44 protein-coding genes (2 of these 44 running past the window's edge) are annotated in these 57,671 nt (G+C 71.8%); 22 read left to right on the top strand and 22 right to left on the bottom strand.

What is annotated here, in order from left to right; genetic code table 11:
• Positions 1-477: the 5' portion of a heme-copper oxidase subunit III gene (locus ACIBUY_RS21525; protein ID WP_365564556.1), read on the bottom strand. It extends 144 nt beyond the left edge of the window; only the first 477 of its 621 coding nucleotides appear in the window; its start codon is at positions 475-477; its stop codon lies beyond the left edge, outside the window.
• A 184-nt stretch (positions 478-661) separates the two neighbouring features.
• On the opposite strand from ACIBUY_RS21525, the gene ACIBUY_RS21520 reads away from it, so the two are divergent.
• Positions 662-1,063, top strand: coding sequence for a hypothetical protein (locus tag ACIBUY_RS21520; protein WP_399153356.1), 402 nt, complete (start codon positions 662-664; stop codon positions 1,061-1,063).
• A gap of 73 nt (positions 1,064-1,136) precedes the next feature.
• Here ACIBUY_RS21520 and ACIBUY_RS21515 read toward each other — a convergent pair whose 3' ends face one another.
• The 4 genes from ACIBUY_RS21515 to coxB form a co-directional block, all read right to left on the bottom strand.
• Complete coding sequence (locus ACIBUY_RS21515) at positions 1,137-2,378, bottom strand: Ig-like domain-containing protein (RefSeq protein ID WP_365564562.1); 1,242 nt, start codon at positions 2,376-2,378, stop codon at positions 1,137-1,139.
• A gap of 150 nt (positions 2,379-2,528) precedes the next feature.
• Positions 2,529-2,927, bottom strand: coding sequence for a cytochrome c oxidase subunit 4 (locus ACIBUY_RS21510; protein WP_365564564.1), 399 nt, complete (start codon positions 2,925-2,927; stop codon positions 2,529-2,531).
• Positions 2,924-4,660, bottom strand: a complete 1,737-nt coding sequence (gene ctaD, locus ACIBUY_RS21505; RefSeq protein ID WP_365564567.1) for a cytochrome c oxidase subunit I — start codon at positions 4,658-4,660, stop codon at positions 2,924-2,926. The genes ACIBUY_RS21510 and ctaD overlap by 4 nt, the downstream gene beginning before the upstream one ends.
• On the bottom strand, positions 4,657-5,616 hold the full coding sequence (gene coxB, locus ACIBUY_RS21500; protein WP_365564569.1) for a cytochrome c oxidase subunit II: 960 nt from the start codon (positions 5,614-5,616) through the stop codon (positions 4,657-4,659). The genes ctaD and coxB overlap by 4 nt, the downstream gene beginning before the upstream one ends.
• Before the next feature lie 345 nt (positions 5,617-5,961).
• On the opposite strand from coxB, the gene ACIBUY_RS21495 reads away from it, so the two are divergent.
• On the top strand, positions 5,962-7,338 hold the full coding sequence (locus tag ACIBUY_RS21495; RefSeq protein ID WP_399153355.1) for a cysteine desulfurase/sulfurtransferase TusA family protein: 1,377 nt from the start codon (positions 5,962-5,964) through the stop codon (positions 7,336-7,338).
• 21 nt (positions 7,339-7,359) lie between these two features.
• Here the strand turns inward: ACIBUY_RS21495 and ACIBUY_RS21490 are convergent, their stop codons facing one another.
• Positions 7,360-8,334, bottom strand: a complete 975-nt coding sequence (locus ACIBUY_RS21490) for a carbohydrate kinase family protein (protein ID WP_365564574.1) — start codon at positions 8,332-8,334, stop codon at positions 7,360-7,362.
• A gap of 133 nt (positions 8,335-8,467) precedes the next feature.
• Between ACIBUY_RS21490 and ACIBUY_RS21485 the strand changes: the two genes are divergently transcribed.
• Positions 8,468-8,677, top strand: a complete 210-nt coding sequence (locus tag ACIBUY_RS21485; protein WP_399153354.1) for a hypothetical protein — start codon at positions 8,468-8,470, stop codon at positions 8,675-8,677.
• A gap of 113 nt (positions 8,678-8,790) precedes the next feature.
• Positions 8,791-10,308 (top strand): hypothetical protein, encoded by a 1,518-nt coding sequence (locus ACIBUY_RS21480; RefSeq protein WP_399153353.1) that lies wholly within the window; start codon positions 8,791-8,793, stop codon positions 10,306-10,308.
• A gap of 95 nt (positions 10,309-10,403) precedes the next feature.
• Here the strand turns inward: ACIBUY_RS21480 and ACIBUY_RS21475 are convergent, their stop codons facing one another.
• On the bottom strand, positions 10,404-10,760 hold the full coding sequence (locus tag ACIBUY_RS21475) for an iron-sulfur cluster assembly accessory protein (protein WP_365561961.1): 357 nt from the start codon (positions 10,758-10,760) through the stop codon (positions 10,404-10,406).
• Between the two features lie 313 nt (positions 10,761-11,073).
• Between ACIBUY_RS21475 and nadA the strand changes: the two genes are divergently transcribed.
• Complete coding sequence (gene nadA / locus ACIBUY_RS21470; RefSeq protein ID WP_365561958.1) at positions 11,074-12,270, top strand: quinolinate synthase NadA; 1,197 nt, start codon at positions 11,074-11,076, stop codon at positions 12,268-12,270.
• A gap of 140 nt (positions 12,271-12,410) precedes the next feature.
• Here nadA and ACIBUY_RS21465 read toward each other — a convergent pair whose 3' ends face one another.
• The 5 genes from ACIBUY_RS21465 to ACIBUY_RS21445 form a co-directional block, all read right to left on the bottom strand.
• Positions 12,411-15,542 (bottom strand): efflux RND transporter permease subunit, encoded by a 3,132-nt coding sequence (locus ACIBUY_RS21465; RefSeq protein ID WP_399153352.1) that lies wholly within the window; start codon positions 15,540-15,542, stop codon positions 12,411-12,413.
• Positions 15,543-15,749: 207 nt separating this feature from the next.
• Positions 15,750-16,484, bottom strand: coding sequence for a response regulator (locus ACIBUY_RS21460; protein ID WP_399153351.1), 735 nt, complete (start codon positions 16,482-16,484; stop codon positions 15,750-15,752).
• Positions 16,481-17,704, bottom strand: coding sequence for a sensor histidine kinase (locus tag ACIBUY_RS21455; RefSeq protein WP_365561949.1), 1,224 nt, complete (start codon positions 17,702-17,704; stop codon positions 16,481-16,483). The genes ACIBUY_RS21460 and ACIBUY_RS21455 overlap by 4 nt, the downstream gene beginning before the upstream one ends.
• 61 nt (positions 17,705-17,765) lie before the next feature.
• The gene (locus ACIBUY_RS21450) at positions 17,766-18,044 is read right to left on the bottom strand and encodes a hypothetical protein (RefSeq protein WP_365561946.1); all 279 of its coding nucleotides are present in this window, start codon (positions 18,042-18,044) and stop codon (positions 17,766-17,768) included.
• A 19-nt stretch (positions 18,045-18,063) separates the two neighbouring features.
• Positions 18,064-18,861, bottom strand: coding sequence for a PspA/IM30 family protein (locus tag ACIBUY_RS21445; protein WP_365561945.1), 798 nt, complete (start codon positions 18,859-18,861; stop codon positions 18,064-18,066).
• A 211-nt stretch (positions 18,862-19,072) separates the two neighbouring features.
• Between ACIBUY_RS21445 and ACIBUY_RS21440 the strand changes: the two genes are divergently transcribed.
• The 3 genes from ACIBUY_RS21440 to ACIBUY_RS21430 all read left to right on the top strand — a co-directional run bounded on the left by ACIBUY_RS21440 (position 19,073) and on the right by ACIBUY_RS21430 (position 21,777).
• Entirely contained in the window at positions 19,073-19,702 is a 630-nt protein-coding gene (locus tag ACIBUY_RS21440; RefSeq protein ID WP_365562042.1) for a DUF3043 domain-containing protein, read from the top strand.
• Between the two features lie 26 nt (positions 19,703-19,728).
• Positions 19,729-20,493: a methyltransferase domain-containing protein gene (locus ACIBUY_RS21435; protein ID WP_365561943.1), complete on the top strand. Its 765-nt coding sequence runs from the start codon at positions 19,729-19,731 to the stop codon at positions 20,491-20,493.
• 207 nt (positions 20,494-20,700) lie between these two features.
• Positions 20,701-21,777 (top strand): trypsin-like peptidase domain-containing protein, encoded by a 1,077-nt coding sequence (locus ACIBUY_RS21430; RefSeq protein WP_365561940.1) that lies wholly within the window; start codon positions 20,701-20,703, stop codon positions 21,775-21,777.
• A gap of 88 nt (positions 21,778-21,865) precedes the next feature.
• Here the strand turns inward: ACIBUY_RS21430 and ACIBUY_RS21425 are convergent, their stop codons facing one another.
• A complete protein-coding gene (locus ACIBUY_RS21425) occupies positions 21,866-22,087 on the bottom strand; it encodes a hypothetical protein (protein ID WP_365561938.1) in 222 nt (73 codons plus the stop codon).
• Between the two features lie 78 nt (positions 22,088-22,165).
• On the opposite strand from ACIBUY_RS21425, the gene ACIBUY_RS21420 reads away from it, so the two are divergent.
• On the top strand, positions 22,166-23,371 hold the full coding sequence (locus tag ACIBUY_RS21420) for a bifunctional adenosylcobinamide kinase/adenosylcobinamide-phosphate guanylyltransferase (protein WP_399153350.1): 1,206 nt from the start codon (positions 22,166-22,168) through the stop codon (positions 23,369-23,371).
• Positions 23,372-23,524: 153 nt separating this feature from the next.
• A complete protein-coding gene (locus ACIBUY_RS21415) occupies positions 23,525-24,391 on the top strand; it encodes a class I SAM-dependent methyltransferase (protein WP_399153349.1) in 867 nt (288 codons plus the stop codon).
• A gap of 75 nt (positions 24,392-24,466) precedes the next feature.
• Here the strand turns inward: ACIBUY_RS21415 and ACIBUY_RS21410 are convergent, their stop codons facing one another.
• The 7 genes from ACIBUY_RS21410 to ACIBUY_RS21380 are packed head-to-tail and all read right to left on the bottom strand — an operon-like array spanning position 24,467 to position 40,621.
• On the bottom strand, positions 24,467-25,234 hold the full coding sequence (locus ACIBUY_RS21410; protein WP_399153348.1) for an SDR family NAD(P)-dependent oxidoreductase: 768 nt from the start codon (positions 25,232-25,234) through the stop codon (positions 24,467-24,469).
• Positions 25,231-26,301, bottom strand: coding sequence for a class I SAM-dependent methyltransferase (locus ACIBUY_RS21405; protein WP_365561927.1), 1,071 nt, complete (start codon positions 26,299-26,301; stop codon positions 25,231-25,233). Before ACIBUY_RS21405 ends, ACIBUY_RS21410 begins: the two co-directional genes overlap by 4 nt.
• A 20-nt stretch (positions 26,302-26,321) precedes the next feature.
• Positions 26,322-27,500 (bottom strand): glycosyltransferase, encoded by a 1,179-nt coding sequence (locus ACIBUY_RS21400; protein WP_399153347.1) that lies wholly within the window; start codon positions 27,498-27,500, stop codon positions 26,322-26,324.
• Positions 27,497-28,297 carry an alpha/beta hydrolase gene (locus ACIBUY_RS21395; RefSeq protein ID WP_365561923.1) on the bottom strand — a complete coding sequence of 267 codons (801 nt, stop codon included), beginning with the start codon at positions 28,295-28,297 and terminating at the stop codon, positions 27,497-27,499. Before ACIBUY_RS21395 ends, ACIBUY_RS21400 begins: the two co-directional genes overlap by 4 nt.
• On the bottom strand, positions 28,294-28,599 hold the full coding sequence (locus ACIBUY_RS21390) for an acyl carrier protein (RefSeq protein WP_365561921.1): 306 nt from the start codon (positions 28,597-28,599) through the stop codon (positions 28,294-28,296). The genes ACIBUY_RS21395 and ACIBUY_RS21390 overlap by 4 nt, the downstream gene beginning before the upstream one ends.
• The gene (locus tag ACIBUY_RS21385) at positions 28,596-33,284 is read right to left on the bottom strand and encodes a beta-ketoacyl synthase N-terminal-like domain-containing protein (protein ID WP_399153346.1); all 4,689 of its coding nucleotides are present in this window, start codon (positions 33,282-33,284) and stop codon (positions 28,596-28,598) included. Before ACIBUY_RS21385 ends, ACIBUY_RS21390 begins: the two co-directional genes overlap by 4 nt.
• 5 nt (positions 33,285-33,289) lie before the next feature.
• On the bottom strand, positions 33,290-40,621 hold the full coding sequence (locus tag ACIBUY_RS21380) for an SDR family NAD(P)-dependent oxidoreductase (protein ID WP_399153345.1): 7,332 nt from the start codon (positions 40,619-40,621) through the stop codon (positions 33,290-33,292).
• 187 nt (positions 40,622-40,808) lie between these two features.
• On the opposite strand from ACIBUY_RS21380, the gene cobT reads away from it, so the two are divergent.
• The 3 genes from cobT to ACIBUY_RS21365 all read left to right on the top strand — a co-directional run bounded on the left by cobT (position 40,809) and on the right by ACIBUY_RS21365 (position 44,425).
• Positions 40,809-41,918 (top strand): nicotinate-nucleotide--dimethylbenzimidazole phosphoribosyltransferase, encoded by a 1,110-nt coding sequence (gene cobT / locus ACIBUY_RS21375; RefSeq protein WP_399153344.1) that lies wholly within the window; start codon positions 40,809-40,811, stop codon positions 41,916-41,918.
• A 78-nt stretch (positions 41,919-41,996) separates the two neighbouring features.
• The gene (locus ACIBUY_RS21370; protein ID WP_365561910.1) at positions 41,997-43,739 is read left to right on the top strand and encodes a phosphatidylglycerol lysyltransferase domain-containing protein; all 1,743 of its coding nucleotides are present in this window, start codon (positions 41,997-41,999) and stop codon (positions 43,737-43,739) included.
• Positions 43,736-44,425, top strand: coding sequence for a hypothetical protein (locus ACIBUY_RS21365; protein WP_365561907.1), 690 nt, complete (start codon positions 43,736-43,738; stop codon positions 44,423-44,425). The genes ACIBUY_RS21370 and ACIBUY_RS21365 overlap by 4 nt, the downstream gene beginning before the upstream one ends.
• On the opposite strand, the gene ACIBUY_RS21360 is transcribed toward ACIBUY_RS21365, so the two are convergent.
• Complete coding sequence (locus ACIBUY_RS21360) at positions 44,377-45,129, bottom strand: hypothetical protein (protein WP_399153343.1); 753 nt, start codon at positions 45,127-45,129, stop codon at positions 44,377-44,379. The genes ACIBUY_RS21365 and ACIBUY_RS21360 overlap by 49 nt on opposite strands.
• Before the next feature lie 92 nt (positions 45,130-45,221).
• On the opposite strand from ACIBUY_RS21360, the gene ACIBUY_RS21355 reads away from it, so the two are divergent.
• The 8 genes from ACIBUY_RS21355 (at position 45,222) to ACIBUY_RS21320 (ending at position 56,611) form a co-directional block, all read left to right on the top strand.
• Positions 45,222-45,998, top strand: coding sequence for an adenosylcobinamide-GDP ribazoletransferase (locus ACIBUY_RS21355; protein ID WP_399153342.1), 777 nt, complete (start codon positions 45,222-45,224; stop codon positions 45,996-45,998).
• A 121-nt stretch (positions 45,999-46,119) separates the two neighbouring features.
• On the top strand, positions 46,120-47,655 hold the full coding sequence (locus ACIBUY_RS21350) for a leucyl aminopeptidase (RefSeq protein WP_365561900.1): 1,536 nt from the start codon (positions 46,120-46,122) through the stop codon (positions 47,653-47,655).
• A 303-nt stretch (positions 47,656-47,958) separates the two neighbouring features.
• Positions 47,959-49,347, top strand: coding sequence for a dihydrolipoyl dehydrogenase (lpdA, locus tag ACIBUY_RS21345; protein WP_365561898.1), 1,389 nt, complete (start codon positions 47,959-47,961; stop codon positions 49,345-49,347).
• A gap of 107 nt (positions 49,348-49,454) precedes the next feature.
• Positions 49,455-51,200 carry a 2-oxoglutarate dehydrogenase, E2 component, dihydrolipoamide succinyltransferase gene (gene sucB / locus ACIBUY_RS21340; protein ID WP_365561896.1) on the top strand — a complete coding sequence of 582 codons (1,746 nt, stop codon included), beginning with the start codon at positions 49,455-49,457 and terminating at the stop codon, positions 51,198-51,200.
• Between the two features lie 113 nt (positions 51,201-51,313).
• Positions 51,314-51,937, top strand: a complete 624-nt coding sequence (locus ACIBUY_RS21335; protein WP_365561893.1) for a GntR family transcriptional regulator — start codon at positions 51,314-51,316, stop codon at positions 51,935-51,937.
• A 249-nt stretch (positions 51,938-52,186) separates the two neighbouring features.
• The gene (gene aceE / locus ACIBUY_RS21330) at positions 52,187-54,907 is read left to right on the top strand and encodes a pyruvate dehydrogenase (acetyl-transferring), homodimeric type (protein WP_399153341.1); all 2,721 of its coding nucleotides are present in this window, start codon (positions 52,187-52,189) and stop codon (positions 54,905-54,907) included.
• Between the two features lie 77 nt (positions 54,908-54,984).
• On the top strand, positions 54,985-55,965 hold the full coding sequence (locus ACIBUY_RS21325; protein WP_399153340.1) for a helix-turn-helix transcriptional regulator: 981 nt from the start codon (positions 54,985-54,987) through the stop codon (positions 55,963-55,965).
• Between the two features lie 121 nt (positions 55,966-56,086).
• Positions 56,087-56,611 carry a DUF4240 domain-containing protein gene (locus ACIBUY_RS21320; RefSeq protein WP_399153493.1) on the top strand — a complete coding sequence of 175 codons (525 nt, stop codon included), beginning with the start codon at positions 56,087-56,089 and terminating at the stop codon, positions 56,609-56,611.
• 76 nt (positions 56,612-56,687) lie between these two features.
• On the opposite strand, the gene ACIBUY_RS21315 is transcribed toward ACIBUY_RS21320, so the two are convergent.
• Positions 56,688-57,575 carry a TIGR01777 family oxidoreductase gene (locus tag ACIBUY_RS21315; protein ID WP_399153339.1) on the bottom strand — a complete coding sequence of 296 codons (888 nt, stop codon included), beginning with the start codon at positions 57,573-57,575 and terminating at the stop codon, positions 56,688-56,690.
• Between the two features lie 36 nt (positions 57,576-57,611).
• On the opposite strand from ACIBUY_RS21315, the gene ACIBUY_RS21310 reads away from it, so the two are divergent.
• On the top strand, positions 57,612-57,671 hold the start of the coding sequence (locus ACIBUY_RS21310) for a GNAT family N-acetyltransferase (RefSeq protein ID WP_365561884.1). Its footprint extends 429 nt past the window's final position; only the first 60 of its 489 coding nucleotides appear in the window; it begins with the start codon at positions 57,612-57,614; its stop codon lies beyond the right edge, outside the window.

Below are 57,671 nucleotides of genomic sequence, written 5' to 3'. Positions count from 1 at the left end.
GGCGATGAGGCCGCCTGTCACGTGCATGCCGTGGAAGCCGGTAGTCAGGTAGAACACCGAGCCGTACGGGTCGGAGGAGAGCGAGAGCCCGTCCTTCTTGACCAGTTCGGTGTACTCGAAGACCTGACCGCCGATGAAGATCGCACCCATGATGAAGGTGACGATGAACCACATCCGGAGCTTCTTCACGTCCCCGCGCTCGGCGGCGAACACGCCGAGCTGACAGGTCAGGGAGGAGAGCACCAGGATCGTGGTGTTCGTCGCGGAGAACGGAAGGTTCAGGCTCGAGGCCATTTCCTTCCAGTGCTCCGGTCCCGTCACCGATCGCAGGGTGAAGTACATCGCGAAGAGGGCCGCGAAGAACATCAGCTCGGAACTCAGCCAGATGATGGTTCCGACGCTGGTGAGGTTCGGTCGATTGACCGACGGGTGCGCGTGCCCGGTTTCTACTGTCGTTGCTGTCGCCACGACCGACATTATGTCGGTCGCTTATCTCGCCCTCACTCCGGGGGGTGCCGTTCGGAGTGTCTGGGGGGTGTGTCCAGCCCATATGGCCCATCGGAGGCCTGTGCGAACCGGTGTTGACGGGGTGTCGGGAGGAGTAGGCTCCGCGCCAAGTACGCCTTAGGACACCCCAGATTGACGACGCCTCGGAGGAACGATGCAGTCGACCGCGACGGTTCTGGTCTACAGCGACGACGCCAACACGCGGGAGCAGGTGCGTCTCGCGACAGGCCGCAGGCCCGCGTCGGACGTTCCCGAGGTCCAGTTCATCGAGTGCGCCACCCTGCCCGCGGTCCTCAAGGAGCTGGACCGCGGCGGCATCGACGTCTGCGTGCTGGACGGCGAGGCGGTGCCCGCGGGCGGCATGGGCGTGTGCCGGCAGATCAAGGACGAGGTCTTCCGCTGCCCGCCGGTGCTGCTCCTGATCGGCCGCCCGCAGGACGCCTGGCTGGCCACGTGGAGCCGCGCCGAGGCCGCGGTGACGCTGCCGGTGGAGCCCGTCGAGTTCGCCGGCGCGCTGGCGGCCCTGCTGCGCACCCGACAGGCCGTCAGCGCCTGACCCACGAGGGCAGAACGAGCGACTCCCGTACGTCGGTGACGTACGGGAGTCGGAAGTCTCACACCTGACGGGCTCAGACCTCGGGGCTGAGCCGCGCCTGGCGCGCGGGATCGGGCTTGCCCGTGGTCGACAGGGCGCTGCCCTCGCTCCACTTCTTCTCGCTGAGGTTCCAGTCGCCGAACCCGTTGCCGAACGGGTCCATGTCCTCGCCGTAGCTGTTGACGACCTTGACGATGTCGCCGCGGCGGAACGTGTCGTAGAACCAGGCGGCGTTGTCGGTGCTCATGCCGGTGCAGCCGTGGCTGGTGTTCTCGTAGCCCTGGGAGCCCTCGGACCAGGGCGCGGCGTGCACGTACTCGCCGCTCCAGGTCACGCGCGTCGCGTAGTAGACCTCTTTGTCGTAGAAGTCGGAGGCGCCGATGCTGGCACTGGTCATGCGTACGGAGTACTCCTGGCCCAGCACGACCTTGACGCCGTTTCGGGTTTCGTAGCCGGGCTTGCCGGTGGTGACCGGGATGGAGTTGATCTCCTTGCCGTTGCGGTAGACCGTCATGTAGTGCGAGCCCGCGTCGGTGACGGCCTCCAGGCGGTCCCCGGTGGTGATGGTCAACGGCTTGCTCTCGCCGCCCCACAGGGCGTCGGTGATCTTGATGCCCTTGAGGTTGCTGCGCGCCGTGATGGTGGCGTTGGCCGGCCAGTACTTCTCGGGCCGGAAGTGCAGGGTCTTGCTGTCCACCCAGTACCAGGAGCCGCCGCTCGCGGCGGGCACGGACTCGACCTTCAGGGCGCGTTCGACGATGGCGCGGGCCTTCTCGTCCTTGACGGGCTTGTTGAGTTCGGCCGTGACGGGCTGGCCGACGCCGTACTTGCCGCCCTCCGGGCCGAAGGTGACCTTCAGGGCCTTTTCCTTGCTGGGGTTGCCCGTCTCGAAGCTGAGGACCTTGCGGCCGGGTGCGCCGTCCTCGTCCTCGGTGCTGACCCGGACCGTGTACTGGGCGTCAGCGGCCAGCGGGGACGTCGTGTGCCATCTCCTGCCGTCGGCGGAGAGTTCGCCCGCGACGTAGCGCCCCAGGGCGTCCGTCGCCGTGACGTCGGTGATGCGGCCCTCGTCGCCCTGCGCGGTGACTTCCAGGGGCTTGTCGGGATCCGCCTTCTTGGACCCGACGGGCCCGCTGAAGGAGATCTGGCTCGCCGCGTCGTACGGCTTGGCGGAGAGCGGGTGGCCGGAGCTGCCGCAGGCCGTGACGCCCGCACCGAGTGCGGCCACCAACAGGGTGCAGCCAAGAACCGTACGGATGCGCGGTGAGTGGTTCATGAACACACCGTAAGAAGGTTCGCCTCGTCCAGCGCGGTGAGTGAGCCGCACGGGGCATGGGCGGGGATGCCGAAGGGCCCGGACACTCCGTCAGGAGTGTCCGGGCCCTTCGGGTACGGGAGTTCAGAAGCCGCGCAGACCTACACGGTGCTACTGGTTCTGGTTCTCGCCGCGGTAGTACTCGAAGACCCAGCCCCACAGACCGAACAGGATCACGGGGGCGCCGAAGTACATCAGCCACCAGCCGAAGATGACGCCCATGAACGCGATGGCGCCGCCGACGGCGAGGGCGAGCGGCTGCCAGGAGTGCGGGCTGAAGAAGCCCACCTCGCCGGCGTCGTCCGCGACGTCGGCCTCCTTGTTGTCCTGCGCGCCGGTGTCGACCCGCCGGGCCGTGAAGGCCAGGTAGTAGCCGATCATGATGCACAGGCCGAACGTCAGGAAGAGCGCCGTCGTACCGGCCGGCTCCTTCGACCACACGCCGTAGACACCGGCCATGATCAGGACGAAGAGGCTCAGCCAGATGAACATCTTGCCTTGGACCTTCACTTGCCGGCCTCCTTGCCGCCAGCGAGCGCCTTGGAGCCGTGGCCGGAGTTCTCCAGCTGGTCCAGGGCCGCGATCTCAGGGTGATGCAGGTCGAACGCCGGCGATTCGGAGCGAATGCGCGGCAGGGTGAGGAAGTTGTGCCGCGGCGGCGGGCAGGACGTCGCCCACTCGAGCGAACGGCCGTAGCCCCACGGGTCGTCGACCTCGATCTTCTTGCCGTACTTGGCGGTCTTCCAGACGTTGTAGAAGAACGGCAGGATCGACAGACCGAGCAGGAAGGACGAGATCGTCGAGATCGTGTTCAGCGCGGTGAAGCCGTCGGCCGCGAGGTAGTCCGCGTAACGACGCGGCATGCCCTCGACACCCAGCCAGTGCTGCACCAGGAACGTGCCGTGGAAGCCCACGAACAGCGTCCAGAACGTGATCTTGCCGAGGCGCTCGTCGAGCATCTTGCCGGTGAACTTCGGCCACCAGAAGTGGAATCCGGAGAACATCGCGAAGACGACCGTACCGAAGATCACGTAGTGGAAGTGCGCCACCACGAAGTACGAGTCCGACACGTGGAAGTCCAGCGGCGGGGCCGCCAGGATGACGCCGGTCAGACCACCGAAGGTGAAGGTGATCAGGAAGCCGATCGCCCAGAGCATCGGTGTCTCGAAGGACAACGAGCCCTTCCACATCGTTCCGATCCAGTTGAAGAACTTCACGCCTGTTGGCACGGCGATCAAGAACGTCATGAAGGAGAAGAACGGGAGCAGCACGCCACCGGTCACGTACATGTGGTGCGCCCACACGGTCACGGAGAGACCGGCGATGGCGATCGTCGCGCCGATGAGGCCCGAGTAGCCGAACATCGGCTTTCTCGAGAACACCGGGATCACTTCGGAAATGATTCCGAAGAATGGCAGGGCGATGATGTACACCTCTGGATGGCCGAAGAACCAGAAGAGGTGTTGCCATAGCAGCGCGCCGCCATTTGCGGCGTCGAATACGTGGGCACCGAACTTGCGGTCCGCCTCCAGGGCGAACAGCGCGGCCGCGAGGACCGGGAAGGCCAGCAGGACCAGCACACCGGTCAGCAGCACGTTCCACACGAAGATCGGCATGCGGAACATCGTCATGCCGGGAGCGCGCATGCAGATGATCGTGGTGATGAAGTTGACCGAGCCGAGGATCGTGCCGAAGCCGGAGAAGGCCAGACCCATGATCCACATGTCGGCGCCGATGCCCGGCGAGCGGACGGCGTCCGAGAGCGGCGAGTACGCGAACCAGCCGAAGTCGGCCGCGCCCTGCGGGGTGAGGAAGCCACCCACCGCGATCAGCGAGCCGAACAGGTACAGCCAGTAGGCGAACATGTTCAGTCGCGGGAACGCGACGTCGGGGGCGCCGATCTGCAGCGGCATGATCCAGTTCGCGAAGCCCGCGAACAGCGGCGTCGCGAACATCAGCAGCATGATCGTGCCGTGCATCGTGAACGCCTGGTTGAACTGCTCGTTCGACATGATCTGCGTGCCGGGACGGGCCAGTTCGGCGCGCATGAAGAGCGCCATCAGACCGCCGATGCAGAAGAACGCGAACGACGTGACCAGGTAGAGCGTGCCGATCGTCTTGTGGTCAGTGGTGGTCAGCCACTTGATGACGACGTTGCCCGGCTTCTTGGTCCTGACCGGCAGCTCGTTCTCGTAAGAGTCGTCAGCCGCGGCAGCACCCTGGGGTTCGTTGAGGATGCTCACAGGTTCTTCGTCTCCCGGTCCTTCTCGTGGTCCGTCTGGGCGATGCCAGCCGGGACGTAACCGGTCTGCCCCTTCTTGGCCAGTTCCTCGAGGTGCTTCTTGTACGCCTCGGGAGACACGACCTTCACGTTGAAGAGCATCCTGGAGTGGTCGACGCCGCAGAGCTCGGCGCACTTGCCCAGGAAGGTGCCTTCCTTGTTGGGGGTCACCTCGAAGGCGTTGGTGTGGCCCGGAATGACGTCCTGCTTCATGAGGAACGGCACCACCCAGAAGGAGTGGATGACGTCACGCGAAGTGAGGACGAAGCGGACCTTCTCGCCCTTGGGGAGCCAGAGGGTCGGGCCGGGGTTGTGGGTCACCGGGTCCTTGGAACCCGGAGTACCGACCTCGTAGACACCGCCGGCGTTCGCCGGGAAGTCCTCCTTGAAGCGGCTCGGGATCGCGGAGAGCTCCTTGGAGGTCTTCGCGTCACCGGAGACACCCGGCACGTTCTCGACGTAGTTGAAGCCCCAGCTCCACTGGTAGCCGACCACGTTGATGGTGTGTGCGGGCTTGTCGTCGAGCTTCAGGAGCTTCGACTCGTCGCGCGCGGTGAAGTAGAAGAGGACCGACACGATGATGAGCGGAACCACCGTGTACAGCGCCTCGAGCGGCATGTTGTACCGCGTCTGCGTCGGAACCTCGATCTTGGTGCGGCTACGCCGGTGGAAGATGATGCTCCACAGGATCAGACCCCACACCAGCACGCCCGTGGCGAGCGCTGCCGCCCACGAGCCCTGCCAGAGGGAGAGGATCCGGGGACCTTCTTCCGTCACCGGAGTGGGCATACCAAGACGGGGGAAGTCCTTGTATGTGCAACCGGTAGCGGTTACCAGGATCAGGCCCGCAGTCAGCACCTGCGGCAGCTTCCGCCGCATCGGGCGCCGCGACGAGCGGTCGGAGCCGTTGGGACTCACGTAGCGCCTTCCCGAGAGTCTCGCCCGCGCTGGTTGGCTACGGCCGTCTCGCTGGTCGCTCGCCGCCCTGGCACACGGGCAGGGGTTTGGATGTTTATGCGGACCAAACCCTACTGGACGCTATTTGGGGTCGCGCGGGGAGGGTGCCTAACGCGCCGCGGGTCACTCCGAAGGGTGGGATGTGCCTGCTCCGGGGGGTTTCTGACGGGGGGTCGGAGCGGAGGGCCGGGCGCCTACTGAGGGTGGGGGATTTGTCCGTTGGCGAGTGCCGGTCTCGTCGTGGTTGCTCGCGCAGTTCCCCGCGCCCCTGGGGCGTCTCCCTGCGCGGCGTTCTAGCCTCCTCGCGTGTCCTACTTTGATGTTGCCTCCGCCGCTCCCCTTCATCCCGTTGCCCGCCAGGCGTTGCAGGCCTCGCTCGACGAGGGGTGGGCCGATCCCGCGCGGTTGTACCGGGAAGGGCGACGGGCGCGGCTGCTGCTTGACGCCGCTCGTGAGGCGGCCGCAGAGGCGGTGGGGTGCCGGGCGGACGAGCTCGTGTTCACGTCGTCGGGGACGCGGGCCGTGCACGACGGGATCGCCGGAGCACTCGCCGGCCGTCGGCGTGTCGGGCGGCATCTCGTGGTCTCCGCGGTGGAGCACTCGGCGGTGCTCCATTCGGCGGCGTCCCACGAGGGCGACGGCGGTTCGGTGACCGAGGTGGGCGTGGCGCGGGAGGGTGCCGTGTCCGTTTCGGCGTACGCCGGTGCGCTGCGGGACGACACCGCCCTGGCGTGTCTGCAGTCCGCCAACCACGAGGTGGGGACCGTGCAGCCGGTCGCGGAAGTGGCGCAGGCGTGCCGGGACGCGGGCGTGCCGCTGCTGGTGGACGCGGCGCAGTCGCTGGCCTGGGGTCCGGTGGCGGGTGACTGGTCGCTGCTGGCCGGGAGCGCCCACAAGTGGGGCGGGCCCGCGGGGGTCGGCATCCTCGTCGTGCGCAAGGGGGTGCGGTTCGCGCCTCAAGGGCCTGCCGACGAGCGGGAGTCGGGGCGGGCCGCGGGGTTCGAGAACATTCCGGGCATCGTGGCGGCGGCCGCCTCGCTGCGGGCCGTGCGGGCCGAGGCGGCCGCGGAGGCGGTGCGGCTGCGGGAGTTGACGGACCGGATCCGGGCGCGGGTGCCCGAGCTGGTGACGGACGTGGAGGTCGTCGGCGATCCGGTGCGGCGGTTGCCGCACCTGGTGACGTTCTCGTGTCTGTACGTGGACGGGGAGAGCGTGTTGCACGGGCTCGACCGGGCCGGCTTCTCGGTGTCGTCCGGATCGTCGTGCACCAGCAGCACCCTGACGCCCAGCCATGTGCTGCGTGCCATGGGCGTGGTGAGCGAGGGGAACGTGCGGGTGTCGCTGCCGATGGGTACGCCGGAGTCCGAGGTCGAGCGGTTCCTGGAGGTGTTGCCCGAGGTCGTGGGCGGCGTACGGGAGAAGCTGGGGGCTCCGGTCGCGGCGGCCGCGGGTACGGCGGAGGCGGTGACCGTGGACGCGCTGGGGATGAGCTGCCCGCTGCCCGTCATCGAACTCGCCAGGGCCATCGGGGGCGTACGGGTGGGCGGGACCGTCACCGTCCTCGCCGATGACGAGGTGGCTGCCGTGGACATCCCGGCGTGGTGCTGGACCCAGAAGCAGGAGTACGTGGGAGAGCGGGCGGCGGACCGGGGGGTCGCGTATGTGGTCCGCCGCCTGCGCTGACTTCGAGCGGTACTGGCGGTACTAGGAGAGGTACTGCTGCACCTCGGTCGCGGCGTCGTGGCCGTACGCCTTGGTGAACCGGTCCATGAACGGCGCCCGGCGCAGCTCGTACTCCTGCGTGCCGAGGGTCTCGATGACCAGGGTCGCGAGCATGCAGCCGACCTGGGCCGCGCGCTCCAGGGTGGCGCCCCAGGCGAGGCCCGACAGGAAGCCGGCGCGGAACGCGTCGCCGACGCCGGTCGGGTCGATCTTGGCGTTCTCCTCCGGTACGCCGACCTCGACCGGGTCGTCGCCGACGCGCTCGATGCGGACGCCGCGCGCGCCGAGGGTCGTCACGCGGTGGCCGACCTTGCCGAGGATCTCGGCGTCGGTCCAGCCGGTCTTGGACTCGATGAGGCCCTTCTCGTACTCGTTCGAGAAGAGGTAGGTGGCGCCCTCGAGGAGGGTGCGGATCTCGGCGCCGTCCATGCGGGCGATCTGCTGCGAGAAGTCCGCGGCGAACGGGATCGCGCGGCTGCGGCACTCCTCGGTGTGGCGGAGCATCGCCTCGGGGTCGTCGGCGCCGATGAGGACCAGGTCGAGGCCGCCCACGCGGTCGGCGACGGTCTTCAGCTCGATCTGGCGGGCCTCGCTCATGGCGCCCGTGTAGAAGGAGCCGATCTGGTTGTGGTCGGCGTCCGTGGTGCACACGAAGCGGGCGGTGTGGAGCGTCTCCGAGATGCGGACCGACTCCGTGTCCACGCCGTGGCGGTCGAGCCACGCGCGGTACTCGTCGAAGTCGAAGCCCGCGGAGCCCACCAGGATCGGGCTCGTGCCGAGCTGTCCCATACCGAAGGCGATGTTGGCGCCGACGCCTCCCCGGCGTACGTCGAGGTTGTCGACGAGGAAGGAGAGGGAGACCGTGTGCAGCTGGTCGGCGACGAATTGGTCGGCGAAGCGGCCGGGGAAGGTCATCAGGTGGTCGGTGGCGATGGAGCCGGTGACTGCGATTCGCACGGCGTGAGCACGCTTCCTGAAAGGGGAGGGATTGACGCTTTACGCTACCCGGTTCCCGGCCCTGCTCTGAAGTGCGGAAACTACCTGATAGTAGGCCTTTTGCGGTGAGCTCGAGCGTGCCTACGGTGCGGCTATGACCTACGACGTGTCCTTCATGACCCAGGACGGACTCGCCGCGCTGCGCGGCGACTGCGAGCGGATGGTGCCGCACTGGGTGCTGCCGCGTGCGCCCTGGGAGGTGCGGCAGCCGCATCCCGCGGTCGGGGCGGCCGGTATCCACGGGGTCGTCGTGCCCGCTTCGTCCGCCCGTCTCATCGACGCGATGGCGGACTTCGCCGACTGACGGCGCCCGGGAGGGAACCGCGCGCTCCCCCGACGCGTCCCATCGCTGTCCCCTGTGGCTGTCCCTCATAAAGGGGATGCGGGATACGACGCGGCAGTTGAAGGAGCGATGCGGTGAGCACGGAAGAGCAGACGCAGGATCGACACCGGCGGCGGCGCACGCTGGCGGTCGCCTCGGTCGCGGCGGCTGTGCTGCTCGCCGGGGGCGGTGGCGCGTACCTGGCGACGAGCGCGTCGGGGGAGAAGGCCTCGTCGGGACCCGGCGACGGCGGCACTCCCCCGCCGCTCGCCCTGGACGGCTACTCCGAGGGCGGCAGTCCGGGGAACGCGAACGGGATCGCGCCGGGTGAGCCCGACCCGAACGGCACGCGCTACCGGGCGACCGGCGAGCTGCCCGACGGGCCGGACGAGGCACCCGTCTACCGCGCCGAGGGTGAGGTGGGCGCCGCCGAGGTGGCCGCGCTCGGCAAGGCCCTCGACGTCGGCGGCACGCCCCGACTGGACGGCGACGCCTGGCGGTTGGGCCCGGCGAAGGACGGTTCGGGGCCCTCGCTGCAGGTGAACCGGAAGGCGCCGGGGACCTGGACGTACTCCCGGTACGCGCCGTCGGGCGGTCACAAGTGCAGTGGTGTGGCGAAGTGTTCGGACCCGGTGGGCAGCGGCAGCGAGGGCGACGCGGTGAGCGCGGCCGTCGCGAAGGAGGCGGCGGCACCGATCCTCAAGGCCCTCGGTCAGGACGACGCGAAGCTGGACGCGTCCCAACTCATGGGCGCCACACGGGTGGTGAACGCCGACCCGAAGGTGGGCGGGCTGCCCACGTACGGCTGGTCGACCGGTGTCCAGGTCGGCTCGGACGGTGAAGTGGTGGGCGGCAGTGGGCAGTTGAAGCCGCTGGTCAAGGGTGACACGTACCCCACGATCAGCGCGAAGCAGACCATCGAGCGGCTGAACGGCATGGCGGCCGGGGGCCGGGTGTCGATCGGCGGGTGCGCGAGTGCGGTGCCGCTGGAAGGCGACGCGAAGGGGAGTTCGGCGGGCGCCGAGCAGGGCGCCGGGTGCACGCCCTCGTCGCCGCGGCCGCCCGCGTCCACGACGGTCGCCGTCACCGGGGCCACGTTCGGGCTCGCCGCGCACTACGTCGGCGGGCAGCAGGTGCTGGTGCCGTCGTGGCTGTTCCGGGTGGAGCCGAGCGGCGCGGGTGCGGCCTTCACGGTGACGCATCCGGCGGTGGACCCCAAGTTCCTCGTGGCGCCCGGCAGTTCGGGCAGCACGGCGCCGAGTGCGCCGAGCCCGCGGCCGAGCACGACGTCGTCCGACCCCGGGTCGGACGCGCGGGACGTACGGGTGGAGGGGTACAGCACCGACGGGCGGACGCTGACGCTGCACTTCACCGGGGGCGTGTGCGGGACGTACGCGGCGTCGGCGGACGAGTCGGGGCAGCGGGTGACCGTGCGGGTGACGGAGCACAAGAAGAAGGGGACGGTCTGCATCATGCTGGCGAAGTTCTACACGCTGCCCGTCACCCTGGACGCGCCGCTGGGTGACCGGGCGGTCGTGGGGACGGACGGTTCCACGGTGCCGCCCGCGGAGAAGAACGGGCCGGGCGGGGTGAAGCCGGCGCCGCGGGACTGAGAGCCCGTCGTTGAACCCCCGCAACCTCCGGACATGACGAAGGGCGGCCACCCCGCAATGGGGTGGCCGCCCTTCGTCGTACGACTCGGTACCGCTTAGCTGAACGAGTCGCCGCAGGCGCAGGAACCCGTCGCGTTCGGGTTGTCGATCGTGAAGCCCTGCTTCTCGATGGTGTCGACGAAGTCGATGGAGGCGCCGCCCAGGTACGGGGCGGACATGCGGTCGGTGACGACCTTGACGCCGTCGAAGTCCTTGACGACGTCGCCGTCGAGCGAGCGCTCGTCGAAGAAGAGCTGGTAGCGCAGGCCGGAGCAGCCGCCGGGCTGAACGGCCACCCGCAGGGCCAGGTCCTCGCGGCCTTCCTGCTCGAGCAGAGCCTTGACCTTGCCGGCGGCGGCGTCGCTCAGGATGATGCCGTCGCTGACGGTGGTGGTCTCGTCCGATACGGACATCTACATCTCTCCCGGGTTGTACGGAGACTGCTTGCCGACCATTGCAACCGGCACAGACCCGGATCCATTCCGGATCCTCGAGGTTTTTCGCTTCTCTCCATTCATGCTCGCACACCCGGGGCGGGGCGGGCACGGGGCTCCCGACGAGAAGGCGAGGCGGATTGCGTCACATCGACGAATTGAGTGTCGTCAAACTGACGTGAACCACGTATGATAGATAACGTCATTTCGACGAGAAGCCCCCCGGTGCAAGCACCGGCTCCACTGGAGCGGCTACGCCGCACGGATCTTGTGATCAGAAAGGGTGCGTGACGTGACCACGGCCCAGACCCCCCAGGCCCCTGTCGACCTGGACGTTTCGCCCACGCCACTGGCGTTGCTGCTGCTCGGCCGCGAGGCCGACGCCGGCAGCGAGCGCGGTGTCGACTGCCCCGGCGACCTGCCCTCCCCGTCCGACCCGGACCTGGTGGAGCGGGCCCGCGCGGCCAAGGAGAAGCTCGGCGACAAGGTGTTCGTGCTCGGGCACCACTACCAGCGCGACGAGGTCATCCAGTTCGCCGACGTCACCGGCGACTCCTTCAAGCTGGCGCGCGACGCCGCCGCCCGGCCCGAGGCCGAGTACATCGTGTTCTGCGGTGTGCACTTCATGGCCGAGTCCGCGGACATCCTCACCGGTGACGAGCAGAAGGTCGTGCTGCCCGACCTCGCGGCCGGCTGCTCCATGGCCGACATGGCCACCGCCGAGCAGGTCGCCGAGTGCTGGGACGTGCTGACCGAGGCCGGGATCGCCGAGCAGGTCGTGCCCGTCTCGTACATGAACTCCTCGGCCGACATCAAGGCGTTCACCGGCAAGCACGGCGGCACCATCTGTACGTCGTCCAACGCCGAGCGGGCGCTGAACTGGGCCTTCGAGCAGGGCGACAAGGTGCTCTTCCTGCCCGACCAGCACCTGGGGCGCAACACCGCGGTGCGCGACCTCGGCATGTCGCTCGACGACTGCGTCCTCTACAACCCGCACAAGCCGAACGGCGGCCTGACCGTCGAGGAGCTGCGCGCCGCCAAGATGATCCTGTGGCGCGGGCACTGCTCGGTGCACGGGCGCTTCTCGCTCGACTCGGTCAACGACGTGCGGGCGCGCATACCCGGCGTCAACGTCCTGGTCCACCCCGAGTGCAAGCACGAGGTCGTGGCCGCGGCGGACTACGTCGGTTCGACGGAGTACATCATCAAGGCCCTGGAGGCCGCGCCCGCCGGGTCCAAGTGGGCCATCGGGACCGAGCTGAACCTGGTCCGGCGGCTCGCCAACCGCTTCGCCCCCGAGGGCAAGGAGATCGTCTTCCTCGACAAGACGGTCTGCTTCTGCTCGACCATGAACCGGATCGACCTGCCGCACCTGGTCTGGACCCTGGAGTCCCTGGCCGACGGACAGCTCGTGAACCGGATCGAGGTCGACCGCGAGACGGAACAGTTCGCGAAGCTCGCGCTCGAGCGCATGCTGGCCCTGCCGTAAACCCCCCAAGGGGCGCGGGGAACTGCGCGACCGGCCACGACGGCGCGGCACCCGGAAACGGCGAACAACCCGTAACGGCGAGGAGCCCGGTGCGGACGCAGGATCGCGTCCCCACCGGGCTCCCGGCGTTCAAGCAGCCGTCAGACTCCGGCCGGCTCCGACTCCGGGGCCGGGGACTGGGGCGGCACCCCGGTCTCTCGTTGCCGCTTCGCCGCACGCTTCTTCGCCCGCCTCTCCTTGCGGAGCTCCAGCATCGCGTAGAGCGTCGGGACCAGGAGCAGCGTGAGCAGCGTCGACGTGATCAGGCCGCCGATCACGACCACCGCGAGCGGCTGGGCGATGAAGCCGCCCTCGCCGGTGACGCCGAGCGCCATCGGGAGCAGGGCGAAGATCGTCGCCAGGGCCGTCATCAGGATCGGGCGCAGACGGTGGCGGCCGCCCTCGACCACGGCCTCGACGACGCTCAGGCCCTGGGCCCGGTACTGGTTGATCAGGTCGATCAGCACGATGGCGTTCGTGACCACGATGCCGATGAGCATCAGCATGCCGATCATCGCGGGCACTCCCATCGGCGTACCGGTGGCGACCAGCAGGCCGATCGCGCCGGTGGCCGCGAACGGGATCGACACCAGCAGGATCAGCGGCTGGGCCAGCGACCTGAACGTGGCGACCAGGAGCATGAAGACGATCGCGATCGCCGCGAGCATCGCCAGGCCGAGGTTCTTGAACGCGTCGTCCTGGTCGGAGGTGACGCCCCCGATGGTGGCCTCGGCGCCCTTCGGCAGGTCCAGCTTCTTGATCTTCGACTGGAGGTCGGTGCTGACCGCACCCGTGTTGTCGCCGGTCGGCTTCGCCGTGATGGTGGCGGCGCGGGCGCCGTCGATACGGGTCATCGAGACCGGCCCGTCGACCAGTCGGACCGTGGCGATGTCGCCGAGCCTCACCCCGCCCGGGCCCATGGGCAGCTTCTTCAGCTGGTCCAGGGTCGTGGCCGGGCGGGCCGACTTCACGACGACGTCGCGCTCGGTGTCGTCGAGTATCGCCTTGGCGCTGGTGGTGCCCTTGACCGCCTGGGCGACGGCGGCGCCGAGCGTCGTGTCGTCGTAACCGGCCGCGGCGGCCTCGGAGTTGGCGCGCACCGAGATCCGCGGGACCGACTGCGACAGGTCGCTGGTGACGTCGGTGACGTGGTCGAGCGAGGCGACCGCCTTGCGGACCTGCTCGGACGCCGTGCGCAGGACGTCGCCGTCGGCGGCCTTCACGACCACGCTCAGGTCCTGGCTGCCGAAGCCGTCACCGGCCGAGATCGTCGTCGTACCGACATCGGACAGCTTGCCGAGCTCGCGCTCGATGCGGTCCTGCGTGTCCTCGTACGACGCCTTGTCCTTCAGCGTCACCTGGTACGAGGCCTGGTTGGTGTCGGTGCCGCCGCCGAAGGCCGCCATGAATCCGGAGGAGCCGACGGTGACCTGGTAGTCCTTGATCTCGTCGATGCCCTGGAGCACCTTCTCGATCTTCTGCGCGGACGCGTCGGTCGCGCCCAGGCTGGTGCCCGGCTTCAACTCCTGCTTGATGGTGAGGACTTCCTGCTCGCCCTGGTCGAAGAAGTTGGTCTTCAGCAGGGGCGCCATGCCGAACGTGCCGACCAGGACCACGATCGCGAGAGCCACGCTGGTGAGGCGGCGGCGCGTCGCGAAGCGCAGGACGGGGACGTAGATCCGCTGGAGCCAGGAGCGGTTCTCCTTCTCCTCGGCCTTGCGGCGGGCCTCCTCCGGGTCGACGCCCTGGATCGACTTGGGCGCGCGCAGGAACCAGTAGGAGAGGACCGGGACGACCGTCAGCGAGACGAGCAGCGAGGCGATCAGGGCCGCCGTCACCGTGATCGAGAACGAGCCGAAGAGCTCGCCGACCATGCCGCCGACCAGACCGATGGGCAGGAAGACGGCCACGGTCGTCAGCGTCGAGGACGTGACCGCGCCCGCGACCTCGCGGACCGCCTTGAGGATCGCCTCCTGGCGTTCCTCGCCGTAGCCGAGATGGCGCTTGATGTTCTCCAGGACGACGATCGAGTCGTCCACGACGCGGCCGATCGCGATGGTGAGCGCGCCGAGCGTGAGCATGTTGAGGGAGAGGTCGCCGATCCACAGGACGATCAGCGCGAGGACCACCGACAGCGGGATGGAGACCGCCGTCACCAGGGTCGAGCGCAGCGACGCCAGGAACACCAGGATCACGATCACCGCGAAGAGCAGGCCGAGCGCACCCTCCGTGGTCAGGCCCGAGATGGACTTGGAGACGGCCGGGCCCTGGTCGCTGACGACCGTCAACTTCGCGCCGGAGCCCAGGTCTTGACGCAGGCCGGGCAGCTTGTCCTTGACGGCGTTGGAGATGGAGACCGCGGAACCGTCGTGGTCCATGGTGACCATGACCGCGAGGCTCGGCCTGCCGTCGGTGCGGGTGATGGAGTCCGCCGCGGACTGCTGCTGCTTCACCGTGGCGAGGTCACCGAGGCGCACGGGCTTCTTGACGCCCTGCCCGGTGACCATCAGGTCCTCGATCTGGCGCAGCGAGGTGAAGCCGCCGCCGACCTGGACGGTGCGGTTGTGGCCGCCCTCGGCGAACGAACCGGCGGGCAGCGTGGCACCACCGGCCTGCAGCGACCGGCCGAGGGTCTGGACGGTGACGCCCGCCGCGGCCATCTTCTTGTCGTCGGGGGTGACGTTCACCTGGAGGTCGCGGACGCCGTCGACGGTGACCTGGCCGACGCCGTCGATGTCCTTGAGGGACGGCACGACGGTCTTGTCGAGCTGGTCGGCGAGCGCCTGCTGGTCCTTGTCGGAGGTGACGGCGAGCACGACGGTCGGAATGTCGTCGGTGGAGCCCGCGATGACCTGCGGGTCGACGTCGTCGGGCAGCCCGGCGCGGGCCCGGTTCACGGCCTGCTGGACGTCGGCGACGATCTGCTTGGAGCCGCTGCCGAAGTCGAACCGGGCCATGAGGACCGCATTGCCCTCGCTGGCCGTCGAGGTGATGCCGGTGACCCCATCGACCGCGTCGATGGAGTTCTCCAGCGGCTCGACGACCTGCTTCTCCACCACGTCGGGGGACGCGCCCTGGTAGGGGGCCAGGACGGAGACCATGGGCAGTTCGATGGAGGGCAGCAACTGCTGCTTGAGCTGGGGGATCGCGATCGCGCCGAAGGCGATGGCGATGAGGGACACCAGGCCGATCAGGGCGCGTTGGGCGAGGCTGAATCTCGACAGCCAGGACATGGAAGTGGTTCTCTCCGTCGACGTGAGCGGGGGGGGACGACGGCTCCTGACACGCGCTGACACGTGCTGACACGTGCTGACACATCCTGACGCGGACATGCGCAGGAGCCTCGTACACCCTCGGGCACGGCGGGGACCGGAATCGTCGCTCCCAAGTCCCGTTCTTCCACGAGAGCTACTGCGGCCGTAGTAGGCGCGGGGCCCGCGTCACTCCACCCGTGGGCGGACCAGGCCCGATTCGTACGCAATCACGACGAGTTGGGCCCGGTCGCGGGCGCCGAGCTTGGCCATCGCCCGGTTCACGTGGGTCTTCACGGTGAGCGGGCTGACCTCGAGGCGCTCGGCGATCTCGTCGTTGGAGTGGCCGCCCGCGACCTGGATCAGGACCTCGCGCTCGCGCCCGGTGAGCGCCGCGAGCCGCTCCCCGTGCGGGCCGCCCGGCCGCTCGCCCTCCTGGTAACCCTCGCCCTGCGCAAGGAACTTGGCGATCAGCCCCTTGGTCGCGGCGGGCGAGAGCAGCGCGTCCCCGGCGGCCGCGATCCGTACGGCGCCGAGCAGTTCGTCGGGCTCCGCGCCCTTGCCGAGGAAGCCCGAGGCGCCGGCCCGCAGCGACTGCACCACGTACTCGTCGACCTCGAACGTCGTCAGCATCACGACGCGCACCCGGGCGAGTTCGGGGTCGGCGCTGATCTCGCGGGTCGCGGCGAGGCCGTCGGTGCCGGGCATCCGGATGTCCATGAGGACGACGTCGGGCCGCTCGGCGCGCGCGAGCCGGACGGCCTCGGCCCCGTCGGACGCCTCCCCCACCACTTCCATGTCGGGTTCGGAGTCGACGAGCACCCGGAAGGCGCTGCGCAGCAGGGCCTGGTCGTCGGCCAGGAGGACCCTGATGGTGCCGCTGGTGCCACTGGTGCCGCTGGTGCCGATGATGGCGCCGGTCATGTGGTGGGGTCCCCTGACGTGATGGTGCGGTCGTTGACCGGAAGGATCGCATGGACGCGGAAACCGCCGCCGTAGCGAGGTCCCGCGGTGAGGGCGCCGCCGAGGGCGGTGACCCGCTCGCGCATGCCCAGCAGGCCGTGTCCGCCGTTCTCGTCGGGGCGACTGTCGGTGCGGCCCGGCCCGTCGTCGAGGACCGAGACCTCCACGTTGGGTCCCACGCGCACGACGCTGACCTCGGCCTTCGCGTCGGCGCCCGCGTGCTTCTGTACGTTCGTCAGGGCTTCCTGCACGATGCGGAACGCGGCCAGGTCGACGGCGGCGGGCAGCGGCGGGGCGTCCTTGGCGCGGGCCACCTCGACGGGCAGGCCCGCGTTGCGGAACGTGTCGACGAGGTCGTCGAGCCGCTCCAGGCCCGGGGCCGGTTCGGTGGGCGCCTCGGGATCGCCGGACTGCCTCAACAGGCCGACGGTGGCGCGGAGTTCGTTGAGCGCGGAGCGGCTGGCCTCGCGGACGTGCGAGAGGGCTTCCTTCGCCTGGTCGGGCCGCTTGTCCATGACGTGGGCGGCGACCCCGGCCTGCACGTTGACGAGGGCGATGTGGTGGGCGACGACGTCGTGCAGATCGCGGGCGATGCGCAGGCGCTCCTCGGCGACGCGACGCCTGGCCTCCTCCTCGCGGGTGCGCTCGGCCCGCTCCGCGCGCTCCCTTATCGCGGAGACGAAGGCGCGCCGGGAGCGGACTGCGTCGCCCGCGGCCGCGGCCATGCCGGTCCACGCGAAGATGCCGAGGTTCTCCTGGGCGTACCAGGGCAGGGGTCCGACGAGCATGGCGACGCCGGTGAGGACCGCCATCGTGGCCAGGCCCACGCGCCAGGTGGTGGGGCGGTCGGTGCGGGCGGCGACCGTGTACAGGGCGACGACCGCGGACATCACGACGGGGGCGCGGGGTTCGCCGGTGACCAGTTCGACGAGGGAGACGGTCGCGGTCGCGGCGAGGACGTACATCGGGGCCGTGCGCCGGAAGACGAGGGCGGCGGCGCCGAGCGTCATCAGGAGGACGCTCAGGCCGTCCGGGGTGCGGGCGCCCCAGGCGTAGGTGCCGTCCGAGTTGTTGTTCGGGTCGACGAAGGAACCGGCGACCATGCAGAGGAGAACGCCGAGCGCGACGACGGCGTCCAGGGCCAGGGGATGGGTTCTGGCCCACCGTACGAGGGGGGTCACCGGGGTCACGGTAGCCGCCCCCTCTGTGGGTCTGTCGGTCCGGGCCGGGGTCCTGGAGGGGTCAGCCGGGGATCAGCCCGTCGTCGCTGAGCATGTCCTTGACCTCGTCCAGCGTCGCGTCCGGTGCGGGCAGGATCAGCTCCGAGGGCTCCAGTGCGTCGTCCGGCAGCGGGGTGCCCAGGTGGCGGACCGCGTCGAGGAGGGCGGTGAGCGTGCGACGGAAGCCGTCCTCGTCGCCGCGCTCCATCTCCGCGAGCAGTTCGTCGTCCAGCTTGTTGAGCTCGGCGAAGTGGCTGTCCGCCAGCTTCACCTGGCCCTCCCCCATGATCCGTACGATCATGACGCCCTCCTGTGGGCTGCTACTGCTTGTCGAAGCGCGGGGTGTCCTGCGGCTGCTGGGTCTGCTGGGTCCCTGCGGCGCCGCCCTCGATCGCCTGCTGCGACGCGGACGGGCCTCCGGCCAGCTCCTGCTTCATGCGCTGCAGTTCCAGCTCTACATCCGTACCACCGGAGAGCCGGTCCAGCTCGGCGGCGATGTCGTCCTTGGCCATGCCGGTCGGGTCGTCCAGGGCACCGGAGGCGAGCAGCTCGTCGATGGCGCCGGCCCGCGCCTGCATCTGCTGGGTCTTGTCCTCGGCGCGCTGGATGGCCAGGCCCACGTCGCCCATCTCCTCGGAGATGCCGGAGAACGCCTCGCCGATCCGGGTCTGTGCCTGCGCCGCCGTGTACGTGGCCTTGATGGTCTCCTTCTTCGTACGGAAGGCGTCGACCTTGGCCTGCAGCCGCTGGGCCGCGAGGGTGAGCTTCTCCTCCTCGCCCTGCAGCGTCTGGTGCTGCGTCTCCAGGTCCGTGACCTGCTGCTGGAGCGCGGCGCGGCGGGACAGTGCCTCGCGGGCCAGGTCCTCGCGCCCGAGGGCGAGCGCCTTGCGGCCCTGGTCCTCCAGCTTGGACGACTGCGACTGCAGCTGGCCCAGCTGCAGCTCCAGGCGCTTGCGGGACGTGGCGACGTCCGCGACGCCGCGGCGCACCTTCTGCAGCAGCTCGAGCTGCTTCTGGTACGAGTAATCGAGGGTCTCGCGCGGATCCTCGGCCCGGTCAAGGGCCTTGTTCGCCTTCGCGCGGAAGATCATCCCCATACGCTTCATGACACCGCTCATGGGCTTCGCGCGCCCCCTTCTGACAGATTCGACCGGCCGTCCAGCTCCAGCACTGCGACACAACCCACAGTACGGGTCCTGCATCTATTACCGCACTGTTCAGGTGCGGATGCGCTCATCCCCAAGGACGACTGCGTCCTGCTCCGCTCCGGCGTAAGGAGTAGGTGTGCCCCTATGGACGCAGGGTGTTGCCGGATCGTTCCCCACGGGCCTGTGGCCCACACCTGGCCACCACGTACCCTTGGTTTTTGTGTTCCGTAGCCGATCCAAGGACGACAAGGCCCCGGCGTCGCCGGTAGCCGAGTCCACGCAGACCCGTGACCCGCAGGCGCCCAAGGGCCGCCCCACGCCGAAGCGCAGCGAGGCCCAGACGCAGCGCCGCAGCGTGGCCAACACCAAGATGTCGCCGAAGGAGGCGCGCTCCCGACAGCGCGACGAGCGGCGCACCGCGATGGAGCGCCAGCGTGCCGCGCTCGCCAGTGGTGACGAGCGCTATCTGCCCGCCCGCGACAAGGGCCCCGTGCGCAAGTACGCGCGCGACTTCGTCGACTCGCGGTTCTGCATCGCCGAGTACTTCCTGCCGATGGCCGTGATCATCCTCGTCCTGAGCATGGTCCGCGTCGGCTCGCTGCAGAACATCGCGCTGCTGCTGTGGCTCTTCGTGATCGTCGCGATCGTGATCGACTCGGCCATCACCGGCTTCCGCCTGAAGAAGCAGCTGGCGGAGAAGTTCCCGAACGAGCGCCGCAAGGGCGCCGTCGCGTACGCCCTGATGCGCACCCTGCAGATGAAGCGGCTGCGGCTGCCCAAGCCCCAGGTCAAGCGCGGGGAGCGGCCCTGAGCGCGGAGCCTTTCGCCGGTGACGCGGTGCAGTCCTGGCTCGGGAAACTGGGCGGGCTGCGCAACGTCGTACGGCAGGAGCTGGTGGCCCGGCAGCTCGACGAACAGATAGCCGGCCGGTTCCCCGTCGGGCAGCGGCTGCGGGTGCTCGACGTCGGAATGGGCCAGGGCACGCAGGCGCTGCGCCTGGCCCGGGCCGGTCACAGGGTGACGGGCGTGGAGCAGGACCCCGGGATGGTCGCCGCCGCGCGCTCGGCGCTGGCTGACGAGCCTGCGGGGGTGCGCGAGCGGGTCCGTCTCGTCGAGGGCAGCGGCATGGAGACGGGGGTCCACTTCCTGCCGGGCAGTTTCGACGTCGTGCTCTGTCACGGCGTCCTGATGTACGTCGAGGACCCGGACGCGCTGCTCGCGGGCCTGGCCCGGATGCTGGCCCCGGGCGGCCTGCTCTCGCTGCTCGTGCGGAACGCGGACGCGCTCGCGATGCGGCCGGGCCTGGCCGGTGACTGGGTCACCGCGCTCGGCGCCTTCGACCAGGTCACGTACACCAATCGGCTCGGCCTCGACGTGCGGGCCGACCGGCTCGACGCGCTGACGGCGACGCTGGCGGGGATCGGCGCCCCGCTGCACGCCTGGTACGGGGTGCGGGTCTTCACCGACCAGGCCAAGGACGGGGAAGGGCCGCCGGAGCGCGGGGAGCTGCAGACGCTGCTCGCCGCGGAGGAGCGGGCCGGGCGCAGCGAGCCGTATCGGCGGGTGGCGGCGCTGTTGCATCTGTGCGGGGTCCGGGGCTGAGAGCCTGTCTTTGAACCCCCGTCGTCCGCGCGCAGCGCGGGCGCAGCGGCGGTCGGGTGCGTGCGATCGGCGTGCGGCGGTCCAGGACATGTGGCGAAGCCACCAGTCCTGGACCGCCGTGCGGCTGGGGCCGTGCGACCTCGTTCGCGGCCCCTGTTCGGCGGCTCACGGCGGGCGTCCGCGGCGCCCGAAAGTGACAATCCGGGCATGGACGTCTCTCGTAATCGCCGTACGCGCATCGCGCGCCTCACCCTGCCGCTGACCGCCGCCGTGTGCGCGGCGGCGCTCGTCTCCGGCTGTTCGGGCTCCGGCTCGTCCGGGTCCGCCGACACCACCACGCAGGCCGCCGCGCCGGTCAAGGCCGACAGCCTGCAGGACGACTACCAGAAGGTCATCAAGCAGGTCCTGCCCTCGGTGGTGCAGATCCGGGCCTCGTCCGACCTCGGCTCCGGCGTCGTCTACGACGACCAGGGGCACATCGTGACGAACGCGCACGTGGTCGGCGACGAGAAGACGTTCAAGGTCACGACGTCCAACAGCACCGACGAACTCACCGCGGAGCTCGTCTACGCGTACCCGGAGCAGGACCTCGCCGTCATCAAGCTGGACAAGGTGCCGGACGGGCTGAAGGCGGCCACGTTCGGGGACTCCTCGAAGGTGGCGGTCGGGCAGATCACGCTGGCGATGGGCTCGCCGCTCGGTCTGTCGTCGAGCGTCACGCAGGGCATCGTGTCGGCGACCGGGCGGACCGTGAGCGAGAGCCGGTCCGGCGGCGGGACGGGCGCGACCATCGGGAACATGGTGCAGACGTCCGCGGCGATCAACCCCGGCAACAGCGGCGGCGCCCTGGTCAATCTGGACGGCGAGGTCATCGGCATCCCCACGCTCGCGGCGACCGACCCCGACATGGGCGACAGCGCGGCGCCCGGCATCGGGTTCGCGATCCCCGCGTCCATGGTCACGACGGTCGCCGACCAGGTGATCAAGAACGGCAAGGTGACGGACTCCGGGCGGGCCGCGCTCGGCGTCACCGGCCGCACGGTCCTCGACGACGGGTACCAGCCGGCCGGGGTCGCCGTGGTCTCCGTGACCGACGGCGGCGGGGCCGACAAGGCGGGGATCGAGGACGGGGACATCATCACCGGGTTCGGCGACACCGAGGTGACGACCATGCAGTCGCTGTCGGAGGCGCTGGCCGAGAAGAAGCCCGGGGACAAGGTGGCGGTGACGTACACGCGGGACGGGTCGAAGAAGGAGGCCGAGGTCACGCTCGGCGAGATCTGAGGACGTCCGCGACGCGACAGCGGGCGGGGCCCGGAGGACGTGTGTCTCCGGGCCCCGCCCGCTGTCGCTGTGCTGTTCGGTGCCGTGCCTACGACGCGGACGCGTCCTCCGCGTGCAGGCTCATCGGGCCGTAGATGACCGTCGCGTCCTCGGAGAGGGTGACCTGGTCCGCGCCACCGTCGGCCAGGGCCTTCCAGTTCTCACCGATCCAGGACTCGGCGTCGCCCTGCGTCGTGAACTCCTCCGGCGCCACCGCCGGGGACACCTCGGTCCCGTCGCTCTTCTCGAACCGCCACGTCCATGCCGCCATGTCAGCCTCCCGGAAACGGATGTACCCGGAAGCCTAGCCGGGCGCGCGGCGCCGGAGGCCGCGCGGGAGGATCTTCCTGTGGAACTGACTCTGCTCGGCACCGGCGCCCCCGAAGGGCTGCCCCGCCCCGACTGCCCCTGCGCGGCCTGCGCGACCTCGCTCGGCCCCGGTGTGCGCGCCGCGACGGCCCTGCTGATCGACGGGACGCTGCTGCTCGACCTGACGCCGGGGGCCGTGTTCGCGGCGGCCCGCGCGGGGCACAGCCTCGGCGGAGTCCGGCAGGTGCTGCTCTCCCATCCGCACGACGGGCCCGCGGTCGAGGTGCCGGCGGGGCTGCCGCAGCCGGGCCGGGTGCCGGACGGGCGTGAGCTCGCGCTGCTGACCGGGCACCGGGTGCGGGCGCTCGCCCTGGACGCGCCGGGTACGGGCTACGAGGTGGCGGGGCCGACCGGCGAGCGGCTGCTGTACCTGCCGCCGCGGGCCGCGCCCGCGGGGCTCGAACCGGCGCGGGCGCCGTACGAGATGGTCGTCCTGGACGTCATCGGGCGGCCCGACGCGCTGGCGCGGCTGCGGTCGGTGGGCGCGGTCGGGCCGACCACCGACGTCGTCGCCGTCCACCTGGACCACGACGTGCCGCCGGGGCCCGAGCTGACCCGGCGCCTGGCGGCCGCGGGGGCACGGGCGGTACCGGACGGGACGACCCTGGACGTGGGCGCGTACGAGAACGTGCCCGACGTCCCGCGCAGGACGCTGGTCCTGGGTGGCGCCCGCTCCGGGAAGTCGGTCGAGGCGGAGCGGCGTCTGGCGGCGTTCCCCGACGTGCTGTACGTGGCGACGGGCGGGACGCGGGGCGGTGACGGCGAGTGGGCCCAGCGGGTCGCCCTCCACCGCGAGCGGCGACCGGGGTCGTGGCGCACCGCCGAGACCTGCGACCTCGTACCGCTGCTCACGGACGACGAGGACGCCGCGCCCCTGCTCGTCGACTGCCTCTCCCTGTGGCTGACGTACGCGATGGACGAGGTGGGGGCCTGGGACGACGCCGAGTGGGCGGGCGGGGGCGAGAAGGCGCTGCGGGCGCGGGTCGCCGAACTCGTCGACGCGGTACGGCATGCGCGGCGCCCCGTCGTGGCCGTGTCGAACGAGGTCGGCTCGGGCATCGTGCCCGCGACGGCGTCCGGCCGCCGCTACCGGGACGAACTCGGCCGCCTGAACGCGGCGTTCGCGGCCGAGTGCGAGCAGGTGCTGCTGGTCGTGGCGGGGCAGGCGCTGACGCTGCGCGGCTGACGGGGTGGCAGGGCGGACGCCACGTGCGCGAACGGGCCGGGTGTGCCGCCGCGGGCAGACGCCTGCCGCCCGCCCCCGCCGACAGGCTGATCGCGTGGGCCGGTCGGACGTGTCCGCTTGCCCCGGTTCGTCGCGTGGCCTGTCGTGTCCCCTATGACGATCAGCGAGTACATCGACGACGCGGCCGTCCCGCACGCCGACGAGAAGATCGACCCGCGGCTCCAGGGGGTGCCGGAGACGCTGTTGTGGACGCTGTGGAACCGGGCCTGTGAGGCCCGACGGCCCGACGCCGTGCTGCACGACCCCATGGCGCAGCGGCTCGTCGAGGCCATCGACTACCCCTTCGAGGACCGGCTCGGGCCCGCGCACCCGCTGTTCTCGCAGGTGCAGGGGCTCAGGTCGCTGACCTTCGACCGGGCCGTGCAGGACTACGTCGCCCACCACCCGTACGCGACCGTCGTGGCGCTCGGCGAGGGCCTGGAGACCGGGTTCTGGCGGTCCGACAACGGAACCCTGCAGTGGCTGAGCGTGGAGCTGCCCGAGGTCGCCGAGTTGCGCGAGCGGCTGCTGCCCACGCATCCGCGGCATCACATCGTGTCCGGTTCCGTGACGGATCTGAGCTGGCTGGAGCGGGTGCGGGACCGCGACAAGGGGTGCATCGTCACCGCGCAGGGCCTGATGATGTATCTGCGGCCGGGTGACGTACGCGCCGTCATCGCCGCCTGCGCCGAGCAACTGCCGGGCGGGGCAATGGTGTTGGACTCGTTGCCGCGGTGGGTGACGAAGGCTACGCGTCAAGGGAAGCTGAAGGTCGGGCAGTTGACCATTCCGGCGATGCACTGGTCCATGGCCGGGGACGAGCGGGACAAGCTGTACTCCGCTCACCCGGGGATCGCCGACGTGCGGGCGTTGACCATGCCTCCCGGGCGAGGGCGGATGGGGGCGCTCATCGAGCGGCAGCACCGGATCCCGCTGTTCCGGTCGATCTCGCCCGCCGTCACCGAGGTGCGCTTCACGTGAGGTGACGGGCCGCGGGACTGTGTGGCTGCTCGCGCCCACGCGGCGGAGCCGCACATCGACACAGTCCCGCGCCCCTTACGGGGCCGTGTATGCCCCGTCGATCGCGTGCACGCCCCCCGTCGCGAAGGACGCCCGCTCCGACAGCAGGAACGCCGTCATCTCCGCGACCTCCTCCGCCGCGCCCAGCCGGCCCGCCGGATGCAGGGACGTCAGCAGGTCGCGTACGCCCCGGTCCGCCTCCGCGAGGAGCGGCGTGTCGATGAAACCGGGGGCCACCGCGTTGACGCGGACGCCCTGGGCCGCGTACTCGATGGCCGCCGTCTTCGTCAGGCCGATCACAGCGTGCTTCGCCGCGCTGTACGCCGATGCGCCGAGGAAGCCGCAACTGCCCAGCACGGACGACATGTTGACGATGGCGCCGCCGCCCGCGGCGAGGATCGCGGGGAGCTGGTACTTCATGCCGTGGAAGACGCCGTCGAGGTTGACGGCGAGCACCCGGCGCCAGTCGGCGAGGTCGACGTCGGCGGTGAGGGCCGTCGGGGACGTGACGCCCGCGTTGTTCACCGCGAGGTGCAGCGCGCCGAAGGCGGCGACCGTGGTGTGTACGGCCGCCTCCATCTGCACCGGGTCGGTGACGTCGACGGTGAGCGCGATGGCGTGCGCGCCGGTCGCCGTGAGTTCGGCGGCGGCCTTGGCGGCGCCCTCCGGGTCCCGGTCGACGACGGCGACGGCCGCTCCGCCGGCGGCGAGGCGACGGGCGACCGCGAGGCCGATGCCGGAGGCCGCACCGGTCACGAAGGCGGTGCGGCCCGCGAACTCCCGTTCTGAGTGGGGGGAGTTCATGCGGCGTCGGGGTTGCGGCGGGCGATGACCCGGTACGCGTTGGAGAAGCTGGTGCGGCTGACCAGCGGGGCGAGGAGCTGGTCGGCGGCGTAGGCCGCGACGAAGGCGGGCGCCGCGGCGTACATCAGGATCTTGCGCAGCTTGCGCTGGGCGGCGCTGGGGACCTTGGAGCGCCACGGGTCGTCGGCGTCGGGCAGGTAGTGGCCCGCGAGGAGGGCGACGGCCGCGGTGAGGTCGAGGGGGACGTGCGGTTCGCGGCGGTCGACGGCGACGACCGTGTAGCCGAGCGCGGCCAGCTCCGTGCGGAGGTTGGCGAGCGGGATGAAGTGCAGGTGCTGCGGCTGGAAGTACGAGACCCACCACTTGCCGAGCAGCTTCGCGTAGCGGCACTCGGGGTCGGGCACCTCGATCATCAGGTGGCCGCCGGGGCGCAGGACGCGGTGGGCCGCCTTGAGTTCCTCGCGCGGGTCGAGGGAGTGCTCCAGGTAGTGGAACATGCTCATCGCGTCGTAGCGGCCCGCCAGTTGGGGCGCGAGGTCGGTGAGGAAGCCGCGGTGGGCTTCGTCGATGCGGCCCTCCTTGCGGCCCTCCTCGACGCCCTCGCTGATGTCGAGGCCGTCGAACGCCGTGTACGGCAGGACCTGCTTGGCGACCGCCGGGAAGTGGCCGTGGCCGGTGCCGACGTCCAGCCAGCTCTCGGGCTCCATGTGGTGGGCGAGGGCGCGGGCGCTGGCCTGGTAGCGCTTGGTGGAGGTCTGCGCGCCGAAGATCTTCTCGGCCTGGTCGGCGTAGAGGCCGTCGTAGAAGTCGCGGTAGTAGAAGTTGAGGCCCTCGGGGGTGAGCCGCGGGTTCTGGAACGAGTGGGCGCAGGACCGGCACTGGTCGATCGTGAACTCGCCGGGCTTGTGCTGGAGCAGGTCGGTGGTGCGCAGCCGGGTGCGGAGCTTGGTGGAGCCGCACCAGGGGCAGTCGGGGCGGCGGGGCTCGTGGAAGCGCTCGGTGCCCTGGGCGAGTTCGGTGAGGTAGGCGGGGCGGCGCTCGGCCACGGCCTGGATCGTGGGGGACATGAGGGTGTCGACTCCTGGTGCTATGTGGGGAGTTGGGCGAGGTGTACGGCGGCCGGGGTGTGCGCCTCGATGCGGTCGGCGGCCGCGGCCGCTCCCCCGGCGGCGCGGAAGGCGGCCTGGACGCGGAGGGCGGCGGCGCGGTGTTCGGGCTGGTTCAGTACGGCGTCGAGGGCGGCGCCCAGCTGGGTGCGTCCGGCGCGGCCGAAGCGGACGCGGACGCCTGCGCCCGCCTCGGTGACCTGGGCGGCGATGACCGGCTGGTCGTCCCTGATGGGGGCGACGACGAGGGGGACGCCGTGCCACAGGGACTCGGCGACGGTGTTGTGCCCGCCGTGGCAGACGACGGCGGACGCCCTTTCGAGGAGGGCGAGTTGGGGGATGCGGTGGGCGACGAGGACGGTGCCGTCGGAGCCGGTGTCGAGGACGCCGCCCGGGTCGGCGATCACCGCCTGGACGTGCCGCCCGCGCTGGTGGACGGCGGCGGCGGCCTCGGCGAGGAAGCGGGCTCCGGTGTCGGTGTTGGCGGTGCCGAGGGAGATCAGGACGAGGGAGCGGTCCGGGTCGAGCCACTCCCAGGGGAAGTCGGGGACGGGCCGCTCGGCGATCACCGGGCCGACCCAGTGGATGCCGTCGTACGGGACGGGCCCGGTCAACTCCGGTGTGGAGAAGGCGAGTACGCCGTACGGGGAGAAGCGCGGGTCGTGCGCGTGGCCCACCGGGTCGCCGATCGCGGCGCGCAGATCGGCGAGCAGCGCGGTGATCCAGTCGGCGACCTTCGGCATGGCGTCGAGGGCGCCGCTGAACTCGGCGGAGGTGGACGCGGAGGTCACGTGCGGGACGCCGAGCCGTTCGGCGACGAGGGCTCCGGCCAGGGCCTGCTGGTCGGCGACGACCACGTCGGGGCGGAACTCGGCGACGGCCCGCTCGACGCCGGGGGCCATGGCCTCGGCGAGCGGGGCGAAGAACTCCTCCCACAGGAACTGCAGGGCGGCGACACCGCGCAGCTCGGGCGGTCGGCGTACGTCGCCGGGGGTGTCGCACGCGTACAACTCGACGTCCGCACCCACCAGTTGGGTGAGGATCTCGGGGTGTCCCGCCCAGGCGACGCGATGGCCGCGCGCGGCGAGCTCGGCGGCGACGCCGATCAGCGGGTTGATGTGCCCGACGAGCGGCGGGACGACGAAGAGGTAGCGGCTCATGGTGCGGCCGCCGGTGTCGCGTCGTTCTCGCGGACCCAGTCGAGCAGCAGCGGACCGACCGTCTCCGGGGTGCCGACCAGGACCGAGTGGCCGTGGCCCTCGACCATCAGGGTGCGACAGTCCGGCAGCAGGCCTTCGAGCCAGGGGGCCATGTCGGCGAGGTCGGAGTTCGCCCCGTAGACCGCCATGACCGGGACGTCCAGCGTGCGCCAGCGGTCCTCGTCCGGGATGCGGCTGGCGGCGATGTCCTCGGCGATCGTCGTGCCGTGCAGCAGCCGCTGCGCCCAGCGCACCAGACGTGCCTCGTGGCGGCCGTACGTCTCCTCGATCCAGGGCAGCGTGCGGTCGTCGCGCAGCTTGTACGCGGACCCGGACAGCAGGCCGCTCATCTTCTTCGCCCAGGCGGCGGTGGGCGGCTCCGACTCGACCATGAGGACGCTCGCGACGCGGCCCGGGTGGTGCAGCGCGTAGTCGAGGGCGACGGTGCCGCCGAAGGAGTTGCCGACCAGGTGGACGGGGCGGGTCAGGTCCAGGGTGTCCAGGAGCGCGGCGAGGTCGCGGGTGAACTCCTGGATCCCGTAACCCTGTTGGGGGCGTTCGCTGCGGCCGTGGCCGCGCTGGTCGTACATGACGACGTCGTAGCCGGCCGCCGCGAACCGGGGGGCGACCGTGAAGTAGTACGACGTCAGGTTGTCGGTGGCGATGCCGTGGATGAGGACGACCGTCTCCGCGCCCTGCCCCTGCGTGCCGAGGCGTTCGACGTTGAGGCGGGTGCCGCCCGCGTCGAGTGTCGTCATCGCAGTTGCCCAACGACATAGCGGACCACCTGGCCGACGGAGAGCCCGATGATCTCGGAGAGGTCGAGGGAGGCGAACCAGGCGGGGAAGTCGACGCGGTCGCCGTAGCGGCGGCGCAGTTCCCCGGTGAGCGTGACCAGGTCGATGGACTCCAGGTCGAGGTCCTCCACGAACCGGGTGTCCATGGTGACCTCGGTGAACTCCAGCTCGTCCGGGTCGAGGACCGTGCCGAGCACGTCGGTGAGCTCGGCGAGGACGCTCTCCTCGGTGGTGTACGCCTGGTGGGCGGGGGTGGTGGTCATGGGGTCTCCTCGTGGGCGGGGTCCGGAACGGGCGGGACTGTCCAGGCGACCACGTAGCTGCGAGGCGGCAGGCCCGGCGGGTTGGCCGTCTCGGCGAGCCGTACGTGGTGCGTGCGATGGGCGGGGGCGGGTCCCCGTACGGTCACGGTGTCGCCGCCGGTCAGGTCCGTGACGAGGAAGTCGCGCGGGCGGCCCTGCAGGCCGGTGCCCTCGGCCTTCGCGGCGGCCTCCTTCGCGGACCAGAACCGGGTCAGGACGCGGGCCGGGTCCGTGCCGAGGCCGGTGAGCTCCTCGAACAGGGGGCGCTCCGTGGGGGCGAGCACGGCGTCGTACGTCGCCTCGGGGCGCTCGGTGATCTCCTCGACGTCGATGCCGACGGGGCCCTGCTCGACGGGGCGGGCGAGGGCGACGCCCGCCTCGGCGCAGTGCGCCAACGACAGGGCGAGCGGCGGGAGTTCGCGGCCGTGGACACCCTCGGGGGCGGGAGCGCCCGTGGGCTTGTTGCGGATGCGGACCTCACCGGGGAAGACGGGTCCCTCGCCGCTCTTCCACAGGTGCCTGCGGACGGCGTCCTTCGCGGCGATGCGGCCGAGGAACCACTGGCGTCTGCCGCGCGGCGGGTGCTCGGCGTACTGGCGGCGTTCGTCGCCCGCGAGCTGGTTGCGCATCATCAGGTCGCGGGAGGCCGGGTCGGGCCAGTACTCGAAGACGAGCTGCCAGCCGCCGGGCTGTTCGTCGGAGAGGGTGTGCTCGGCGGGGCGGCGCTTGACCGGGTCGATGCGGGCCGGCGAGTCGAAGCGGCGGTCCTGCCAGCCGGTGATCTCGGCCCAGACCGTGCCCGTCTCCCGGTGGATCAGCTGGACGTCCGCCTCCAGGACCGTCTCGGTGAGCGCCGTGACGCGGATGTCGCAGGTGACCTCGGCGCCGGGGGCCGGGTGCGGGCCGTGGAAGCGGGCCTCCTGGATGCCGACCGGGAAGACGACGGTGCGGTCGGTGTGCGTCGCCATCAGCCAGTAGCCGAGGAGCTGGCCCACGTTGTCGAGGAGCGCGCCCGGGGCGGGGGGCGTGGTCAGGGTGCCGCGCACGTGCCGGTCGCCGACGGCCTCGATGTGCGTGACGCCGCGGAACAGCGGGCCGTGGAACATCCAGCGCTCGTCGTACATCTCCTGGGCGGAGGTGGTGGGTCGGCGCTCCGGGGCCGTGGGGGCGGGCCAGGGGGCGGGGGGCGCGGGGTGGGCGGCGGCCGTGACGAGCGTCGCGCGGGCGTATCTGTCGAACGTGACGTCGTGGGTGCCCGGGGCCGTCTCCGTCGTCTCGAGGGTGACCTGGGTCGGGGGCTGCGCCACCACCCACTCCTGGAAGCGGGCGTTCTTGACGGTGGTGGTCGTACCCGGGACGGCGTCCGTCATCAGCTGGACGATGGTCGTGGCCGGGACGATGGGCCAACGGTCGGCGATGTCGGGCCAGTTGGGGGGCTGCTGGAAGAAGCAGTGGTCTTGCAGGTACGGGTGGGTGTCCACGCCGAGTTGGAGTGTGCGGGTTGTTGTGGTGCGGGTGGGCGCCTTCGCGTCTGCCGGGGGCGGGTTCGTTGGCGGGTGCGGCTTCGTCGTGGCTGGTCGCGCCCCGCGGCGGAGCCGCATGTCGGCACTGTCCCGCGCCCCTTCAGGGCGCATCTTGAACAGCTCTGTCGCTGCGGTTGCCGTCTCGGCGAGGAGTGCCTGCAGTTCGGCTGCCACCGGGAAGTCCGTTGCCAGGGGCGCCAGTTGATCGCCCGGCGCGCCCAGCGTCAGGCGCAGCCGGTCGCGTACCGCCTTGTCCAGGGTGACCAGGCCCGCGCCCAGGTCGATCGGGACCGTGTGGGACGTCGCGCCTCGCGGGGTGGTGGTGCCGCGCAGGGCGCTGAAGTCGGGTTCGGTGCCGTACGTCCACAGGGCCGCCGCCACGCGCAACAGCTGCGACATCCCCGTGTGGCGGGCGGAGTTGGCCGTGACCGCGAGGTGGTCGCGGGTCGCCAGGGTGTCGCCGACGAGAGCCGGGAGCTGGCCCACGCCCGGCTGGACGAACGCGCGGAACCCGGCGGCGTAGAGGGACTCGGTGAGTTCGCGGAAGCGGACGCGTTCGAGGAGGTGGCGGACGAAGAGCGCGCGGACGGCGGGGGCCTCGGGCGGGAAGGGGGCCGCCGTGGTGCCCGACCAGACCGGGGTGTGCGGCGCGTGCAGGGTGAAGGTCTCGCTGGCGCGGCGGATCGGGTCGACGTACGGGGCCAGCATCGGCGTGTGGAAGCCGGACTCGAACGGGAGGACCTGGCCGAGGACACCCTCGGCCCGCAGGCGTGCGGTGAGGGTCTCGACCTGGTCGGCGGGGCCGCAGGCGAGGGACTGGCGCGGCGCGTTGTCGTGGGAGACGACGACCCCGGGGAGACCGGTGAGGGCGGCCTCGACCTGGCTCGCGGGGGCGCCGAACGCGCCGAAGGCGAGCCCGGGCACACGCAGCGCCGTCGGGTCGAAGTCCCGTAGGAACAGGTCGACTTCGGCGTCCGTGAACATGCCGCCCGCGACCATCGCGGTCCACTCCCCCACGCTGTGGCCCGCGACGGCGTCGGGGGTGATGCCCGCGCGGCGCAGCGCCTCGGTGAGGAAGCGGCCCGTCTCGACGACGGCGGCACCGTGCCGGCCGACGTCGCCGACGGCCGCGGTGCGGGCGGGTGAGGCGATCTTGAAGTGGGCTGCCACGTCGGCGAGTTGGGGGTCGTACTCGGCTTCCAGGCCCGGGTAGAGGTACGCGACCTTGCCGCCCGCGGGGCCGAGGAGGGGGCGCGGGGCGTGCCAGACGTCGGTGCGGCCCGGCCAGGGCTTGGCGGCGGCGGTGGCCTTGCGGGCGAGCGCGAGGCGTTTGGGGGTGGGGTCGAGGACGGCCAGGCGGGCGTGGCCCTCGCCCTGCTCGGCACGTCGCAGGGTGGCGTCGTCGGCGGTGAGCAGCTCGGCGAGCTGCTGCGGGGTGTCGGCGGCCAGGCGCAGGAGGGCGGGCGGCTCGTTCACCACGACCCGGGGCGCCTGCGGCGGGCGTACGGGAGTGGGGGGCTGCTCCAGGATCACGTGGGCGTTGATGCCGCCGAAGCCGAAGGCGTTGACCGCGGCCCTGCGTACGTCGCCGGTCCACTGGCGCGCCTCGGGCAGGGGGCGGAAGCGGGTCGGCAGGAGGTCGGGGTGCGGGTCGTCGCAGTGCGGGGCGGGCGGCAGGACGCCGTGGTGGATCGCCAGGGACGCCTTGATGAGGCCCGCGACACCGGCGGCCGGCATGGTGTGGCCGATGAGGGACTTGACCGTGCCGATGACCGCGTCGGGTTCGCCGCCGGTGCCGAACACGTCGGCGAGGGTGGCGAGTTCGGCACCGTCGCCGTTCGGGGTGCCGGTGCCGTGCGCTTCGAGGAGGCCGAGCGCGTCCGGCGCCTTCGGGTCGAGGCCCGCGGCCTGCCAGGCGAGGCGGACGGCGCGGGCCTGGCCGCCGGGGTCCGGGTTGACGAGGGAGGCGGCGCGGCCGTCTCCCGCGACGCCGATGCCGCGGACCACGGAGTAGATGCGGTCGCCGTCGCGCAGGGCGTCGTCGAGGCGCTTGAGGACGACGACGCCGGTGCCCTCGCCCATCAGGACGCCGTCGGAGTCCTTGTGGAAGGGGCGGCTGCGCTGGGACGGGGAGAGCGCCTTGAGCTGGGCGAAGACCGACCAGAGGGTGATGTCGTGACAGTGGTGGACGCCGCCCGCGAGCATCACGTCGCAGCGGCCGCTGGCCAGTTCCGCCACCGCGTGGTCCAGAGCGACGAGGGAGGAGGCGCAGGCCGCGTCGACGGTGTAGGCGGGGCCGCGCAGGTCGAGGCGGTTGGCGATGCGGGACGCGGCGAAGTTCGGGACGAGGCCGATGACGGACTCGGGGGTGTCGGGTCCGGCGAGTGCGGAGCGGAAGGCGGTGCGGATCGCGGCGAGCCGCTCGTCGGGCAGCTCCGGCAGCAACTCGCGCAGGGTGCGGGTGAGTTGGGCCGCGGTGCGCACGCGCTGGTCGAGGCGGGCCAGGCCTGCGGTGAGGTAGCCGCCGCGGCCGAGGATCACGCCGACGCGGGCGGGGTCCGGCAGCCGGTCCGGGCCGCCCGCGTCCCTGATCGCCTCGGCGGCGGTGCGCAGGGCGATGAGCTGGTCGGGTTCGGTGGCCGGGACCGAGCCCGGCATCAGGCCGAACGCGGTCGGGTCGAAGGCGGCCAGCTCGGGCAGCCCGTCGACGAATCCGCCGCGGCGGCAGTAGATGTCGCCGGGCCCGTCCCCGTAGTAGGTGTCCGTGTCCCAGCGGGAGGACGGCACGTCGCTGAGGCTGTCGGTGCCCGTCGCGATGTTGCGCCAGTACGTGTCCAGGTCCGCGGCCCCGGGGAAGGTGACGGCCATGCCGACGACCGCGACGGGGCACTGCGTGGTTCGGGCGGGACTCGGGGCCGGGGTCTGCTTCGCCGGGGTCTTCTTCCGGGGGGCCAGGGTCGTGGTGGCCGGGGTCAGCAGGGTCCAGGGGGTTCGCGTGGGCGTACCGGAGTCGGGGCCGGGCCGTGTTCGAGCGGTTGCCCGGCGCTCGGGTGCCGCCTTGCCCACCCGTGCCGCCCCAGGCGGCAGACTGCCCAAGGCGGGGGCGTGTTCGTGTTCAGGCATGCGGGTCACCAGGCCGATGCCGTGTAGACGACCTCGTCCGTGTCCGTGTCGCCCCAGGCCAGTTCGCGCAGCAGGGCGAGGACGCCTTCCTCGGGGTCGATGAGGGCGATGTCGCGCCGTGCGTACTCGCGGGCGAGTTCGGGCGTGACCATGCCGTCGTGGCCGCCGGTCGGGGCCCACGGGCCCCAGTGGACGGTGAGGGCCCGCTGCCCGGTGGCGTCGCGCCAGCGGCGGCCGAGGGAGGCCAGGGCGTCGTTGGCGGCGGCGTAGTCGCACTGGCCGCGGTTGCCGAAGACGGCCGAGATGGAGCCGAACAGGACGGTGAAGCGCGGGAGTTCGGGCAGTCGGTGCATGGCCGCGAGGAGGGTGCGGGCGCCGTCGACCTTGGTGCCGTAGACCCGGGTGAAGGAGTCCGCGTCCTTCGCCTCGATCAGCTTGTCCTCGATGACACCGGCCGCGTGGACGACGCCGTCGACCCTGCCGTACCGCCCGTACACCTCCTTGATCGCCTGCTGGACGGCCTCCGCGTCGCGCAGGTCGACCGAGCGGTAGCGGGCCGTGCCGCCCGCCGCGTGGATCTCGTCGAGGGTGGCGCGGACCTCGCGGGCGGCGAGGATCCGGGTCGCCGCACGGTCGATCTCGCGTACGGGGATGCCGCGGGCGGCGAGGGCCGAACGCAGCGCCTGCTTGTCGCGGGCCTCGGGGAACTCGTCTGCGCCGTCCGGGAGTTCGGTGCGGCCGAGGAGTTCGATGCGGCAGCGGGCGGCGGTGGCGAGGGTCACCGCGAAGCGGGCCGTGATGCCGCGGGCGCCTCCCGCGAGCACGACCACCGAGTCCGGGCCGAGGCCGAGCAGCGCCGCCTCGACGGCCCCGTCGCCGGCCGGGCCCGCGCCTCCGCCGCCGAGGAGGCCGAGCGGCTTCTCGTACGGTTCCACGCCCCGCCGTGAGCTGTCGGTGCGCAGGACGACCGGGGCCCGGTCGGGGGCCGTCAACTCCTCGACCAGCGCTTCGGCCTGGTCGGCCGGGGCCCAGCCGCCGTCCAGGTCGACGATGCGGGCGGTGGTGTCCGGGCACTCGCGGGCGACGGTGCGGAAGAAGCCGCTGAGGCCGTTGGTGTCGCCGGGGTAGCGGGCGCAGAGCAGCCAGCGGGGGTTGCGGCGCAGGGCCTGCCGGAAGAGGGGGTAGGCGGTGGGGAGCAGGGGCTCGCCCACCGGGGACAGGGCGCCGACGTGGATCAGGCCGTCGAGGGGGCCCGCGTGCCCTTCGAGGTCGCCGTCGCTTCGGGTGGCCGTGGCGCCGAGGGCGGTGAGGCGGGTGATCAGGGCCTGTGCGACGGGGGTTCCGTCGCCGGTGACGAGGAAGTGGCGGCCGGTCAGGTCGCCCGGGGTGCCGGCGGGGTCGAGGGGGACGGGGCGGAGGAGGTGGCGGGTGGGGGCGCCGACCAGGGGGGCCGGGGTGTGCTCTCCCCGGGTCTTCTCCTCGGCCTCGGCATCACCGCCGGGGCCGCTCTCATCGGCACCCGGGGTCGACCTTCCGGCGGCCGGGCCACCACCCGGGCCCATCTCATCCGCACCCGGGGCCAGGCGCTCCGCACCGGGTTCACCCTCCGGGCCCGTCTCATCCGCACCCGGGGTCGGGTGCCGCCTTGCCCACCCTGCCGCCCCAGGCGGCAGATTGCCCAAGGCGGGGGCGGTGACGGGGGTGGTGGCGGGTACGGCCTCCGCAGGTTCCGCACCGCCCGCTCGCGACCCGGCCCCGGTCCTCTCCTCCAGCCACCCCGCGATCGCCGCCGCGGTCCGTGCCCGCGTCAGTTCCTCCAGCTCCGCATCCGGCAGGGACCGCAGGTCCACACCCGAACCCAACAGCCGCTTGCCCAGCTCCCCCGCGATCTCCGTCCGCTTGATCGAGTCCACACTCAAGTCGGCCTCGAGGTCCAGGTCCGGCTCGATCATCTCCACCGGATAACCCGTACGCTCCGCGATCACCCCCAACACCGTTGCCAGAACATCCAGTTGAGGCACCGCAGCCGGAGCGGGCGCCGGTGTCGACGCCGGAGCCGGCCCCGGCGTCGTCACCCTCGGCTCCAGCCACGCCGTGATCGCCGCCGCGGTCCGCGCCCGCGTCAGTTCCTCCAGCTCCGCATCCGGGAGCGACCGCAGGTCCACACCCGAACCCAACAGCCGCTTGCCCAGCTCCCCCGCGATCTCCGTCCGCTTGATCGAGTCCACACTCAAGTCGGCCTCGAGGTCCAGGTCCGGCTCGATCATCTCCACCGGATAACCCGTACGCTCCGCGATCACCCCCAACACCGTTGCCAGAACGTCCAGTTGGGCGGGCTGGGCCACTGGTTCAGCCACGACCACCTCGGCCACCGGCTCAGCCGCGACCGCCTCCGCCGCGACCACCACCGGCCCCGGCGGCGCCACCACCGCCCCGCCTCCCCCGCCCCCGAAGTACGTCAGAAGTACGTCCCGCTGCGCCGCCACCATCTCGCGGCTGCTGCGCAGGAACTCGTGCAGGAGGTCGTCAGGAGAGGGAGTACTGCCGGTCACGAGGGTCGCCTCCAGGTCAGGGGCCAGGTCGGACAGCGGAGCGGACAGGCGGCGCGCGGGGCGCAGTGCCCCCGGCAGATGGGCGCCGTCGGCCGTGCGGACGAGGTGGCCGTCGACCGTCCAGCCGGGCCGGGCCGGCACGGCGTCGGGGTCGGCGATGCGCGCGTCGCGCCCGGCGAACAGGCGGGACGCCGCGACGGGGACCCCGGCGACGGCGAGCCGGGCGAGGGCCTCGAGGTGGCCGCGGAGCCCGGCGTCGGGCCGCGGCTCGAACGGCACGGCGGTGTGCGGCCGGTCGCCGAGGATCTTGCCGACGAGCCCGGTGAGGACGGTGCCGGGGCCCGCCTCGACGAAGATCCGCGCACCCGCGTCGTACATCGCCTCGATCTGCTCGGCGAACCGGACGGGCGCGCCGAGCTGTTCGGCCAGGTGACCGCGGACGTCGGCCGCGTCGTCGGGGTAGCGGGTGCCGGTGAGGTTGGCCCAGACCGGGAACTCGGGTGTGCGGACGCTCTCGCGGGCGAGGGCGTCGGCGAACACCGGGACGGCGTCCGCCACCAGCGGGCTGTGGAAGGCGCACGCGACGGGCAGCGGCCGGGCCCCGAACCCGGCCGCTGCCAGAGCGTCCACCGCACGGGCGACCGCGGCCGTGGGGCCGGAGATCACCGTCTGGGCGGGCGCGTTGTGGTTGGCGGCGACGACCTCGCGGGCGAGGTGTGCCTCCGCCAGGACCCGGGCCACGTCGTCGGCCCCGGCGGCGACGGCCGCCATCGTGCCGGCGTCGTCGCCGAGGTGGTCGAGGATCGCGTCGGCGCGGGCGCGGCTGAGCGGTCCGAGCCGGGCCGGGTCGAGGGAACCGGCCGCGCACAGCGCGGTCAGTTCGCCGTAGGAGTGGCCCGCGGCCATGTCGGCGCGGACGCCGAGGGAGTGCAGGACGTCGTAGGCCGCCAACGAGACGGCGCCCAGGGCGGGTTGGGCGCTGCGCGTGTCGGTGAGGCGGGCACGCTGGGCGTCACGCTCGGCCGCGTCGAAGGCGGTCGGCGGGAACAGCGCGTCGACGGGCGCCTCGGCGAGGTGGCGCTGGGTCTCGGGGAAGGCGGCGAAGAGCTCGGCGAGCATGCCGGGCCGCTGGCTGCCCTGTCCGGGGAAGAGGAAGGCCACCTTGCCTTCGGACGACAGCTCCGCCCCGTCGCCCGCCCGGAAGATCCCGGCGGCACTCTCACCCGCCCCCAGCCGGCCGAGCAGAACGCCGAGTTCGTCGAGGGAGTCCGCGACGACCGCCGCCTCGACCGGGCCCCGGGCCTGTTCGGCGCGGCGGGCCGCGGTGAACGCCAGGTCACGCAGCGTCCAGGGACGTCCGGCCTGGTCGTTGGCCGCGCACAGCTGGGCGAGCGCGTCCACGGCGGCCGCCGAGCGGAACACGAACAGCTCGGCGGGCCAGGCGTCGGCCCCGTGCCGCGGCGGGACGGCATGTTCGTACGCCCGCATGACCACGTGGAAGTTGGTGCCGCCGAAGCCGAACGCGCTGATTCCGGCGACGCGCCGGGCGGCCGGGGCGGACCAGGGGCGGGTGCGGTCGAGGAAGGCGAAGGGGCTGTTCTCGATGCCGGTCCAGGCCGGGTTGGGCTCGCCGATGTGCAGGGTCGGCGGGCGCACCCCGGTGTGCAGGGCGAGGGCGGTCTTGATGAGTCCGGCGAGGCCCGCGGCGCACTTGGTGTGCCCGATCTGGGACTTGACCGAGCCCACCACGCAGCCGCCGGGCTCGGCACCCGCCTCGGTGAACACCTCGCTCAGGACGCCCAGTTCGGTCCGGTCGCCGACCACGGTCCCGGTGCCGTGCGCCTCGACGAGTCCGACCTCGGCGGGCGAGATGCGGGCCTGTGCGTACGCCCGCTCCAGTGCGGCGCGCTGGCCCTCGCGGCGCGGCGCGGTGAGCCCGAGGGCCCGTCCGTCGCTGGCGGCGCCGACGCCCTTGATGACGGCGTAGATCCGGTCGCCGTCGCGCTCGGCGTCGGCGAGCCGCTTCAGCACCACGCAGGCGACGCCCTCACCGAGGGCGATGCCGTCCGCGTCGGCGGCGAAGGGGCGGCAGCGCCCGGTCTTCGACAGCGCGTGCACGGAGGAGAAGAGGAGGTAGTCGTTGATGCCGTTGTGCAGGTCGGCGCCGCCGCACAGCGCCATGTCCGAGGTGCCGCTCGCCAGTTCCTTGCAGGCGACGTCGACGGCGGTGAGGGACGAGGCGCAGGCCGCGTCGACCGTGTAGTTGGCGCCGCCGAGGTCGAGGCGGTTGGCGATCCGGCCGGAGATGACGTTGGCGAGGACGCCGGGGAAGGAGTCCTCCGTCAACTGCGGGAGCTGTTCGGCGAGTTCGTCCGGGAGGCGACCGACGTACGACGGGAGCACGGTGCGCAGCGTCGTCGCGTTCGAGGTGTCGCTGCCCGCCTCCGCGCCGAACACGACGCAGGTGCGCTCACGCGGGAACTCCCGCTTCCCGTAAGGGTCGTAGCCCGCGTCGACCAGGGCCCGGCGCGCCGCTTCCAGGGCGAGCAGCTGCACCGGCTCGATGCTCGCGAGGGACGCGGGCGGAATCCCGTACGCCAGGGCGTCGAAGGGGATCCGCGGCAGGAAGCCGCCCCACTTGGAGGCGGAGACGTCCTCGGCGCTCGCGCCCTCGCCGTAGTAGAGCGCGGGGTCCCAGCGGTCGGCGGGGACCTCGGTGACGGCGTCGACGCCGCCGAGGACGTGCGCCCAGAAGGTGGGCAGGTCCTCGGCCTGCGGGAACATGCCCGCCATGCCGACCACGGCGATGTCGAGCGGCGCGGGGGCCGCCGCTTCCTCGCCGACCTGCTTGTCCCGTACGGGAATCGAGGGCGCCCGGCGCTCGTAGAAGGCCGCCGCGCCCTCCGTCACGCCGTCGTGCAGCCGGGCGATGGTGGTGGTCCGGTCGCGGAGCACGGCGACCTCGCCCGCCATGAACATCCCGTCGCCGAGCTGGCGCCGCTCGTCGACGTCGACGAGTTCGTCGCCGATCCGCTCGATGCCCTTGCTGGCGATGCGCAGGCGGCCGACGTTGAGCCGCTCGAGCTCCTCCCAGGCCTGCCGGTCGGGCACGCCCTGCTCCCGCAGTTCGTCCTTGAGCTGCTGGTACGCGTCCGAGAACGGGCTCGGGACACAGCGCGTCGCGTGCCCGGGCGCCGTGTGGAGCAGAGCAGTGCTCTCGGCGGTGAGCACCTGTCTCTGGAAGAGCGGCTGGATGGCGCCCGAGGCCACCGCCTCCTCCGTGAACAGGTACGCCGTGCCCATCAACACGCCCACGGACACGCCGCGTTCGGTGAGATCGGCGGCGAGCGCGGCGACCATCGCGGCCGACCGCTCGTCGTGGATGCCGCCCGCGAACAGCACCTGCACGTCCGCCGGGTCCGTCCCCTGCCCCTCCTTCGAGTCGAGGAAGGACTCCAGGACCGCGAGCTGCGCCTCCCACAGCGGGAAGCTGTTGCGCGGCCCGATGTGCCCGCCGCACTCGGCACCCTCGAAGACGAAGCGCCGGGCGCCGGACGCGAGGAACTGGCCGAGCAGCCCCGGCGAGGGGACGTGGAGGAAGGTGCGGATGCCGTCCGCCTCCAGGTCCGCGGCCTGCGAGGGGCGGCCGCCCGCGATGATGACGTGGGTCGGGCGCAGCTCGCGTACGGCGTCGAGCTGGGCGGTGCGCACCTCCTCCGGCGCGAAGCCGAGGATCCCGACGCCCCAGGGCCTGTCGCCGAGCGCGGCCTTCGTCTGCTCCAGCATGGTGCGGGTCTGGGCGGGCGCGGCGAGGGCGAGCGCGATGAACGGCAGTCCGCCGCCGTCGGCGACCGCGGCGGCGAATCTCGCCTGGTCGCTGACCCGCGTCATCGGCCCCTGCGCGATCGGCAGCCGCGTCCCCAGGGCGCGGCACATGCCGGTCCCGGGGCGCAGGGCGTCGGCGGCGCCCGGGCGGGCGGCCCGCGCGATGCCGCCGCGTACCGCTTCGACGGCGCCCGCGACCGTCCCGTACTTCTCGGCGAACCGGGCCGCGAGGAAGGCGTCCTGGCCGAGCGGCAGCAGCCGGGCGTGCAGTTCGGCGGGGACGCCGGGGCGGCGCCGGTCGAGGACCCGCTGCCCGTTCACGACGACGGTCTCGGTGCCGTCGGCGGTGCGCAGGAGCGTGCCCACGGCGGGCGGCACCTGCGCCTCTTCGAGCAGCGCCAGCTGGACGTCGAGGACGACGCCGGCGGCGCCCGCGAGGACGGCGGCAGCGGCGGTGCGCGGTCCGATGCCGCCCCACGCCCACACCGGCACGGCCCCGCCGACGGCCTCCAGGACCTGCTGGAGCAGCACGAACGTCGACAACTCCCCGCTGGGGCCGCCGCATTCACTGCCCCGGACGACGATGCCCGCGGCCCCCTCGGCGAGGGCCTCCCCGGCCCGCGCGACGTCCCGCACCTCGGCGAGCACGACCGGCGCCTGGACGTGGCCCACGCGCCAGGCGGCGTCGGGGGCGAGCAGCACGGTGTGCGGGCCGGCGCCCGCCGGGTCCCGGAGCTCGTCGGGGTGCAGGGCGCAGTCGGCCGGGATCCGGACGCCGAAGGCGCCGGGGGCCCAGTCGCGGGCGAGGGCGAGCGCCTCACGGGCCCGGCGGCCGCCCCCTCCGAGGTCGATCACGCCGAGGCCGCCGGCGCGGCTGACGGCGACGGCGAGGCGGGCGTCGGGTTCCCCGAACGGGCTGACGCCGATGACGGTGGGGGGCGTCGCGGTGAGCACGGTCACGGGCGAGAGCTCCTGTACTGAGACGAGCACTGACGAGCACTGCGGTACGACAATCCGATACAAACGGGAACGTAAGGGATCACCAGCAACCGTGCAATGACGCTATGGAGTCAATGCATCACATGGCGTAACTAACCGTCAGAAGGCGGCCCCGGCAGGCGCGATCGCGGCCGGTACTGTTCGGCGAATGAGCTCGCTGAATCTCGACGACTTCACCGATCTGATCGAGCGCCCCGACGGCGGGACACGCCGCGACGCGGAGGAGCGCAGGGCCCGCTTCGCCGTGCCGCCGGGCGCTCTCGGCCGCCTCGACGAACTGGGCGAGTGGCTCTCGGCCGCCCAGGGAACCGTGCCCGTGCGGCCGGTCGACCAGCCCCGCGTGGTCGTCTTCGCGGGCGACCACGGCGTCGCCGGGCTCGGCGTGTCGAAGCGCGCCGCGGGCACGGCCGCCGCTCTGGTCCGCGAGGCGCTGGAGGGCGCGAGCGCCGGCGCGGTGCTCGCCCGGCGGCTCGGCGTCGGCGTACGGGTCGTCGACATGGCGCTCGACTGCGAGCCGGACGAGCTGCCCGCGGAGGTCGTGCGTCACCGGGTGCGGCGCGGTTCGGGGAGCATCGACACCGAGGACGCGCTCACCCTCGAAGAGGCCGAGGCGGCGTTCCGCGCGGGCATGGCGATCGCCGACGAGGAGGCCGACTCCGGTACGGATCTGGTGGTGCTCGGCGACCTCAGCGTCGGTGGCACCACGGCCGCGGCGACGCTCATCGCCGCGCTGTGCGGCACGGACGCCTCGGTCGTCACCGGGCGCGGCGGCGACCCCATCGACGACCTCGCCTGGATGCGCAAGTGCGCGGCGGTGCGCGACGCGCTGCGCCGGGCCCGGCCCGTCCTGGGCGACCAGTTGCAGCTCCTTGCGACGGTGGGCGGCGCGGACCTCGCGGCGGCGACCGGGTTCCTGCTGCAGTCCGCGGTGCGCCGTACGCCGGTGATCCTGGACGGCGTCGTGTCGGCGGCCTGCGCGCTGGTCGGCCAGCGCGTCGCGTTCCGGGCGCCGGACTGGTGGCTGGCCGCCCACGTCAGCGGCGAGCCCGCGCAGGCCAAGGCCCTGGACCGGATGGCGATGGAGCCGCTGCTCGACCAGGGCGTACAGGTGGGCGGCGGCGCGGGCGGCCTGCTCGTCCTGCCGCTGGTCCAGGCGGCGGCCGCGCTGGCGGCGGAACTCCCGGAGGCCGAGCAGCCGAAGCCGTCCGAGGACGACGGCGACGACGCGGGCACGGGCCCGGACGAGGGCGACAGCTAGAAACTGCCCCGGGTCGGCGGCGCACCACGCGGCGGCGCCGACCCGACATAGCCCTAAATCGCCCATATGCTCCCGCTCATGGGCGATACACGGACAAGCACATCGACCTCACGGCGCGCCGCGGGGTTCACCGTCTGGTACCTCCGGATCGTCACGCTGATCAACCTCCTCAGCGCCGTCTGGGTCTCCTTCGGGCAGGACCTGCGCCGCCACAACGAGGACAACTACTTCACCCCGTACCTGCTGGCCGCGGGCTTCTCCTCCGCCGTCGTGACCTGGTTCCTGGCGATCACGATGCGCCGCCGCAAGCGCGCGGCCTGGATCCTCAACATCGTCCTGAGCGGCCTGTTCCTGCTGCTGTTCGCCTTCGTGATGGTCTTCCCCGAGGTGCGGCAGTACGCGCAGAACTGGATCTCGCTGGTGCTGACCGCGGCATTCGTCGTCGCCCTGGTCGTCGGCCGCCGCGAGTTCTACGCCAAGGGCGACCGCTCGAACGCGAAGCTGGCGGCGATCGTCGCGGTCGGGGGCCTGCTGGTCACCTCGCTCTTCGCGACGTTCCTGGTGACGGTCACCAACCACGCGCACGACCCGCACCGTTCGACGTTCCTGGAACGCTGGCGCTACGGCACGCTGCGCCTCATCTCGGTCGCCTCGAACGACTCCCACTACCCCGGCATCACCACGCCGAACTGGGTCAACGTCGTCATCAACATCCTCTCCACGCTGCTGCTGATCGCCGTCGTCTACGCCGCGTTCCGCTCGCGCCGCGCCGTCGACCCGCTCACCCCCGAGGACGAGGAGAAGCTGCACGCCCTGCTCGACAAGGAGGGCGAACGCGACTCGCTCGGCTACTTCGCGCTGCGCCGCGAGAAGAGCGTCGTGTGGTCCCCGACGGGCAAGGCGGCCATCACGTACCGCGTGGTCGGCGGCGTCTCGCTGGCCTCCGGCGATCCGATCGGCGACCCGGAAGCCTGGCCCGGCGCGATCGAGCCCTGGCTCGCCGAGGCGCGGGTGCACGGCTGGCTGCCCGCGGTGATGGGCGCGAGCGAGGAGGCGGGCACGGTCTACGCACGGCACGGCCTGGACGCCCTCGAACTCGGCGACGAAGCCATCGTGGAGACCGACGAGTTCACGCTGGACGGGCGGGCCATGCGCACCGTCCGCCAGGCCTACAACCGGGTCAAGCGCGCGGGCTACACGGTCCGCATCCGCCGCCACGAGGACATCCCGGCCGACGAGATGACGTACCTCCTGGAGCGCGCCGACGACTGGCGCGACGGCGCCACCGAGCGCGGCTTCTCCATGGCGCTCGGCCGCCTCGGCGACCCGGCCGACGGCAGGTGCGTCATGCTCGAATGCACGGACGGCGAAGGGGACTTGAGAGCACTGCTCTCCTTCGTGCCGTGGGGGCCGCACGGCCTCTCCCTCGATCTGATGCGCCGTGACCGCGACTCCGAGAACGGACTGATGGAGTTCATGGTGATCGAACTCCTCCAGCACGCCCCCGAGATCGGGATCACTCAGGTCTCACTCAACTTCGCCATGTTCCGCTCCGTCTTCGAACGTGGCTCGCGGCTCGGCGCGGGCCCGGTGCTGCGCCTGTGGCGCTCGCTGCTCAGCTTCTTCTCCCGGTGGTGGCAGATCGAATCGCTGTATCGGGCCAACGCGAAGTACCGGCCCATCTGGGAACCCCGTTTCCTGCTCTTCGAGAAGAGCGCCGACCTGCCGCGCATCGGGATCGCGTCGGCCCGCGCCGAGGGCTTCCTCGAAGTGCCGGGCCTGCCCAAGTGGCTGCGCGGCAGACGCCTGGAGCAGCGTTGACGGGCGGCGTCCGCGCCTGGGCGCGCAGGGAGTGGGGCCCCTTGTTCAAGGCCGTACGGGACGGACTGGTCACCCGCCGCTGGCGGGCGATCCCGCTGACGATCGCCGCGGTCTGTCTGACGGCGGTCCTCCAGTACGTGCAGAACCAGCCCTGGGGCTACCAGTTCGTCCAGAACATCGGCTCGGTGCGCGCCGAGGACCCGCTCTGGCTGTCGCTCCTGCGCACCCCGCTCTCGCTCTTCGTCCCGGCCCTCGACCTGCCCGTGTGGGGCGCGCTCGCCCAGATCCTGCTGGTGTTCGGCATCGCGGAGATCTGCCTGGGCCGGTGGCGCACCCTCGTCGTCTCCTACGCGGCCACGCTCGCGGGCACCCTGTACGCGCGCATCGGCATCGCCCTCGGCCCCGACGGCCCGTTCGGCCTGCCCGCGTCCGACGCGCAGGTCGTCGACACCGGCCCGTCGGCGGCGGTCGTCGGACTCGCCGTGTACGTGTGCTGGCGCTACCGGGCCTGGTGGACCGGCGCGTTCGTCGTCGTCACGATGGTCGCCGAGTGCGTGGTCGAGCCGAACCTCGCGGGCCGCGAACACCTGGCCGCGATCCTCGCCGCCCTCGTCCTGTGCGGGATCTCGGCGCTGCGTCAGCGGGGCGGCTCGACACGGTCCGGGGCCCCGCCGATGAAGTCCTGAAAGGCGCGGCTGAGCCGGTGCCAGCGGCGGTCGTGCCGATACGCCCGCAGGGCGGCCCTGGCCCGCGCCCGGTGCCGCCGCCGGTAGCACCTGCGCGCCCAGTACGAGCCGGGCCGCGCGAGCCGGATCGCCCCGAACAGCGCCACGAACGGCACCAGGACGCCGACGATCGCGGTCCGCGCCTTGCCCTTGAGCAGCGCGACGAGGACGAACGAGAAGTTGACGAGCAGCGTCGAGATGAGCGAGACGCGGTCGTGCTGCTCCTGTGCGGTCATGTCGTTGACGCCGAGCGGCGAGAAGCCGCCGATGACGAGCATGCCGAGGGACGCGGCGAGGACGACGACCTCGACGCTGCGCCGGCCCTGCACGCTCCAGTACACGTCGTCGAGGTGCAGGATCAGCGCGAACTCGTCGAGCACCAGGCCCGCCCCGATCCCGAAGACGACGGCGCAGATGCAGGCCGCGATGCCGTGCCGCCCACTGCCGACCGCGCCGAACCCGCCGACGACCGTGAGCACCACGCCGGGCACCACGTGGTGGATGTGCAGCCCGCCCGGGCTGATGTTGCGGAAGGGGCCGCGGCCCGCGCGGATCAGCCGGGTGATGGTCCGCGTCACCAGGAACGTGAACAGGAACGACAGCAGCGCGAGCAGCAGGGGCAGCTTCCCGGGTTCGAGGATGTTGCGGTGCCACCAGTGGCTCATGCGCTTCATCTTGCAGGCGGCACACGGGCCGCGCCCGTCCAGAAGCCCGTCCAGAAGCCCGTCCACGCGTCCGCCCCGGGTAACCTCCCCCGGTGTCCGCAACCGACTCCCGCGCCTCCCTCACCGACGGCATACGTTTCGCCTTCGGCACCCTCACGGTCCTGCCCGTCACCGTCACGCGCTGGGACCGCGCCGCCGCCCGCACCGGCATGCTCTGCGCCCCGCTGGCCGGCCTGGTCGTGGGCCTGTGCGCGGCGGCGCTCGGCGGGGCCCTCACGTTCCTCGGCGCGGGCACGCTGCTCGCCGCGGTCGCCTCGGTCGCGGTCCCGGCCGCGCTGACCCGGGGCCTGCACCTCGACGGACTCGCGGACGTGGCGGACGGCCTGGGCAGCGGCAAGCCCGCCGAGGACGCGCTGCGGATCATGAAGCAGTCGGACATCGGCCCGTTCGGCGTCGTCACCCTCGTCCTGTCCCTGCTCGCCCAGGTGGCGGTCCTGGCGCAGCTGTACGCCGACTCGTGGACCCGGGGCGCCATCGCGGCAACGGTCTCCGCGGTGACGGCCCGCCTGTCCCTGACCCTCGCCTCCCGCAAGGGCGTCCCGGCGGCCCGCCCCGAGGGCCTGGGCGCGGCGGTCGCGGAGACGGTGTCACCCGGGGCGGCGCTCCTGTCGGCCGCGGCGATCACGGCCCTGGCAGCAGCGCTGTCACTCCAGGCCGCGCTGGCCGTCGTACTCGCTTGTGGGGCGGCCGAGTTGCTGCTGCGCCGCTGCGTGAGCCGCTTCGGCGGGGTAACGGGAGACGTGTTCGGTGCGCTGGCAGAGACAGCAGCAACAGCAACGCTCGTGATTTTCAGCCTCTCCGGCGTTTGAGGAGCGGGGTCCGGGGCGGAGCCCCGCAACAGCACCTCAACGGGGCGAACACCAAAACACGGGCGTAGGCTCGCCCCGGGCCCACCCAAACCCCATTTCACGAAAGAGGGACCTCACCACCGTGACTGCTCTGACTCTCAGCACCTCCGCGGCCGGCGGCCTGCGCGCCGACGCGATCGTCGTCGGCGTCGCCAAGGGCGACACCTCCGACAAGGGGGGCCTGGTCGTCGCGCCGGGCGCGGAGGCCGTGGACAAGGCGTACGACGGCAAGCTGGCCGCCGTTCTGGAGACCCTCGGTGCCGCCGGTGCCGAGGGCGAGGTGACCAAGCTCCCCGCGCCCTCCGGCTTCAAGGCCCCGGTCGTGCTGGCGGTCGGTCTCGGCAGTGAGCCGGAGAAGGACGAGGCGTACGACACCGAGGTGCTGCGCCGCGCCGCCGGTGCCGCCGCGCGCGCCCTGACCGGTGCGAAGAAGGCCGCGTTCGCGCTGCCCGTGGAGGACGCCGAGGACGCGGGCGCGATCGCGGAGGGCGTGCTGCTCGGCGCGTACTCCTTCGACGCGTACAAGGAGTCCCCGAAGGACCCGAAGAAGAACGGCAAGGCTCCGCTCGCCGAGGCGGCCCTGCTCGGCGGCAAGCCGCGGGACAAGGCGTACAAGGCGGAGATCGAGCGTGCGATCGCGGTCGCCGAGGAGCTCAACCGGGCCCGCGACCTGATCAACACCCCGCCGAACGACCTGAACCCCGAGGCCTTCGCCGCCGTCGCCACGGCCGCGGCCAAGGAGCACGGGATCAAGATCCAGGTGCTCGACGAGAAGGCGCTCATCAAGGGCGGCTACGGCGGCATCCTCGGCGTCGGCGCCGGTTCCGCGGCCACCCCGCGCCTGGTGAAGCTCTCGTACACGAGCTCCAGGGCGAAGAAGCACCTGGCCTTCGTGGGCAAGGGCATCACGTACGACTCGGGCGGCATCTCCCTCAAGCCGGCCGGGCACAACGAGACGATGAAGTGCGACATGGCCGGCGCCGCCGCCGTGTTCGCCGCCGTCGTCGCCGCGGCCCGCCTCAAGCTCGACGTGAACGTCACGGGCTGGCTGGCCCTGGCCGAGAACATGCCGTCCGGTTCGGCGACCCGCCCGGGCGACGTGCTGCGCATGTACTCCGGCAAGACCGTCGAGGTCCTGAACACGGACGCCGAAGGCCGCCTGGTCCTGGCCGACGCCCTCGCCAAGGCCTCCGAGGAGAACCCGGACGCGATCGTCGACGTGGCGACGCTGACCGGTGCGATGGTGCTGGCCCTCGGCAACCGCACGTACGGGATCATGGCCAACGACGACGCGTTCCGTACGTCGATCCACGAGATCGCCGAGGAGGTCGGCGAGCCGTCCTGGCCGATGCCGCTCCCGGCCCACCTCGCCAAGGGCATGGACTCGCCGACCGCCGACATCGCGAACATGGGTGAGCGGATGGGCGGCGGCCTGGTCGCCGGTCTGTTCCTGCAGGAGTTCGTCGGCGAGGGCATCACCTGGGCCCACCTCGACATCGCGGGCCCGGCCTTCCACGAGGGCGCCCCGTTCGGCTACACGCCGAAGGGCGGCACGGGCAGCGCCGTCCGTACGCTGGTCCGCCTCGCGGAGCGCACGGCGGCGGGCGACCTCGGCTGAGGCACCGCCCCACTGATCCACCGACGAACAGCCCCGGGGTGCGCACTCCGGGGCTGTTCGCTTTCGACGAAAAATCCCGAGACCCCTCGAAAAATGTACGTTCCTCCACTGTGGCCGCGTCCATTTCTGGTGTAACCGCCGTCTCACACCCCAGCCCGACGTCCCGCATGCCTTCGACAAGTGCGAGGATGGGGGACGGCAGGACAGGGCCCCACCCGAGGGCCGAAGAACGAGCGGCCGAACACCAGCCGCCGCGCGGTCACTGGAGACCGGCGTACGGCGCACATGCATGGAGGACGTGACGTGGCGAACGACGCCAGCACCGTTTTCGACCTAGTGATCCTCGGCGGTGGCAGTGGCGGTTACGCCGCGGCCCTGCGCGGCTCGCAGCTGGGCCTGGACGTCGCCCTGATCGAGAAGGGCAAGGTCGGCGGCACCTGCCTGCACAACGGCTGCATTCCGACGAAGGCGCTGCTGCACGCCGGCGAGATCGCCGACCAGGCGCGCGAGGCCGACCAGTTCGGCGTCAAGGCCACCTTCGAGGGCATCGACATGGCGGCCGTCCACAAGTACAAGGACGACGTCATCTCCGGCCTGTACAAGGGCCTGCAGGGGCTGATCGCCTCCCGCAAGGTGACGTACATCGAGGGTGAGGGCAAGCTCTCCTCCCCGACCTCCGTCGACGTGAACGGCCAGCGCATCCAGGGCCGCCACGTGCTCCTCGCGACCGGCTCCGTGCCGAAGTCGCTGCCGGGCCTGGAGATCGACGGCAACCGCATCATCTCCTCGGACCACGCGCTGAAGCTGGACCGCGTCCCGCAGTCCGCGATCATCCTGGGCGGCGGCGTCATCGGCGTCGAGTTCGCCTCCGCGTGGAAGTCCTTCGGCACCGACGTCACCGTCATCGAGGGCCTCAAGCACCTCGTGCCGGTCGAGGACGAGAACAGCTCCAAGCTTCTTGAGCGCGCGTTCCGCAAGCGCGGCATCAAGTTCAACCTCGGCACCTTCTTCCAGTCCGCCGAGTACACGCAGGACGGCGTCCGCGTGACCCTGGCCGACGGCAAGACGTTCGACGCCGAGGTCCTCCTCGTCGCGATCGGCCGCGGCCCGGTCTCCCAGGGCCTGGGCTACGAGGAGCAGGGCGTCGCGATGGACCGCGGCTACGTCCTGGTCGACGAGTACATGCAGACCAACGTGCCGACCATCTCGGCCGTCGGTGACCTCGTCCCGACCCTCCAGCTCGCGCACGTCGGCTTCGCCGAGGGCATCCTGGTGGCGGAGCGTCTGGCCGGTCTCAAGACCGTCCCGATCGACTACGACGGTGTGCCGAAGGTGACGTACTGCCACCCGGAGGTCGCCTCCGTCGGCATCACCGAGGCCAAGGCCAAGGAGATCTACGGCGCGGACAAGGTCGTCGCCCTCAAGTACAACCTTGCGGGCAACGGCAAGTCCAAGATCCTCAAGACCGCGGGCGAGATCAAGCTCGTCCAGGTCAAGGACGGTGCCGTGGTCGGCGTCCACATGGTCGGCGACCGGATGGGCGAGCAGGTCGGCGAGGCCCAGCTGATCTACAACTGGGAAGCGCTGCCCGCCGAGGTCGCCCAGCTCATCCACGCCCACCCGACGCAGAACGAGGCGATGGGCGAGGCCCACCTGGCCCTCGCGGGCAAGCCGCTGCACTCGCACGACTAGCCCTCGCCCCTGCGTCGTCGCAACTGGGCGCGACGACCTACCGACCGACCACAGACTTCCGCACTGCGGCACCCGTAGTTGCGTATTCGTAAGGAGCAACAGAAACCATGGCGGTTTCCGTATCCCTTCCGGCGCTCGGTGAGAGCGTCACCGAGGGCACTGTCACCCGCTGGCTGAAGGCCGAGGGCGAGCGCGTCGAGGTCGACGAGCCGCTGCTGGAGGTGTCGACCGACAAGGTCGACACCGAGATCCCCTCGCCCGCCGCCGGCATCCTGGCCTCCATCAAGGTCGCCGAGGACGAGACGGTGGAGGTCGGCGCCGAGCTGGCCGTCATCGACGACGGCACGGGCGCCCCGGCCCCCGCTGCCGCCCCGGCCGCCGAGCCGGCCGCCGCTCCGGCGCCCGCCGCCGAGGCCCCGGCTGCCCCCGCCGCTCCCGCCGCTCCCGCCGCTCCGGCCGGTGGCGCCTCCGGCACCGACGTGACCCTCCCCGCGCTGGGCGAGTCCGTCACCGAGGGCACCGTCACCCGCTGGCTGAAGGAGGTCGGCGAGGAGGTCGCGGAGGACGAGCCGCTGCTCGAGGTCTCCACCGACAAGGTCGACACCGAGATCCCCTCCCCCGTCGCCGGCGTTCTCCTCGAGATCGTCGTCGCCGAGGACGAGACCGCCGAGGTCGGCGCCAAGCTCGCCGTCATCGGTGCCCCCGGTGCCGCCCCGGCTCCGGCCGCGCCCGCCGCCCCGGCTGCTCCGGCCGCCGCTCCGGCTCCGGCCGCCCCGGCTGCTCCCGCTGCCCCGGCCGCCCCGGCTGCTCCGGCCGCCGCTGCTCCGGCCCCGGCCCAGCCCGCCGCCCCGGCTCCGGCCCCCGCGCCGGTCGCCCCGGCTGCTCCGGCCGCGCCCGCCGCCCCCGCCACCCCGGCGGACGACGGCGCCTACGTGACCCCGCTGGTGCGCAAGCTCGCGTCCGAGAACGGCGTGAACCTGGCCTCCGTCAAGGGCACCGGCGTCGGCGGTCGCATCCGCAAGCAGGACGTCATCGCCGCCGCCGAGGCCGCGAAGGCCGCCGCTCCGGCTCCGGCCGCCGCTGCCGCCCCGGCCGCCTCGAAGGCCGCCCCGACCCTGGAGGCCTCTCCCCTCCGTGGTCAGACGGTCAAGCTGCCGCGCATCCGCAAGGCCATCGCGGACAACATGCACAAGGCGCTGCAGGAGCAGGCTCAGCTGTCCTCGGTCATCGAGGTCGACATCACCAAGCTGATGAAGCTGCGCAACAAGGCCAAGGACGGCTTCGCCGCCCGCGAGGGCGTCAAGCTCTCCCCGATGCCGTTCTTCGTCAAGGCCGCCGTCCAGGCGCTGAAGGCCCACCCGGTCATCAACGCCCGCCTGAACTACGACGAGGGCACGATCACCTACTTCGACTCCGAGAACGTCGGCATCGCCGTCGACTCGGAGAAGGGCCTGATGACCCCGGTCATCAAGGGCGCCGGTGACCTGAACATCGCGGGCATCGCCAAGAAGACCGCCGAGCTGGCGAACAAGGTCCGTACGAACAAGATCGCCCCGGACGACCTGTCGGGCGCCACCTTCACGATCTCCAACACGGGGTCGCGCGGTGCGCTCTTCGACACGGTCATCGTCCCGCCGAACCAGGTCGCCATCCTGGGCATCGGTGCCACGGTCAAGCGCCCGGTCGTCGTCTCCGACCCGGAGCTCGGTGACACGATCGCCGTCCGTGACATGACGTACGTGACGCTCTCCTACGACCACCGTCTGGTGGACGGCGCGGACGCCGCCCGCTACCTGACGACGGTCAAGCAGATCCTCGAGGCGGGCGAGTTCACGGCCGAACTGGGTCTGTAGACCCTGCGGTTGTAACCAGCCTCACCTGCGGCGCCCCCGCCCGGAGCACATCCGGACGGGGGCGCCGCCGTATTGTCTAGACGTCAATGCCCCGGCCTCCCGGAGGAGCCCCCATGACCACGCCCGTCATCCACTCGCTGCGCGAACAGATCCGCGAGCACATCGTGGAGGGGATCGTCAGCGGCCGCTGGAAGCCGGGCGAGCGGATCGTGGAGCGCCGGATCGCCACCGAGCTGGAGGTCTCGCAGACCCCGGTGCGCGAGGCGCTGCGCGAGCTGGAGTCGCTGCGCCTCATCGAGTCCGCGCCGAACAAGGGCGTGCGCGTACGGAACCTCTCGGCCGCCGATCTGGAGGAGAGCTACCCGGTGCGCGCGGGCCTGGAGGCCATCGCCGCCGAGCTGGCCGCGGAGAAGCTCGCCGACGACTGCTCGGCCCTGGAGCCGCACGTCGCGGCGCTGTACCTGGCCGACCAGGAGGCCGACGGCACCGCCCAGGTGCGGCACACCGTGGGCTTCCACCGGGAGATGGTCAGGGCCGCCGGGAACTCGGTGCTGCTGCACACCTGGGAGGGCCTGGGCATCGAGGTCTTCACCGCGCTGTCCATCCGGTGGCTGGGGACCGTGCAGCAGTCGTACGCGGAGGAGCACGCGGATCTCGTGGCCGCTTTCCGGCGTCGTGATCCGGCCATCGCCGAGCTGGTGAAGGCGCACGTCCTCGGATGCGCTCCGCGCGCCTGACGTGGCGTGATGCGGCGTGACGTACGTCTCGTTCCGGACAGGCCAAAGGGGCACCCAGTGCCCCTGTCCCTGGCACCTTGTGCCGACTTTCTCGATCTGAAGAGGTTTTGGCCTTCAACCCTTTGATCGATCATCGATCAGGGAGTTACAGTCGCCGACGGGTCCCTACCGGGACCCCCGCCCTGTCCTGCCAAAGACAAAGGGCACCCCCACCCCACCCCCTTCGACTCAGGAAGGCGTGCGGCGACTATGACCGACCCCATGCGCATCCAGCCGAGCGAGCTCGACCAGCTCCCGGACCGCGACCCCGAGGAGACCGCCGAATGGCAGGCCTCCCTGGACGCCGTTACCCAGGCGGCCGGGCCGCACCGTGCCGCGCAGCTGATGCGACGCACGCTGGAGCGCGGCGAGGCCGGCGGCCTGCCGCTGCCCAAGCTGCTGTCGACCGACTACCTCAACACCATCCCCACCTCCGCGGAGCCGGACTTCCCCGGTGACGAGGAGATGGAAGCGAAGATCACCGCGTACAACCGGTGGAACGCCGCCGCGATGGTGACCCGCGGCTCGAAGCACGGCGTCGGCGGCCACATCGCCACCTTCGCCTCGGCCGCCTGGCTGTACGAGACCGGCTTCAACCACTTCTTCCGCGGGAAGGAGGGCGACGGCTCCGGCGACCAGCTGTACATCCAGGGCCACGCCTCCCCGGGCATCTACGCCCGCGCCTTCCTCGACGGCCGCCTCTCCGAGGCGCAGCTGGACAACTTCCGCCGCGAGGCCGGGGGCAACGGCCTGCCGTCGTACCCGCACCCGCGCCGCCTGCCGTGGCTGTGGGAGTTCCCGACGGTGTCCATGGGCCTCGGCCCGCTCTCCGCGATCTACCAGGCGCGGTTCAACCGCTACCTGACCGCGCGGAACATCAAGGACACCTCCAACTCCCACGTCTGGGCCTTCCTCGGCGACGGCGAGATGGACGAGCCCGAGTCGACCTCGGCGCTCACGCTCGCGGCCCGCGAGGGTCTCGACAACCTGACCTTCGTCATCAACTGCAACCTGCAGCGCCTGGACGGCCCGGTCCGTCCGAACTTCCGCGTCGTGCAGGAGCTGGAGGCGCAGTTCCGCGGCTCCGGCTGGAACGTCATCAAGTCGATGTGGGGCAACGCGTGGGACGAGCTGTTCCAGCTCGACACCACCGGCGCGCTCCTGGAGCGCCTGCGTGAGGTCCCGGACGCCCAGTTCCAGACGTACCAGACGCGCGACGTCGCCTACATCCGCGAGAACTTCTTCGGTACGAGCCCGGCGCTGATCGAGCTCGCGAAGGTCCTGTCCGACGACAAGATCTCCGAGTGCTTCCACGTCTCCCGCGGCGGCCACGAGCCCCGCAAGGTGTACGCGGCGTACAAGGCGGCGGTCGAGCACAAGGGCGCCCCGACGGTCATCCTCACCCAGACCGTCAAGGGCTTCACGCTCGGCAAGGGCTTCGAGTCCAAGAACGCCAACCACCAGATGAAGAAGCTGACGATCGACGAGTTCAAGGGGATGCGTGACCTCCTTGACCTGCCGATCCCGGACAGCCGCTTCGAGGACGGCGTCGTTCCGTACGCGCGTCCCGCCGAGGGCTCGCCCGAGCTGCGCTACCTCGCCGAGCGTCGTGCCGCCCTCGGCGGTCCGGCCCCGGCCCGCCGCACGCAGCCGCTGGCGCCGCTGCCCGCCCCCGCCGACAAGGCGTTCGCCTCGTTCGACAAGGGTTCCGGCTCGCAGTCCGTCGCCTCGACGATGGCGCTCGTACGGCTCCTGAAGGACCTCGTACGGGACAAGACGTCCGGCAAGCGCTGGGTGCCGATCATCCCCGACGAGGCGCGCACCTTCGGCATGGAGTCGCTGTTCCCGTCGCTCGGTCTGTACTCGCCCAAGGGCCAGACGTACGACCCGGTCGACCGCGACCAGCTCATGTACTACAAGGAATCTCAGTCTGGCCAGATCCTCAACGAGGGGATCAACGAGGCCGGCGCGCTCGCCGACTTCATCGCCGCCGCCACGTCGTACTCGACGCACGGCGAGCAGATGATCCCGCTGTACATCTTCTACTCGATGTTCGGCTGGCAGCGCACGGGCGACCAGTTCTGGCAGCTCGCCGACCAGATGGGCCGCGGCTTCGTCATCGGCGCCACCGCCGGTCGCACGACGCTGACGGGTGAGGGTCTGCAGCACGCGGACGGCCACTCGCCGATGATCGCGGCGACCAACCCGGCCGCCCTGTCGTACGACCCGGCCTTCGCCTACGAGATCGCCACGATCATGAAGGAAGGCCTGCGCCGTATGTACGGCGAGGCCAAGCCGGGCGAGTCCGCAGGACAAGAAGACAAGGACGTCTTCTACTACCTGACCGTCTACAACGAGCCGATGCCGCAGCCCGCGAAGCCCGCGGTCGACGGCCTCGACGAGGCGATCATCAAGGGCCTGTACCGCTTCAACACGGCGGAGACCGCGGGTCTGAACGTGGCGGCGGCGAACGCCCCGCGCATCAACCTCATCGGTTCCGGTACGGCCATCCACTGGACCCTCAAGGCGCAGCAGCTGCTCGCCGAGGAGTGGGGCGTCGCCGCCGACGTGTGGTCGGCCACCTCCTGGACCGAGCTGCGCCGCGACGCGCTCGACGCCGACGAGGCGCTGCTGCGCGGCGAGGAGCGGACCCCGTACGTCCGCCAGGCGCTCGCCGGTGCGCAGGGCCCGGTCCTGGCCGTCTCCGACTACATGCGCCAGGTCCCCGACCAGATCGCGCAGTGGGTCGAGCAGGACTACACCTCGCTGGGCGCGGACGGCTTCGGCCTCTCCGACACCCGTGAGGACGCGCGCCGTCACTTCGGCGTCGACGCGGAGTCGATCGTCGTCGCGGCCCTCGCCCAGCTCGCCCGCCGCGGCGAGGTCAAGGCGACGGCCGTGAAGGAGGCGCGCGAGCGCTACGGCCTGTAAGGCTCTCGTACGCAGGTGACCTTGCCCCCGCCGGTGACGGCGGGGGCATTGTCGTACCCGGGCGGCATGATGGCGGCATGCGTGCTGCCCGCCTGATCAAGATGGTGCTGTTGCTCCAGTCCCGGCCGTCGATGACCGCGGCCGAGCTGGCGCGTGAACTCGAGGTGTCCGAGCGGACGGTGACGCGGGACGCGCAGGCGCTGAGCGAGGCGGGCGTCCCGGTGTACGCGGACCGCGGCCGGGCCGGTGGCTACCGGCTGATCGGCGGCTACCGCACCCGTCTGACGGGACTCGCGCGCGGCGAGGCCGAGGCGCTGTTCCTGTCCGGGGTGCCGGGTGCGCTGCGCGAGATGGGCCTGGACGACGCGGCGTCGGCGGCCCGCCTGAAGGTGTCGGCGGCGCTGCTGCCCTCGCTGGCGGACGCGTCGCGGACGGCGGCGCAGCGCTTCCACCTGGACGCGCCGGGCTGGTTCCAGGAGCCCGAGACGCCCGAGTTGCTGCCGGTGATCGCCGAGGCGGTGTGGGACGACCGGGTGGTGCGGGTCGCGTATCAGCGTCAGGACGCCATCGTGGAGCGGGAGTTGGAGCCGCACGGGCTCGTGCTCAAGGCAGGCGTCTGGTATTTGGCGGCCCGGGTGCGCGAGCGGGGCTTCCGGGTGTACCGCATCGACCGGTTCACGTCGGTCCGGTCCGACCCCGGGAGTGCTGCCCAACACTTCGTACGGGACGAGGAGTTCGACCTGCCCGGCTTCTGGGAGGAGCGGGCGGCGCAGTTCGCGCGGGCGATCCTGCGGGCCGAGGCGGTCATACGGCTGACGCCCGACGGCGCCCGGCGGCTGCCGTACGCCATGGATCGCGGGGCCGCGCGGGAGGCGCTGGAGGCGGCGGGCGCGGCGGATCCGGACGGGCGGGTGACCGTGACCCTGCCGATCGAGTCGGAGGAGGTCGCCTTCACCCAGCTCATGGCGCTCGGCCCGGAGGTGGAGGTGGTGGCTCCGCCGGCGTTGCGGGAGCGGTTCGCGCGGGCGGTGCGGCGGATGGGCGAGTGGTACGGGTAGCCGCCGGGCACGGGCGTGTGCCGTGCGCCGGGTGCCTTGGGCATGTGCATGCGTAACGAAGTGGCGTTCCTCTTGCGCTCGGCGTGCGCCCCCTGGGTCGAGGGCCGATGCTTGTCCCGTGATGGACGAGACCGAGTTCTGGGAGATCGTGGACAGCACCCGCGAGGCCGCCGAGGGCGACCCCGAGGACCACGCCGAGCTGCTCGTCGACAGACTGCTGCAGCGCGACCCCGAGTCGGTGCTCGACTTCGCCCGGCACTTCGAGGTCCGGTACAACCGGGCCTACCGCTGGGACCTGTGGGGTGCCGCGTGGGTGCTCCTCGGCGGGGCCAGTGACGACGCCTTCGACTTCTTCCGGTGCTGGCTGATCGGGCAGGGGCGCGAGGTGTTCGAGGGGGCGCTGCACGACCCGGACTCCCTGGCGGAGTCGCTCCGCGAGTTCGACGACGAGGTCGACGGGGACGGGGAGGAGCTGGGGTACGCGGCGGACGAGGCGTACGAGGAGTTGACCGGGGCGGTCGCGGCCGACCTGGGTATTCCTCCCGCCCCTGCCGAGCCGGAGGGGTCGCCGGTGGATTTCGAGGACGCGGCGGTGTTGGCGCGGCTGTATCCCCGGTTGACCGAGCGGTTCGGCCAGGCGCCGTAGCTTCGACGGCCTGGCCGCCGGGTGCGGGCCGGTGGGGCTTCTCGCGCAGTTCCCCGCGCCCCTGAAGGGGCGCGGATCACGCGGCCCCAATGGCCTCCTCCAACCCCGGGAACGCGAAGTCGAAGCCTGATTCCAGCAGGCGGCTGGGTACCGCCCGGGTCGAGCCCAGGACGTCCCCGGCCATCTCCCCCAGCACCACGCGGAGCACCGGCGCCGGGACGGGTAGCAGCGCCGGGCGGTGCAGGACCCGGCCCATCGCGGTGGCGACCTCACGATTCGTCGCCGGGTGCGGCGCGGTCAGGTTCACCGGCCCGGAGAGGGCGTCCGCGTCCAGAAGGTGCCGCAGCGCCGCCACGTGGTCGTGCAGCGCGATGTACGACCAGTACTGGCTGCCGTCGCCCATGCGTCCGCCGAGCCCCGCCTTGAAGAGGGGGAACAGCTTGGCCCAGGCGCCGCCGCCGCGGGCCACGACCAGGCCGGTGCGGGCCAGGACCGTGCGGATGCCGGCCTGGTGGGCGGGGGCCGTGGCGGCCTCCCACTCCACGCACAGGGAGGGCAGGAAGCCCTCGCCCGCCGGGGCGGACTCGTCGACCGCGCGGGCGCCCGTGTCGCCGTAGTAGCCGATCGCGCTGCCGTTGAGGAAGACGCGGGGCGGGGTGTCGAGGGAGGCGGCCGCCTCCGCGAGGACCGTCGTGCCGAGGACCCGGCTGTCGTGGATCTCCCGCTTGTACGCCGCCGTCCACCGGTGGTCGCCGACCCCGGCCCCGGCGAGGTTGACGATCGCCTCGCAGCCGTCGAGACCGGCCGCGTCGACCTGTCCGCCCCGGGGGTCCCAGCGGATCTCGTCCGCCGCCCGCGGGGCACGGCGCACCAGGCGCAGCACGTCGTGGCCGTCTGCGGTCAGGGAACGGACGAGAGCCGAGCCGATGAGCCCGGAGGCACCTGCCACCGCGATACGTGTCATGCCTCCATCCTGCCTCTCGGTCGTACAGTGACGCGCATGTCTGTCACGCCGCCCCGCACACGTTTCGCCGTACCGGAGGACGAGGAGGCGCTCGGC

The sequence above is a fragment of the Streptomyces sp. NPDC050085 genome (genome assembly GCF_044460595.1).
Taxonomy (GTDB): domain Bacteria; phylum Actinomycetota; class Actinomycetes; order Streptomycetales; family Streptomycetaceae; genus Streptomyces.
This window is presented reverse-complemented; position numbering and strand designations above follow the sequence as displayed.

What these genes read in the sequence shown, in the direction of transcription:
- ACIBUY_RS21450 (WP_365561946.1), bottom strand. Translation starts at nt 18,044, where the DNA reads ATGATCGTACGGATCATGGGGGAGGGCCAGGTGAAGCTGGCGGACAGC.
- sucB (WP_365561896.1), top strand. Translation starts at nt 49,455, where the DNA reads ATGGCGGTTTCCGTATCCCTTCCGGCGCTCGGTGAGAGCGTCACCGAG.
- ACIBUY_RS21360 (WP_399153343.1), bottom strand. Translation starts at nt 45,129, where the DNA reads ATGAGCCACTGGTGGCACCGCAACATCCTCGAACCCGGGAAGCTGCCC.
- ACIBUY_RS21475 (WP_365561961.1), bottom strand. Translation starts at nt 10,760, where the DNA reads ATGTCCGTATCGGACGAGACCACCACCGTCAGCGACGGCATCATCCTG.
- ACIBUY_RS21465 (WP_399153352.1), bottom strand. Translation starts at nt 15,542, where the DNA reads ATGTCCTGGCTGTCGAGATTCAGCCTCGCCCAACGCGCCCTGATCGGC.
- ACIBUY_RS21515 (WP_365564562.1), bottom strand. Translation starts at nt 2,378, where the DNA reads ATGAACCACTCACCGCGCATCCGTACGGTTCTTGGCTGCACCCTGTTG.
- ACIBUY_RS21370 (WP_365561910.1), top strand. Translation starts at nt 41,997, where the DNA reads ATGGGCGATACACGGACAAGCACATCGACCTCACGGCGCGCCGCGGGG.
- ACIBUY_RS21320 (WP_399153493.1), top strand. Translation starts at nt 56,087, where the DNA reads ATGGACGAGACCGAGTTCTGGGAGATCGTGGACAGCACCCGCGAGGCC.
- ACIBUY_RS21385 (WP_399153346.1), bottom strand. Translation starts at nt 33,284, where the DNA reads ATGCCTGAACACGAACACGCCCCCGCCTTGGGCAGTCTGCCGCCTGGG.
- cobT (WP_399153344.1), top strand. Translation starts at nt 40,809, where the DNA reads ATGAGCTCGCTGAATCTCGACGACTTCACCGATCTGATCGAGCGCCCC.
- ACIBUY_RS21425 (WP_365561938.1), bottom strand. Translation starts at nt 22,087, where the DNA reads ATGGCGGCATGGACGTGGCGGTTCGAGAAGAGCGACGGGACCGAGGTG.
- ACIBUY_RS21460 (WP_399153351.1), bottom strand. Translation starts at nt 16,484, where the DNA reads ATGACCGGCGCCATCATCGGCACCAGCGGCACCAGTGGCACCAGCGGC.
- ACIBUY_RS21410 (WP_399153348.1), bottom strand. Translation starts at nt 25,234, where the DNA reads ATGAACTCCCCCCACTCAGAACGGGAGTTCGCGGGCCGCACCGCCTTC.
- ACIBUY_RS21315 (WP_399153339.1), bottom strand. Translation starts at nt 57,575, where the DNA reads ATGACACGTATCGCGGTGGCAGGTGCCTCCGGGCTCATCGGCTCGGCT.
- ACIBUY_RS21415 (WP_399153349.1), top strand. Translation starts at nt 23,525, where the DNA reads ATGACGATCAGCGAGTACATCGACGACGCGGCCGTCCCGCACGCCGAC.
- ACIBUY_RS21395 (WP_365561923.1), bottom strand. Translation starts at nt 28,297, where the DNA reads ATGACGACACTCGACGCGGGCGGCACCCGCCTCAACGTCGAACGCCTC.
- ACIBUY_RS21445 (WP_365561945.1), bottom strand. Translation starts at nt 18,861, where the DNA reads ATGAGCGGTGTCATGAAGCGTATGGGGATGATCTTCCGCGCGAAGGCG.
- aceE (WP_399153341.1), top strand. Translation starts at nt 52,187, where the DNA reads ATGACCGACCCCATGCGCATCCAGCCGAGCGAGCTCGACCAGCTCCCG.
- ACIBUY_RS21430 (WP_365561940.1), top strand. Translation starts at nt 20,701, where the DNA reads ATGGACGTCTCTCGTAATCGCCGTACGCGCATCGCGCGCCTCACCCTG.
- ACIBUY_RS21325 (WP_399153340.1), top strand. Translation starts at nt 54,985, where the DNA reads ATGCGTGCTGCCCGCCTGATCAAGATGGTGCTGTTGCTCCAGTCCCGG.
- ACIBUY_RS21335 (WP_365561893.1), top strand. Translation starts at nt 51,314, where the DNA reads ATGACCACGCCCGTCATCCACTCGCTGCGCGAACAGATCCGCGAGCAC.
- ACIBUY_RS21390 (WP_365561921.1), bottom strand. Translation starts at nt 28,599, where the DNA reads ATGACCACCACCCCCGCCCACCAGGCGTACACCACCGAGGAGAGCGTC.
- ACIBUY_RS21485 (WP_399153354.1), top strand. Translation starts at nt 8,468, where the DNA reads ATGACCTACGACGTGTCCTTCATGACCCAGGACGGACTCGCCGCGCTG.
- ACIBUY_RS21400 (WP_399153347.1), bottom strand. Translation starts at nt 27,500, where the DNA reads ATGAGCCGCTACCTCTTCGTCGTCCCGCCGCTCGTCGGGCACATCAAC.
- ACIBUY_RS21405 (WP_365561927.1), bottom strand. Translation starts at nt 26,301, where the DNA reads ATGTCCCCCACGATCCAGGCCGTGGCCGAGCGCCGCCCCGCCTACCTC.
- ACIBUY_RS21520 (WP_399153356.1), top strand. Translation starts at nt 662, where the DNA reads ATGCAGTCGACCGCGACGGTTCTGGTCTACAGCGACGACGCCAACACG.